The organism is Staphylococcus sp. CWZ226 (assembly GCF_018986355.1).
In the GTDB taxonomy this organism is placed as follows: Bacteria; Bacillota; Bacilli; order Staphylococcales; family Staphylococcaceae; genus Staphylococcus; species Staphylococcus simulans.
In genome coordinates this window covers 230,686-275,594 of sequence record NZ_JAHMSB010000003.1, presented here as the reverse complement: position 1 = coordinate 275,594, position 44,909 = coordinate 230,686, and the positions used below count along the sequence as shown (strand labels likewise).

Annotated in this window: 32 protein-coding genes and 2 pseudogenes (1 of these 34 running past the window's edge); 25 read left to right on the top strand and 9 right to left on the bottom strand. The window is 37.5% G+C overall.

Annotated elements, in window-relative coordinates; translation table 11 throughout:
- Window positions 1-370 precede the first annotated feature (370 nt).
- The 3 genes and pseudogenes from KRR19_RS04280 to KRR19_RS04270 all read left to right on the top strand — a co-directional run.
- Window positions 371-1,387 carry a DUF4352 domain-containing protein gene (locus KRR19_RS04280; protein ID WP_241964608.1) on the top strand — a complete coding sequence of 339 codons (1,017 nt, stop codon included), beginning with the start codon at window positions 371-373 and terminating at the stop codon, window positions 1,385-1,387.
- A gap of 38 nt (window positions 1,388-1,425) precedes the next feature.
- Entirely contained in the window at window positions 1,426-1,776 is a 351-nt protein-coding gene (locus tag KRR19_RS04275) for a DUF4064 domain-containing protein (RefSeq protein WP_023016211.1), read from the top strand.
- A 3-nt stretch (window positions 1,777-1,779) separates the two neighbouring features.
- A pseudogene (locus KRR19_RS04270) lies at window positions 1,780-1,899 on the top strand (protein rep); the annotation flags it as partial.
- 127 nt (window positions 1,900-2,026) lie between these two features.
- Here KRR19_RS04270 and KRR19_RS04265 read toward each other — a convergent pair.
- Entirely contained in the window at window positions 2,027-2,266 is a 240-nt protein-coding gene (locus tag KRR19_RS04265) for a hypothetical protein (RefSeq protein WP_002480068.1), read from the bottom strand.
- A 1,182-nt stretch (window positions 2,267-3,448) separates the two neighbouring features.
- Between KRR19_RS04265 and KRR19_RS04260 the strand changes: the two genes are divergently transcribed.
- Both KRR19_RS04260 and KRR19_RS04255 read left to right on the top strand, forming a co-directional pair.
- Complete coding sequence (locus tag KRR19_RS04260) at window positions 3,449-3,610, top strand: hypothetical protein (RefSeq protein WP_002480067.1); 162 nt, start codon at window positions 3,449-3,451, stop codon at window positions 3,608-3,610.
- Window positions 3,611-3,750: 140 nt separating this feature from the next.
- Window positions 3,751-4,677, top strand: a complete 927-nt coding sequence (locus tag KRR19_RS04255; RefSeq protein WP_002480066.1) for a DMT family transporter — start codon at window positions 3,751-3,753, stop codon at window positions 4,675-4,677.
- Window positions 4,678-4,775: 98 nt separating this feature from the next.
- Here the strand turns inward: KRR19_RS04255 and yidC are convergent, their stop codons facing one another.
- Together yidC and KRR19_RS04245 are read right to left on the bottom strand one after the other, a co-directional pair.
- Complete coding sequence (gene yidC / locus KRR19_RS04250; RefSeq protein WP_070684387.1) at window positions 4,776-5,630, bottom strand: membrane protein insertase YidC; 855 nt, start codon at window positions 5,628-5,630, stop codon at window positions 4,776-4,778.
- Between the two features lie 226 nt (window positions 5,631-5,856).
- Window positions 5,857-6,426 (bottom strand): hypothetical protein, encoded by a 570-nt coding sequence (locus tag KRR19_RS04245; RefSeq protein WP_216733464.1) that lies wholly within the window; start codon window positions 6,424-6,426, stop codon window positions 5,857-5,859.
- 297 nt (window positions 6,427-6,723) lie between these two features.
- On the opposite strand from KRR19_RS04245, the gene KRR19_RS04240 reads away from it, so the two are divergent.
- Window positions 6,724-7,647, top strand: coding sequence for an osmoprotectant ABC transporter substrate-binding protein (locus KRR19_RS04240; protein WP_002480063.1), 924 nt, complete (start codon window positions 6,724-6,726; stop codon window positions 7,645-7,647).
- A gap of 248 nt (window positions 7,648-7,895) precedes the next feature.
- Here the strand turns inward: KRR19_RS04240 and KRR19_RS04235 are convergent, their stop codons facing one another.
- The gene (locus KRR19_RS04235) at window positions 7,896-9,455 is read right to left on the bottom strand and encodes a BCCT family transporter (protein WP_002480061.1); all 1,560 of its coding nucleotides are present in this window, start codon (window positions 9,453-9,455) and stop codon (window positions 7,896-7,898) included.
- A gap of 275 nt (window positions 9,456-9,730) precedes the next feature.
- Between KRR19_RS04235 and KRR19_RS04230 the strand changes: the two genes are divergently transcribed.
- The 4 genes from KRR19_RS04230 (at window position 9,731) to KRR19_RS04215 (ending at window position 12,689) form a co-directional block, all read left to right on the top strand.
- A complete protein-coding gene (locus KRR19_RS04230) occupies window positions 9,731-9,985 on the top strand; it encodes a hypothetical protein (protein ID WP_002480060.1) in 255 nt (84 codons plus the stop codon).
- A 194-nt stretch (window positions 9,986-10,179) separates the two neighbouring features.
- On the top strand, window positions 10,180-10,863 hold the full coding sequence (tenA, locus tag KRR19_RS04225) for a thiaminase II (RefSeq protein ID WP_002480059.1): 684 nt from the start codon (window positions 10,180-10,182) through the stop codon (window positions 10,861-10,863).
- A 67-nt stretch (window positions 10,864-10,930) separates the two neighbouring features.
- A complete protein-coding gene (locus KRR19_RS04220; RefSeq protein WP_002480058.1) occupies window positions 10,931-11,671 on the top strand; it encodes an acetoacetate decarboxylase in 741 nt (246 codons plus the stop codon).
- Between the two features lie 157 nt (window positions 11,672-11,828).
- The gene (locus tag KRR19_RS04215; RefSeq protein ID WP_002480057.1) at window positions 11,829-12,689 is read left to right on the top strand and encodes a hypothetical protein; all 861 of its coding nucleotides are present in this window, start codon (window positions 11,829-11,831) and stop codon (window positions 12,687-12,689) included.
- Between the two features lie 65 nt (window positions 12,690-12,754).
- Here the strand turns inward: KRR19_RS04215 and KRR19_RS04210 are convergent, their stop codons facing one another.
- Entirely contained in the window at window positions 12,755-12,955 is a 201-nt protein-coding gene (locus KRR19_RS04210; RefSeq protein WP_002480056.1) for a hypothetical protein, read from the bottom strand.
- Between the two features lie 219 nt (window positions 12,956-13,174).
- Entirely contained in the window at window positions 13,175-14,299 is a 1,125-nt protein-coding gene (locus tag KRR19_RS04205) for a hypothetical protein (protein WP_037556097.1), read from the bottom strand.
- A 175-nt stretch (window positions 14,300-14,474) separates the two neighbouring features.
- Here KRR19_RS04205 and KRR19_RS04200 point away from each other — a divergent pair, with 175 nt between their 5' ends.
- Window positions 14,475-14,666, top strand: a complete 192-nt coding sequence (locus tag KRR19_RS04200; protein ID WP_002480054.1) for a hypothetical protein — start codon at window positions 14,475-14,477, stop codon at window positions 14,664-14,666.
- A 103-nt stretch (window positions 14,667-14,769) separates the two neighbouring features.
- Here KRR19_RS04200 and KRR19_RS04195 read toward each other — a convergent pair whose 3' ends face one another.
- Window positions 14,770-15,474, bottom strand: coding sequence for an SDR family oxidoreductase (locus tag KRR19_RS04195; protein ID WP_002480053.1), 705 nt, complete (start codon window positions 15,472-15,474; stop codon window positions 14,770-14,772).
- 334 nt (window positions 15,475-15,808) lie between these two features.
- Between KRR19_RS04195 and KRR19_RS04190 the strand changes: the two genes are divergently transcribed.
- The 9 genes from KRR19_RS04190 to KRR19_RS04155 all read left to right on the top strand — a co-directional run bounded on the left by KRR19_RS04190 (window position 15,809) and on the right by KRR19_RS04155 (window position 24,820).
- A complete protein-coding gene (locus tag KRR19_RS04190) occupies window positions 15,809-17,407 on the top strand; it encodes an FMN-binding glutamate synthase family protein (RefSeq protein ID WP_002480052.1) in 1,599 nt (532 codons plus the stop codon).
- A 296-nt stretch (window positions 17,408-17,703) separates the two neighbouring features.
- On the top strand, window positions 17,704-19,164 hold the full coding sequence (locus tag KRR19_RS04185) for an MDR family MFS transporter (RefSeq protein ID WP_002480051.1): 1,461 nt from the start codon (window positions 17,704-17,706) through the stop codon (window positions 19,162-19,164).
- A gap of 204 nt (window positions 19,165-19,368) precedes the next feature.
- The gene (locus tag KRR19_RS04180; protein ID WP_070684389.1) at window positions 19,369-20,157 is read left to right on the top strand and encodes a putative hydro-lyase; all 789 of its coding nucleotides are present in this window, start codon (window positions 19,369-19,371) and stop codon (window positions 20,155-20,157) included.
- An 85-nt stretch (window positions 20,158-20,242) separates the two neighbouring features.
- Window positions 20,243-20,455: a hypothetical protein gene (locus KRR19_RS04175; protein WP_216733463.1), complete on the top strand. Its 213-nt coding sequence runs from the start codon at window positions 20,243-20,245 to the stop codon at window positions 20,453-20,455.
- Entirely contained in the window at window positions 20,436-20,750 is a 315-nt protein-coding gene (locus tag KRR19_RS12195) for a DUF4411 family protein (RefSeq protein ID WP_308900672.1), read from the top strand. The genes KRR19_RS04175 and KRR19_RS12195 overlap by 20 nt, the downstream gene beginning before the upstream one ends.
- A 53-nt stretch (window positions 20,751-20,803) precedes the next feature.
- Window positions 20,804-20,944: a DUF4411 family protein gene (locus tag KRR19_RS12190; RefSeq protein WP_002480048.1), complete on the top strand. Its 141-nt coding sequence runs from the start codon at window positions 20,804-20,806 to the stop codon at window positions 20,942-20,944.
- A gap of 321 nt (window positions 20,945-21,265) precedes the next feature.
- Window positions 21,266-22,384, top strand: a complete 1,119-nt coding sequence (gene ald / locus KRR19_RS04165) for an alanine dehydrogenase (RefSeq protein ID WP_216733462.1) — start codon at window positions 21,266-21,268, stop codon at window positions 22,382-22,384.
- A gap of 42 nt (window positions 22,385-22,426) precedes the next feature.
- Window positions 22,427-23,467 carry a bifunctional threonine ammonia-lyase/L-serine ammonia-lyase TdcB gene (tdcB, locus tag KRR19_RS04160; protein WP_002480046.1) on the top strand — a complete coding sequence of 347 codons (1,041 nt, stop codon included), beginning with the start codon at window positions 22,427-22,429 and terminating at the stop codon, window positions 23,465-23,467.
- Window positions 23,468-23,497: 30 nt separating this feature from the next.
- The gene (locus tag KRR19_RS04155; RefSeq protein ID WP_002480045.1) at window positions 23,498-24,820 is read left to right on the top strand and encodes an APC family permease; all 1,323 of its coding nucleotides are present in this window, start codon (window positions 23,498-23,500) and stop codon (window positions 24,818-24,820) included.
- Window positions 24,821-24,948: 128 nt separating this feature from the next.
- On the opposite strand, the gene KRR19_RS04150 is transcribed toward KRR19_RS04155, so the two are convergent.
- Window positions 24,949-26,487 carry a hypothetical protein gene (locus KRR19_RS04150; RefSeq protein WP_002480044.1) on the bottom strand — a complete coding sequence of 513 codons (1,539 nt, stop codon included), beginning with the start codon at window positions 26,485-26,487 and terminating at the stop codon, window positions 24,949-24,951.
- A 251-nt stretch (window positions 26,488-26,738) separates the two neighbouring features.
- Between KRR19_RS04150 and KRR19_RS04145 the strand changes: the two genes are divergently transcribed.
- Together KRR19_RS04145 and KRR19_RS04140 are read left to right on the top strand one after the other, a co-directional pair.
- A complete protein-coding gene (locus KRR19_RS04145; RefSeq protein ID WP_051035989.1) occupies window positions 26,739-28,673 on the top strand; it encodes a catalase in 1,935 nt (644 codons plus the stop codon).
- Between the two features lie 195 nt (window positions 28,674-28,868).
- Window positions 28,869-30,176 (top strand): anaerobic C4-dicarboxylate transporter family protein, encoded by a 1,308-nt coding sequence (locus tag KRR19_RS04140; RefSeq protein WP_216733460.1) that lies wholly within the window; start codon window positions 28,869-28,871, stop codon window positions 30,174-30,176.
- A gap of 62 nt (window positions 30,177-30,238) precedes the next feature.
- Here KRR19_RS04140 and KRR19_RS04135 read toward each other — a convergent pair whose 3' ends face one another.
- Window positions 30,239-31,267, bottom strand: a complete 1,029-nt coding sequence (locus tag KRR19_RS04135) for a DNA-3-methyladenine glycosylase family protein (protein WP_002480041.1) — start codon at window positions 31,265-31,267, stop codon at window positions 30,239-30,241.
- A gap of 237 nt (window positions 31,268-31,504) precedes the next feature.
- Here KRR19_RS04135 and KRR19_RS04130 point away from each other — a divergent pair, with 237 nt between their 5' ends.
- From KRR19_RS04130 to KRR19_RS04125, 3 genes and pseudogenes are all read left to right on the top strand, one after another.
- Window positions 31,505-32,764, top strand: coding sequence for a putative glycoside hydrolase (locus tag KRR19_RS04130; protein WP_372510746.1), 1,260 nt, complete (start codon window positions 31,505-31,507; stop codon window positions 32,762-32,764).
- Window positions 32,765-33,162: 398 nt separating this feature from the next.
- Window positions 33,163-33,297: pseudogene (locus tag KRR19_RS12380) on the top strand (YSIRK-type signal peptide-containing protein); the annotation flags it as partial.
- A gap of 861 nt (window positions 33,298-34,158) precedes the next feature.
- Window positions 34,159-44,909 carry the 5' portion of an LPXTG cell wall anchor domain-containing protein gene (locus KRR19_RS04125; protein WP_483316484.1) on the top strand. The gene runs 2,566 nt beyond the window's last position, so only the first 10,751 of its 13,317 coding nucleotides appear in the window; the start codon lies at window positions 34,159-34,161; its stop codon lies beyond the right edge, outside the window.

The following is a 44,909-nucleotide window of genomic DNA, read 5'->3' as shown; positions in this document are numbered from 1 at the left end:
ATTTAGCATACTATCACCTCATTATCTTATTACTATCATTATACAAGAAATGGGGAAAAGGTTATTATGTAAAATGTTAAAAAATAAAAAATGCCGACAAGTCCGTAGGACTTTGTCGACAGTCTGAAAGCTGCCTATGGCAGCTTTTTTATATTTATACATAGTATTAATCTGAATTACCTATAATCCAAAGTATCAATTAAAAAATATTCACTAAACCTTCATAAATATTCGAAAAAAGATTGCTTTTACTTAAAAGTATTATAAAATATTCCTATAAAGACAATTTGATGGTAAATGCATTGAAATGTCATCGTTTCACAACTAAATACAGAGCGGAGAGAGAAAGATGAAAAGACTTTGGTTTTTGATGATTAGTGTATTATTTTTATTAGTTGCCTGCAGTGGCGCAAAGTCTGAAGAAAAGACAGAAGGTACAGAAGCAAGAGGTAAAGCAACAGAAGAAATGAAAACATTCAGAGTAGGGCAAATCGTTGATGCTGACGGTGTAGATGTTCGAGTAGTTAAAGCAGAGTATGTAAATGATTATGAAGATTACGAAGCACCTAATAACGGTAAAGTATTAAAAGTGACATTGAAATTTAAAAACAATAACAGCGATCAAGTACTTGTAGATTCTAGCGCATTTACAATGAACGTCAGAGGAGAAACGTATCCAGATTGGATTGGCGGAGATGGTACAGACGGTATTTTCTCTCATCAATTAAACCAAGGTAAAACTGCGACAGGCACTTTAACATTTGATGTTCCAGAAGCCAAAGTCTATACCTTAGAAATGGACACGTATTTTAAAACTGCAAATGTTAAAGCGAAATGGAACCTTCATCAAGCAATGATTAAAGATGGCAGTTATAATGAAGCTGACAGCCAATCGGATACGAAGAAAGATAAAACAAAAGCTGAAGACGATAGCGAGGATTATCCATACACAGCAGAAGAATACAATGCGTTAGTAGATGAATATAACGCATTAACAGATGGAGAAAGAATGAATCACGTCACACGTGGTGTTACAAATAAAGAATACAACGATTTAGCAGCACGTATTGATAAACTTTATGATGAATTAGAAGCAGAATGGGATAAAGAATATCAAAAGCAACTTGAGCGTGAAGATGCAGAATGGCAAAAAAATCAAGATCGCATCGATAAAGAATTCGAAGCAGAGATGAAGCGCCAAGATGAAATAGATGCACGAGAAGAAGCACAAAGACAAAAACAAGAAGAAGCGGATCAACGTGCCTATGAAGCAGAAATGAAACGTCAAGACGAACAAGCAGCACGTGAGGCACAAGAACAAGCGAAATTAGATGCAGAACTTCAAAAACAAGAAGAAGCAGCAGATCAAGCGATGTTAGAAGAGTAGATAGAAATAAATTTTAGTTTTAAAGGTGAGTTATAAAAATGGATGAATTAAGATATGAAAAACCTAGAAACCGTATCGCAGAAATTGTATTAGGCATTGTCGGCAGTATATTTGGGATTATTGGTGGGATTTCCACATTAATGGTCGCAAGTGCGAATGAAGCTGTCGGAAATGCTGGAAGCAGTGATATCTATACGTTAGGTATTATCGTTATATTGATGAGTATAGCGACATTCATAATTAGTTGTTTAATTAAGAGAAAGCGTGTATTAATGAGTATCTTGCTCATTATCGCAGGTGTACTAGACTTTTTCTTAATTGGTATCTATGGAATCATCGCAGGTATTTTAATCTTAGCTGCGGGTGTCTTAGCGTTATTACGAAAATAATGCAGTTATAATCAGCATATACATGTGTTGTTATGTGTTGAAAACAGTTACTTTAAGAATAAAGATAATTATATTTCTCAAGCAGAATGGGTTAAGTTATGGCAAAAAGCACTTAAGGTTAACTGTGGAACAGCTGAGAAAAGATTAGTCCGAGATAATCCTTATCAATTACCTAAAAAGAAATGGGTATATAAAGCTACTTGGGCAAAACGTTATTAAAATAAAAAAAGTCCGCTTTTGGCGGGCTTTTTTATATGAAAAAAATAGACGATATTATTACGATACTAGCTATAATGGCAATAATTGCACTTACTTTCATTTTTCTTATAGTTGCTATACCTAAAGATAAAAATATCATTGATTGAAAGAAATATTGCCATTGTATTGGCATTTTTAATATATCAGCAACATTAAGAAATACTGTGATAATTGATAGCATAGAAATTATTAAAAAGGTAATTTCATATAATTTAAAATTTCTAATGTTCATCTTTTTACCTCCAAGTATCCCCTCTTTTTAATTATAATATATAACTGTAAGAACATTCGTCATGATATTATCATAAGAATTTAGTGTTGTCTTTTTTGGTTTTTTTTAGAAACGAGTTGAAAACGAGTTTCTTCTTGTCTTTATACATATTAGTAATAATTTAAAAATGTATGCATATTTTCCTTATGCTCTTACAAGAAAATTAACCCCAAATCTAAATTTTGATATTTTTTACAGAATCTTGCTCCTGTTGGAACTAAAAATCGAGTTGATTTTTGAGTGATTTTATGTAATATTTTAGTTTGCATGTAAATGGGCAGTGTCTAAAAATCAGACACTGATTTTGATTGAACTTTTGCTTTTTAGAATCATGATATATTTATTTAGCTCTCATTTGCGTTTTAAGAGCTGATAAATAATTTCGGATAAAAAACTCTGTAAATATCTTACGGAACTTCAGAATGTCCCCTTAAAATTAAAAATAAGGGCATTAAAAAAATAAAAGCCATCCCAAATAAAATTGGATTGGCTTTTTTCTTTCGTACGGTCTATTTATTTTTCCTTCGACGCCGTATCGTCGATGAAATTCAAAAAAGTTATGGGCTATAAATCTACATCACTTTTTAAAAAATGCAGTAGCAATATTCAACACAAATTAATTTTTGTAACTGCTCGGAATATCTCAAGCCGTTTCTTTGAATTTAAAATAAGAAAATTGACGAAGAGCGATTGCGATTTCAGCACACGTTCGGACAGAACGTATAAGTGCGCCCTCACAGGATTTAACTAGATTATAACGGCGAAAAGTAGACCTGTAAAGCAAAAACTATTGTGATAAGATTTGCTGGAAAGGAGTTTTATTTTTGAAAGTCTTTTTATCTTTTATGTATTTTTTTATCTCATTTTTTGTTTTGCAATCTTTATTAGATTTAATATTGCCGATTGAGTTTAACTTGTATGCAAATTTGATTTCCGCATTATTTTTTACACTACTTATGACGCCGTTTTTTGTTGTGTTGAAAAGATTGAAAAACAAAAAGTAGAACACGCATTTATGCCGAGAAAATTTATTGATCAATGAGAAGAACCCTTAACTAAACTTGTAGACGAATGTCGGCATAGCGTGAGCTATTAAGCCGACGATTCGACAAGTTTTGGGGTTGTTAAGGATTTAGAGGCTCATTGTCAATAAAGCAATTGGAATTAAGTAATAAAAAACGTGTCTTAATGGGTGTTTTACTTGTTATAGGAGGCGTACTAAACTTTATTTTCATTGGTTTATTCGGAATTTTATCTGGTATTTTAATACTTGTTGCAGGTATTTTAGCATTAGTACGTAAATAAGAAGAATGATTGGGAGCTGCCGCATCGGCAGCTTTTTAAATTGTTGGAAAAATAGACAATTGAAGATTTCACAACAGAGATTTCTAATAGGTTTGAGTTATGCTATACTATTTTAATCATTGTAGGAAAGAAGGGCGCGCATGCTGTTTTTATTTTTACTGGGTTTAGTTGCAGGAATGGTGGTTCCTGTACAAACTTCTATTAATACAAAACTAATACGCTATACACACTCATCATTTTATTCTTCAGCAATCTCATTTTCAGTCGGCGCTCTATTTTTATTCATTGTAAACTTGATTATTGCACCTGGTCACTTCACATTAAGTTTCTTTTCTGGTCAATCGTTTAATTATACGTGGTTCGTTGGAGGACTATTAGGTGTCTTATTCTTAACAGGAAATCTATTACTGTTTCCAAGGCTAGGTGCGTCATTGACAGTCATTATAACCATTGCTGGACAAATCATTATGGGTGTGATGATTGATACCTTTGGTTGGTTAGGAGCTAAAATAGAACCATTCACATTCTTAAAGCTGATTGGTGTCTTATTGTTATTTATTGGCATCATTGTGATGAATTATGTTAAACATCAACCTAAAGAAGAAAAAGCTAATAAAGTCTTACCATGGTTAGTCATAGGATTTATCTTTGGGTTTGCACCACCGATTCAAACTGCGATCAATAGTCAGTTAGGACAACAAGTACATAGTTCGTTATTTGCGTCATTAATTTCATTCTCTGTAGGGGCAATCGCATTAATTGTCATTACAGCGTTTGTAAATCGTTCATTTAAATTATCAACTTATGAACCAGAAGTAGGTAAAATCAAACCAGTTTATTTTATTGGTGGGGTACTTGGTGTGGTATTTGTCACAGCGAATATCGTTTTAATGCCATATTTAGGTGCCGCATTAACGACTATTGTCGGAATGCTGGGCCAAATGTTAATGGGTGTCATAATTGATCACTTCGGCATTTTAGGTGCGAAGAAAAACAAGATTAATGTACGTAAGATTTTTGGAATCATATGTATCTTCATAGGCATCGTCTTACTAAGATTCTTCTAAATTCATATTAAAAAGAACGTTTTTACGACAGGTAGAAACGTTCTTTTTGTTATATAAATATAGCCCAGGAAATAACTTCCCGGGCCAATTCATCATGCTTATTTTTTCTTATTTTTCTTAGAAATGACTTTCGTGTTTTTAGGTTTATCTTCTTTCTTCTCTTGTTCGCGTTTAATACGTGCTACTTCTTCATCCGCAACTTTACTGTAGTATCTGTTCGCAAAGAACATTTGAACAATCATAAAGATGGCACTGACTGACCAATAAAGACCTAATGCCGCAGCTGAAGTGAATGAGATATAAATGATGAAGATAGGTGAGATAATCATCATCATGTAACCCATTTGACGTTGTTCTTTCGGCATATTTTCAATGCTGACAAGTGATTGTAAGAAGTAAAGGGCACCGGCAATGATTGTAATCCAAACATCAGGTTCTGTCAGTTTGAACCATAAGAAGTGAGGATGATCTGTGATGCCGCCATGTGAAGGCCATTTTAATGAGACATATAAACCGAAGAGTACAGGCATTTGAATTAAGATTGGCAGACAGCCAAGCATACTCTTCATTGGATTCATGTCGTACTTTTTATAAACAGCCATTAATTCTTGTTGTGCTTCCATTTTTTCTTCTTGTGTACGTGCACGTTTAACTTTTTCTTGTACTTCTTTCATCTCAGGTTTCGCAATATCCATAACCTTACGCATGATTTGACCGTTCTTAGTTTGGCTTAACATAAACGGCAACATAACTAAGCGAATGGCTAATACAATAACGATAATTGCGAGACCATAGTTATCGTTTAAATTATGACCAAGCCAATGTAGTAAATTGTCCATTGGTTTTGCGAAAGTATTAAAGAAGAAACCATTGCGGTTTTCACTCTTTGAATAATCGCAACCTGCGAGCAGTACTGTAGATAACGTCAATAACAGTATGTATTTTATTTTCATCTTTCTCTGCCTTTCTCTTTTTTTATTGAAAATAATTAAGCATCGTATCGAAGTCATTGAAAAAGCAACCGCTTAACAAGGGTTGCGAAAAAAGGACAACAATTGCTTATACACTTACAAGATACAATCCTAACATAGAACCTGTATCGATTAAAGAAGAGAAAAGATAAAACAACATAGCTAAAAACAATACGATAAACAATGGCAAAACAAAGTGAATAATTAACTAATCTGCTGCTTTTTCATTTTTCAACGTATTGATAGAAAGAGACCATAAAACGATATTTAAGATCATCACAATAAATAATGCGACAACTGTATATAGAAGATCAAAAGTTATAGTCATCGGCAAGGTTTCAAACAACACATAATAAACTAACCCGCCAATAATGACCTGCCCCACAATGTTTAAGAGCTTTCCAATATTAGATTCAACAAATTGAAGTAATAAAGAGGGCAAAGATAACACACTAAAAACAACATAACTAACGAGTGTTATTTCTCCTAAAGCTATCGCAGACGTATCAGTTAAATTTGAAAGTGTAACTGAATCTAAAAACTTTATCGCAGCGATAAACGCAAAGATAAAAATAACGAAGCCAATTACTTCTTCAATAAGTAGTGCCAAAAATGAGCTGACAATATTCTTTTCTGGTTTCTCAAAGCGCTCATAAATATATTCAATGACAAAATTCAATAGTGTCGAAACAACAACCAAGATAATAAAGACAGTCGGAAGTTTACCTGTAAATAACCGGCTTAAAAATTCTACACCTAAATCCCAATAAACTTTCATGATTTTAAGCTCCTCTTTCTCTTTATGTAATGAGTATATAGATAAAATACAATAAAAATCAACTGTCATTTTATAACTTTTAAATTAAAAAAGAGGGTATGTCTAGATTGATTAAATGATGAAGAATGTTGTGAGGACAAGGAACAAAGCGCCTGAGTTAGTCTAACGTTTGTGTGAGGTTAGACTGAAGTTAGGGTGGAAACGGTATGGCATGCACAAAAAATGTATGTGTTATAATGTGTAGTGGTTAATTGTGAAAATAAAATGATTATAAAAGAAATTAATGTGGGGGTTGTAATGAAAAAGTTTAAATATTTAATGGGGATAGTTTTAACAAGTGTCTTTATACTTGCTGGATGTGGGTTACCTGGCTTAGATGGCGGCCCAGGTAAAAATGTTAAAATTACTGCACTCGCAACAAGTGAATCGCAAATTATGGCACATATGATTCGCCTACAAATTGAACATGATACGAAAGGGAAAGTAAAACCAACCATTATTAACAACTTAGGCTCAGCTACTATTCAACATAACGCCTTATTGAATGGAGATGCGCAAATTTCTTCTACGCGTTATACAGGTACAGATTTAGTAGGAGCGTTAAATCAACAACCTATTACTGACACCAAGAAAGCTATGGATGTTGTTCAAAAAGGCTTTACAAAGCAATATGATCAAACGTTCTTTGATACGTATGGCTTTGAAAATACTTTCGCATTTATGGTTACTCAAGAAGTGGCTGACAAGTATCATCTTGAAACAGTTTCGGATTTAAAGAAACATAAAGACGAGTTGCGTTTAGGTACAGATTCTACTTGGATTAAACGTGCTGGCGATGGTTACCCGGCTTTCACTAAAGCCTATGGGTTTAAATTTAAAAGTATCCGACCTATGCAAATCGGCTTAGTATATGATGCTTTAAAAAACAATAAATTAGATGTGGCTCTAGGTTATACTACAGATGGCCGTATTTCAGCTTATAACTTGAAAGTATTAAAAGATGACCGTAAATTCTTCCCGCCATATGACGCAAGTCCACTTGCGAAGAACGACTTCCTAAGAAAGAACCCTAAAATTAAACATTCATTAGAAAAACTTCAAGGCAAGGTCTCTACGAAAACAATGCAAGAGTTAAATTATCAATCAGACGGCAAAAAACAAGAGCCAGCCGTAGTCGCAGAAAGGTTCCTCAAAAAACACAACTATTTCGAAAATAAATAGTTATCAATTTGTCTTGTGTTAGGACCATGTTATACTGACAAAAATTGGAGGTAGATTATGGCTAAAATTAACCAAAGACAAGTGAGACAAATTGTGCGTTTAGTCACACGTATTGTACGTCAGATCATGCGTTCTAGAAATAATAAACGTTATTAATATAAAGAAGCAGCACTTTCTCAAATTAGAAGAGAAGGTGCTGCTTTTGTTTATCCTTAAATTGAAGCGTATGGATACGCATGTAGTTAAATTTATGAGCGATCTTCTGACGAGTGTCTCTTAGATGCGGCATGTAAAATCTTAGTATGTTCTTCATTAGGTGAGAGTGTTAATCCTAACGCTTTACGCTCTCTATTCGCATCTTTATAGAATGAAAGCGTCATTAAGATAACGACCAAACTGAATGGTAAGGCTGAGATAATCGCCGCAGATTGTAGGGCGTCTAATCCTGTTTCGCCTCCGGCAAGCAGTAATACATACGCAATCGCAGAAAGCGCAAGTCCCCATACAATTTTTACGAATCCTGCTGGACGTAATGTACCAAATGCCGTCTGCATACCTAAAACGAATGTTGCTGAATCGGCAGAAGTAATAAAGAATGATCCAATTAATGCGAGTGCGATAATGGATAAGACACTGCCTATCGGCAATTCATTAAAGATACCGAATAATTGTGTTTCAGGTGGCATTTTAAAGATTTCAGTATGTTCTTGTCCAACACTGATACCTGTTAAACCGAATACGCTGAACCAGAAAATACTGACGATTGTCGGCACTAGTAAGACTGCCATAACGAATTCTCTGATAGAGCGTCCTTTAGAGATACGGGCGATAAAGATACCGACGAACGGACTCCAACTCATCCACCAACCCCAATAATAAACTGTCCATGTCTGCATCCAGTCATGTTTTTGTTGGTTTAATGGTGCAGTGTCTAAACTGTTAAAGATTAAAGTGTTTAAGTAATCACCAGTCGCAGAAGTCATCATGTCTAAGATGAGTAAAGTTGGACCAATGACTAATAAAATCGCAAAGAGAATCGCAGCTAAAATCATATTTAAGTTACTTAAATATTGAATTCCTTTGCTTAAACCACTCCATGCACTGTATAAGAAAAGCACAGTTACGACTGCGATAATAATACCTTGAACTAACTTGTTATTTGGAATACCAAATAAATAATTCAAGCCTCCATTGATCTGCATCGCGCCAACACCAAGTGATACCGCTACACCGATAATTGTCGCAAATACTGCTAAAACATCGACAATGGTACCTGGTAAACCGTCCACACGTTTACCTAAAAGTGGTCGTAATGTTTTAGAAATAAGACCGACTTCGCCTTTTCTGAATTGGAAATAAGCGAGTGATAACGCTACGATGCCGTAAACAGCCCAAGGGTGAAAGCCATAGTGTAAGAAACTCGCACGTAATGAATCTGCGAGTGCTGCTTTCGATTCTGCAGAAGCTGTAGGAGGAGTTAAATAATGTGATACAGGCTCAGAAGCCCCATAGAATACTAAGCCAATCCCCATACCAGCACTAAATAACATTGTCAGCCAAGAGATAGTGTGGAACTCAGGTTTGTCTGTAGGTTTACCTAGCTTTAATTTGCCGATTGGGCTAAAAACTAAGAAAATACAGAAAACCAATATGAAAGAAAAGACGAGCATATAATACCAACCGAAAGTTTCTGTAATCCACGCCCCAAGTGCACCAGAAACCTTGCCGAATTGGTTAGGGAAAATTGCGCCGATTAATACTAATAAACCTACAAGTATAGACGCATAAGTAAATACGGGTGAAAACATCTTGTTTGTCTCTTTATGAGTCGTCTTCAAAACTGCAACATCCTTTCTGATTTGAGTATTGAAAAAAAGCAAAGACGGTATTCATGCTATCATACCTAGCAAATAATTCAACTTCTTGAAAATCGTAGCTTAAAAAGTGAAAAAATCATTGTAAATTCAAAAAAGGGGTATTTTTTGAATTTATATCCAACTTAGGGTGGGGTAAAATAAAAAAACTGATATATAAGAAAAAAGAGGGTGAAGGTGTATTATAAAAATTTGAAAAAATATTTTACATGCTTGGGGAACAAAATTTAGAAAATGAATATCAAAATCGACAAGAAGCATTTACAACGTTTTTAACAAATATTGAAATTTATCCCATCAGAGACCAAAAACAATGTCAGACTGTAAGCTATTCATTGTTTATTTGTATGAGCAAAGCTTTAGCACATAAAATGGAAGGTGTTCTTTTAAATTCAAATAAAATATTAAAACTATCACACAATGGAGGTGATAGTGATGCTAGATGTTGTGGTTGCATTGGTTAAACAAATGATTGCGCAATTTATTTCAGGTGGCAAACAAGATGTTAAATAGTCATGCTTTATTCAGCATGATAATTGAATGCGTCGACTTGTGTTTAGAAACAAGCCGGCGTATTTTTGTATATTGTGTCGATATAGGTTAGATTAAAGATAAGCAGTAAAAATATTGAATCAAATCTAATTAGGAGGAACTTGTAGTGACACAATTATTTACAGATCGTTTATATGAACGCGTTGAGCCAATTTGGGCATCTTACATGGAACATCCATTTATTAAAGGGTTAGCTGACGGCTCTTTGGATGAAGAGAAATTCAAACATTGGTTGAAACAAGATTATATTTATTTAATTGAGTATTCTCGTTTATTTGCGATTGGTGCCGCGAAAGCCATTGATTTAGATATGATGTCGACGTATGCACAATTATTAGATGGCACAATGAATACAGAAATGAACTTGCATCGTGGTTATGCGAAGGAATTTGGTATTAGTGAAGCGGAATTAGAAGCTACTGAACCTGCAGAAACGACAACCGCTTATACAAGTTATATGTTGAATATGGCACAAATCGGTGGCGTAGAAAATGTGATTGCCGCAATTTTAACTTGTACATGGAGTTACAACTATATTGGTTTGAAATTGGCAGAACAAGATGCTGCGAAAGATCATCCATTATATCGAAAATGGGTAGATATGTATTCATCTGAGGAGTTTACACAATTCAAGAAAGATTGTGTTGAACTGATGAATAAAGTGACAGAAGGACGTTCAGAAGCGGACTTAAAACGACTAGAAGATATTGTCGTACGCACAAGTTATTATGAATATAAATTCTGGGATATGGCAGAAAACTTAAGCACTTGGGATGTGCCGGTAAAATAGAATGATTGAAGATTCAAGTTGTTGCCTTTAAGCTTAGGTAAGCAATGTATATTGAGGAGGCAAAGAATTGAATAAAAAAGAACTCATGAACTTAGCTTCAACACCTGTGAATGCACCGACATATTCAAGAGTGGATGTTCATTTCAGAAATAGAGAATTTTTAAACATTGTGTATCGCACGGATATTGAGAAACTAAAGGAAGTCGTACCTGAACCGCTAAAAGTGACAAGTGACTTAATCAAATTTGAAGTCATTGATATGCCTGATAGTACAGGCCTTGGTTCATATACAGAATGCGGACAAGTGATTCCAGTAGAATACAATGGAGAAGAAGGCGAGTTCTACTTATCCATGTATTTAAACAATCAACCTGCGATTGCATTAGGCAGAGAGCTTTCAACATTTCCAAAGAAATACGGAGAACCAAGACTATATGTCGATAACGATACATTAGTAGGTACATTAGATTATCATTCATTACGCGTTGCACAAGCAACGATGACCTATAAATACCATCCGATTGAAACAGAAGAAGCGAAACAACTTATTACCAAACCAAGCTTCATGTTGAAACAATTGCCAAATTACGATGGGACACCAAGAATACTTGAAATGACACGTTCTCAAATTACAGATATTCAAATTAAAGAAGCATTCCGTGGTGATGCGCGTCTACAATTATTTGAACATGTGAATGCGCCGCTCGCAGATTTCCCGGTCAAAGAAATTGTCGATGCACAACATATATTGGCAGACTTAAGACTCGGCCGACCGGAAGTCATTCATGATTATTTAAAAGAATCATAAATTTTTCAGGAGAAACAAGCTTTGATGTTTGTTTCTCTTTTTTTAAACAAATAGACAGAATATGTCTTTTTTTGTAAAGAATGAATACAGTTGTATTCCACTCAGGTATACTAAATATTAAGTATGAAAGTCATTATAAAGAGAGAGTAGGGACATAATGAACAAAATTAAATATTTAGGTACTGGACTCTTAGCAGCGTCGTTATTATTAACTGCTTGTGGGCAAAAAGAAGAAAAACAAACATCATCTGACCAAGAAAAGACAGAACATCAATCAGAAGAACAATCTACATATGAAGATCATCAAAAAAGCGAAGAAAACAACGAGAAACACTTAGGTTCAAAAGCATCTGAATCTAAACACAATGCATTTAGTCACTTGAATCCTAATAGTGATGAATATCTTGCGCGTGTATGGTTAGCCGCATTACCAAGCTATCGAAGCGCAAATCCGGCAGATATCTCTATTAGTCATGATGATTTGTCAGGAAAGATTATGTATGGACCAGGGTCGATTAGATATGAACAAGGTGTTCAAAGTTTGTTAGGTACACCTACTGCCGCGGGATATGTTGTTTATAAAAATAACGGAGATGGTACGATTACGATTTATCCTGTACCGAGTCATTTCCAAGATCATCGTTGGCAAGAAGAAGATTATAGTCGCGAGGAATCTCAACGTATTATGAATAGCGGAGAAGTGGTACCGTTGTATGATGGGAATGAAGAAGCGGTGCGTCTAGTTGAAAGTTATATTGGTGCGACACCACCTGGAATTGATGAGGATGATGAAGAGTCAGAAGAAACGGTGACACGTGAAAATGTGATTGATAAGGTTGAAGAATATGAAGGTCATCAATTAGATACAAGCCGTTATACTTTCAAAGAACCAGAACGTCGTGATGATGGGGGTTGGGGCTTCTCAATTTTAGACAAACAAGGTAATTTAGTCGGTTCATATATCATTGATTCAGACGGTGATGTGACAAAATATGATGAACATGGCGACGAAGTTTAATATATTGAAAAAGAACTTGATTCGACAGCTTTCATGTGTTGAATCAAGTTCTTTTATCGTTAATATTATGCTTCACTTTGTTTATTTGATGCATAGTCATAAAGTTTAATAATTGTTTTGAATTTCGCATCTTCGAGCTTTGTTTTCTTATTTCTTAAATCTTGAACAGTTTGATAAGGAACACCTGAAGCTTTTGAGATTTTATAGCCGCTTTCAGCTTCAAATAATTTTTCAATATCTTCTTTAATTTGTTTGATGACTGTCATAGTTAAGCTCCTTTTATTTTTTGTGTCGCGCTTTGAATGTAAGTGTAATTCTACTTACTTCACTGACAGTGTATCACGATATAATGCGTTATCCAATTGAAATTATAAAGTAAAAGGTTGAATAAAGTTTAAGGTTTGAGTTGAAAAATACCCTATAAAGCTTGTACTTTTCAGTATTGGCTTTATAAGGTATTTATGATTGTGTTATCTTATATCGCTTTATCTTCGGTATTGATTGAAATCAATGACATTACCAGAAGATTTATGATTTTGTTCTTGTGTTTTTGTTTGAGGTTTACTGTGCAGTTCTTCTAAGAACTGATCTAACTCTTCTTGAGATGTGACTTTACCATCTATAATCGCATTCATAACTTTCGCATCGTCACTATCTTGATTTAAGTCGAACATTTCTTTAAACATTTCACGCATGTCTTCATCTTTGCCCGCTTCCACAAACGCAGAAATCGCAGTATCGATATCTTCATCTTCATTAATCGGCAGGCTATTCAATTTTTGATACTTTTCAATTTCTTCTAATAACTCACGATCTGCTTCATCAAGGAAGTCTAATGGATTCAAATCATTCTCTTCGAAGTAATCTTCTAAATCTTCAAAGATATCCATTGGCATATAAAGTATTTCATAGTCATCTTGCACTTGAATGAAGAAAGTTTTCACACTTAAGGCATCAAGATGCGTGTAAGGAATAACGTTGCTTTCTTCAGCGATGAAGTACGCAATTAAATTCAATTCTTTTTGCGTGAGACGTTTGAACATTAATGAAGTTTTGTTTGTAAATTTATCTTGAATTAAATCAACGATGTCACTTTTGCTTCCTTTAGAAAAGCCGGTAATTTTAAATTCACGACAAATTTGTTTTAATTCTTCAGTATTGTATCTCTCTAGTAAGTCAGCAAGTTGGAAATCTTCATAATCTCTACGTGCTTGTGTTATTTCACGCATTTCATGAATGGCTTCTTCTTCATCATCATCTAATGGTGGGATAGAGTCATATTTATGGTTGAGTACGTGGCTATTGAAGTTGTTTAAAAACTCAGTTTCTACAAAATAAGAGTTTTTCTCAATTTCATAAACGAAATCTGTTCTTCTTAATATTTTTAATTCATCGGCTTTGTCTTCTGAAATGATTGTGACTTCAGGATGATACTTCAAGATAGATTCTAAGACTTGTCTTTCTTTTAACGTCGTATACTTTCCATAATCCGTACAGATTTCTTGAACAGACATTTTCTCTACATCATCTATTTTATAATCAGCATTATGGAATTCGATGGCTTCGGCTAATTCGATATATTTATGTTTTTGCTCTTCCAAGTAATTCATGTGCGTCACCCCGTGCATTGTAAGATTGTATTATATCTATTCTATACCAATCTTTCCCTTAAAACGAATATTTTAAAGATTAAATGGATTGATCTTTAATTATAGAAATTCTACATAGGATTCAACACCAAGTTGTGATACATTAAACTAAATAACAATGTGAAGGAGTACCGCAATGGATACGACAGCTTTGATTTATGTCATTATTATTTTTATCAGCTTTATCGTCACAAACATGATTTCGAATCGCTTCATTAAAAACCGTTCTAATACAGGTTTATACTTGTTAAAACGTGTCGGTATTTTCATGGGTGTATATCTGGTCTTATTTAGTATTTATTTTATCTTGTTCAAACCAGAAATTTAAAGTAAAGGTATGCGTTGAATACAGATCCAACTTATATGTTTATATATGTAAAAAGTCAGGCGTGTTGCCTGACTTTCATTGTTTAAAGCTGTTTAGTTGTATATTAAACAGGGCGTACTGTAATTTCATTCACATTGACATGACTAGGTTGTGTTAACGCATAGACTACCGCATTTGCGATATCTTTAGGTTCTAACATTTTACGTGAACCCCAATCTGTATCACTAGTCATAGCTGTGTCGACCATACCTGGTGAAATGCTGGTAGAACGAATGCCTGTTTTTGCGAGTTCTTTTTCTAAACCTTGTGTAATCGCATGGACAGCTGCTTTTGTGGCGCTGTATAACGCGCTTGATTTTGTCACTTCAAAGCCCGAAATTGAAGCGATGTTAACGATATGACCGCTTTGCTGTTGTTGGAAGTGCGGCATGACCGCATTGATTGCGTATAATGTACCTTTAAGGTTTACATCAATCATATCGTCCCAAGCTTGTACTTCACCTTCTGTAATCGCAGACGATTTCATTTGACCTGCGCTGTTGACTAAGATATCGACTTTCCCGAATTCTTCTACAGCTTGTTGTACTGCACGATCAATATCTTCACGGTTTGTGACATCAGCGCTGATAATTTCATAGTTTTTTGCGCCTGCTTTACGTAATTCAGTTGAAACTTGGTCTAGTTTCTTTTCATCACGAGCAACAAGCACTACAGTTGCGCCTTCATTTGAAAGCTTTAAGGCAATGCCTTTCCCGATACCGCTGCTTGCGCCTGTAATGACTGCCACTTTCTTATTCAATTCTGTCATAAGTAAATCCGCCTTTCTCTCTCTTATTTACATTTATATTGTTTTATTCCCTTTTTCTACTTAAGGTAAAGATAATAGCCAACATCTTCAGTATATACAAGGTGACTTATGAATGCGAAAATTGAAGCAAAATGATAGAATATTAACGGCTTTTCTCATCCTTTCAGCAATATTGCATCAAAAATGTAAACGTTTTCTAAATGACTGATGAAACACGACGGAATTTGGTATACAATGGGATTACATTTAAAATTTAGTGCAATTTCAGCAGAGTGGGCTGCTGGGAATTGAAGTAATACATGATAAGCAGAGAAATAGAGAGAGGGGAACTATAATGTTATTGCTTACGATTCTTCAATTCATTATCAACATCTTAATTGCGCTTGTCGTAATAGGACTGTTGGTGACTGGATTAGTATTGTTATTTAGAGATAAACGGCAACAACAACACAGTGTGTTGCGTAACTATCCTGTGTTGGCGCGTGTACGTTATTTCTTCGAAAAGATCGGACCAGAGTTGCGTCAATATTTATTCTCAGAGGACACGAAAGGGAAACCATTTTCACGTAGTCAATATACAGACATCGTGAAAGCTGGTAAATACAAATCACGTATGACGAGCTTCGGAACGCAGACAGATTATGAAACAGGCTTCTTTATTCAAAACACGATGTTTCCAAAACAAGCAACGGAAATGCGTATTGATCAATCGACTTTAATTTCAACGTTTGTCTATAAGGTTGATAACGAACGCTTATTTGATCGAGAAGAACATCGAGACCCTGAAAAGGTTGACCCTTATTATCTGTCGGATGAGGATGCGATTGTTTTAGGAGAAGATTTAAAATATCCATATAAAGTGAAACGTTTAGTCGGACAATCTGGTATGAGTTACGGTGCACTAGGTAAAAATGCGATTACCGCATTATCTATGGGATTAGGACGTGCAGGTACTTGGATGAATACCGGTGAAGGCGGCTTATCTGACCACCATCGTAAAGGCGGCGGCGATATTATCTTCCAAATCGGACCTGGTTTATTCGGTGTACGTAAAGCCAATGGTGAGTTTGACTTAGAGAAGTTTAAACAAAAGGCAGCTATCGACCAAGTGAAAGCCTTTGAAGTGAAGTTAGCACAAGGGGCTAAAACACGTGGCGGTCATATGGAAGGCGCTAAGGTAACAGAAGAAATTGCGAAAATCAGAAGTGTTGAACCTGGTAAAACGATTAATTCACCGAATCGCTTTGAATTCATTCATAATTACGATGATTTATTAGATTGGATTATGGATTTGAAAGAAGCGGCACAAAAACCAGTAGGCTTCAAAATTGTGGTGAGTCATGTCGACGAAATTGAAGCCTTAGTCAGAACGATGAAACAACGTCAACAATATCCAAGCTTCATCACAATTGATGGTGGTGAAGGGGGTACAGGTGCGACGTATCAAGAATTACAAGATAGCGTCGGCTTACCATTATTCACAGCCTTACCGATTGTGACAGGCATGTTAGAGAAGTATGGTATTCGCGATAAAATGAAAATCTTCGCATCAGGTAAATTGGTGACACCTGATAAAATTGCGATTGCGCTCGGTCTCGGTGCAGACTTAGTCAATGTCGCACGTGGTATGATGATCAGTGTCGGCTGTATTATGAGTCAACAATGCCACTTGAACACATGTCCAGTCGGTGTGGCGACGACAAACCCTAAATTAGAACGTGGTTTGTTTGTGAACGAAAAGAACTATCGTGTCACAAACTACATCACAAGTTTACATGAAGGATTATTCAACTTAGCAGCGGCTGTCGGTGTCGAAAGTCCGACAGAAATTACGCAAGATCATTTAATCCTTAAAAATCCGAACGGCAACTTACAGTCGATTTATGATTATAAATTAAAATTAGTCGATACAAATCAAAAAGTATCTGTATAAATGTTGTTCAAGCTCTCACTTTGATGCGTGAGAGCTTTTTTTAATGTCTATAATTAGTTGTTGATGTCGAGTTAAGCTACAAAACACCCATGATGTAGATAGAATAGCTGGTTTTGGTGTGGGATAATTTTCAATGCGACATTCATCAAGTATAAGTAAACAGTTCATTTAAGCGCTGTGTTTTTACGCACATTTAAACAACAATTAAATGTAATTCAACTTTAGTGTGGTATGATTTAGTGCGTTATAAACATAGGTTGAGAAAATAGAGGAAGAAAAGGAAGAGGAGATGAAGTATGACACTCAAAACCAAATTATGGATGATTTTTACAATGTTGCTTGGCGGGTTCTTTGGAATTTTGAATGAAACCTTACTTGCGACAGCGTTACCAAGTATTATGAAAGATTTTAATATTGAATATACACAAGTTCAGTGGCTGACAACAGGATTCTTACTGACAAACGGTATTGTGATTCCATTGTCAGCGATGGTAATTCAGCGCTTTAGTACACGACAAGTGTTCCTGACATCCATTTTAATCTTTTTAGCAGGTACACTGGTTGCGGGCTTTAGTCCGAACTTCACTGTATTATTAATTGCGCGTATTATACAAGCACTAGGTTCAGGTATTATGATGCCGTTAATGATGACAACGATTTTAGATGTCTTTGAACCTCAAGAACGTGGTAAATATATGGGGATTTTCGGTTTAGTGATTGGCTTAGCACCGGCCATTGGTCCAACGTTATCAGGATATATAGTTGAGTATTCACACTGGCGTTCATTATTCCACGTAGTAACACCGATTGCGGCAATCACATTCCTAATGAGTTTGAAACTTATTAAGAACGTAGGTACGACAAGTAAAGTACCAATTGATATTTTATCTATTGCCTTATCTGTTGTAGGGTTTGGCGGATTATTATATGGTACAAGTTCTATCGCACGTGACGGTTGGGATGACCCGGTTGTTCTAACAACGATTATTGGCGGCATTGTGTTAGTGGTACTCTTTATCATCAGACAATTACGTTTAGAAACACCATTGCTGGATTTCAGAGTGTTTAAACAAGGTCAATTTGCGGTCGGCATTGTTATTATGGCCTTTACAATGATTGCGATGATTGGTTCTGAAACGGTATTACCGATCTTTATTCAAAATATTATGGGCAAACCTGCTTTAGAATCTGGCTTAGCATTATTACCAGGTGCGATTGTGATGGGGATTATGTCTGTAGTATCAGGTATCCTTTATGAGAAATTCGGCGCTAAAATTTTAGCCTTTATCGGTATGGGTATCGTGGTTGTGACGACAACTTATTTCGTCTTTATGGATGCTAAAACATCGTTAGTAATGTTAACAACAGTATATGCGATTCGTATGATCGGTATTGCGTTAGGTTTAATGCCATTAATGACACATACGATGAACGAATTACCGCAGAAAATGAATGCGCATGGTTCTTCTATGACGAACACTATGCAACAAATTTCAGCTTCTATCGGTACAGCGATTCTCTTTACAATTATGAGTCACTTCGCGAAAATCTTTAAACCAGATATGGCAGATTATCAAGGACTTAAACCAGAAGTGATGCAAGCGCAAATTGCACAAGATGCGATGTTGAACGGTTATCACGCAGCATTCTGGTTCACAGTAATTATTGCGGTTATCGCATTCTTAAGTGTGTTCTTATTAAAAAGCCAAAAGAAAGTGAAACATCCTAACACTCAAGAATCAAATACAACTGCATAATACAAAGTCACTAAATAAAAATCAGCATCTCCGCTATGGAAGTGCTGATTTTTTCTATTCTGATATTTCTTTTAAAGTAGCTGAAAAACATGGTCATGATAGTGTGGGTAATAGGTGTACAATTGAATGTTCTTTAACACATGTTTAAGTATTTTTGATAAACTATTAGAAATACCATTTTTTAAACAAAGGGGATGTTTATACATGGCAAATTTACAAAATGTGGAACCAGAAGCATTAAGACAAATGATTCGTAATAAAGAAGTAACGGGGCATACAAGTGGAATGGCTAAGGGGTACATTCAAGCGAATGTGGTTATTCTACCTTCAAAATATGCTTATGATTTCTTGAAATTCTGTTTTAAAAATCCAAAAACGTGTCCGCTATTAGATGTATCTGAAGTAGGGGAAGTTAACTTTTCAAAGTATGGTAAAAATGCGGATATTACGACAGAAGTCGGAGCTTATCGTGTATATGAAAACGGTGAATTAATAGAAACACCGTCTGATATCAAGCATCGATTTAATGACGATATGGTTAGCTTTTTAATTGGATGTAGTTTTACGTTTGAACATGCGTTGTTAGAAGCGGGTATTCCATTACGTCATCTAGAAGAAGGACATAACGTACCGATGTATATTACAAATATACCTGCTGAACCTGCGGGTCGTTTTGACGGCAATATAACTGTAAGTATGCGTCCGATGACTATGAAAGATGCGATTCGTGCGACTGAGATTACGACACACTTTAAAAATGTTCACGGCACGCCTATCCATATCGGAGACCCTTCAGCAATCGGTATCAAAGATTTAAATCAAACAGACTTTGGGGAGCCGGTACACATAAAAGAAAATGAAGTCCCGGTCTTTTGGGGATGTGGTGTGACACCGCAATCTGTAGCTTTAGACGCTAAGCCTGAATTGATCATTACACATGCGCCTGGACATATGTTTATTACAGATGTTAAGGATAGTGAACTAAGTGATTGAGGTGTGATTTTTGCACACTAAACGTTAACTTCATTTAAAAAAGACGTGATATAAATAATTAAATCTAATAGAGGAGGCAACGCTTATGGTTAAAAGTGTTTCAATAAATACAAAAGTTTTGAACGCCTATATCAATGAATCTAGCGTCCCTCTCTCTGCAATTCAAAAGAAAGTTGAAAAGATAGAAAACATCATGCGCGGAGAGGTACAACCAACTTTTAACCAACTCGTTACAATTGCAAAAACAATTCACGTTCCAGCAGGTTTATTAGTGCTAAATAAAAAAATATATTCTTGACTCCAATATTTATATTAACTTTTATGACCGCTATTATAAGTATGGTTATTTTCCAAGCTTTTGGAAAAATTCACCTTCAATCCTAAATAAACAAGTGATTATTCCTAATATTGTTTTAAAAGAAAACTATCAAGATCCTTGGTTTAAAAAGTGGCTAACTAACAATTATAGTTGTGAAACTTTTAATCATAGTGATTACTTTGACGAGTGGCAATTCATTTTAACGCATATACAAGAGAGTGACTTTTATAAAAATGACGCAATTTCTGGAATGGAAAAGGGTGGAGAGATGTAAGTATTGCCGACCCTTGGTTAATCGCAATCGCTAAAAGAGAAGGCTATACTATAATGACTAACGAAAATAGAAATGTTAACTTATCCACTTCTCAACCTAGTAAAGCACCAAAAATTCCAGATATATGTGATGACTTGAATATTGAATGTATCGATATGAATCAATTTTTTAAAGAAATTAGTTTGAGTATATAAATTACCTTGGCGAAAGCCAGGGTTTTTTTATGCCTGCATTAACACTCACTTCATGCTTCCCTCATAGTAAATTTTAAAATAATAGAATTATTTTACGATATAAAAGTGATTATACAAATTGTGACATTTTAGGTTTAACATTATAGATTATGTTTGTCACAAATGGTATGTAAGCGTTTACTATAAAAGGATGATAAATTACTAAAATATTCTGATTATGTTTAAAAATAGAATTATTTATAAAACGTCTAATAATTAGTTTGCCTTTATTGTATATAAGTGTTAAATTAAATGTGAAAATATTCACAAGGAGAGATGAACATGGAAATCGGTATCATTAAAGAACTTAAACCAGGTGAAGGACGTGTGGCTTGCACCCCAGAAAATGTGAAGAAACTTGTATTAGATGGGCACCGTGTCCTTGTTGAACATAATGCAGGTACAGGCTCTGGATTTGATGACGCACAATATGAGAAAGCAGGCGGCTTTATTGTGAATCATGAAGAAGCATGGCAAGCGGATTTGATTGTCAAAGTGAAAGAGCCGGATGCGAAAGAATTCCAATTCTTCAAACCAGGACAAGTCATCTGGGGCTTCCAACATTTAGCATCATCTAAAGAAACCGTAGAGGCAATGCAAGAAGCGGGTGTTACCGCAATCGGCGGCGAAACGATTGTGAAAGATGGACAAGCACCTTTACTTGCGCCGATGAGTGCCATCGCAGGACGACGTTCTATGTTGATGGGCGCATATTATTTAGAAAAGCAACATCAAGGTGAAGGTATATTGATTTCAGGAATTGATGCGATTGACGGTATTCCTTCTGGTAAAGTCGTTATCTTCGGCGGCGGATCAGCTGCGGTCAATGCGGCTACAATTGGCCTAGGCTTACAAGCATCAGTTTCAATTATCGAATTAAATGATGACCGTATCTCATGGCTTAAAGATCACTTCAAAGGTCAAGACGTTACAGTTATTAAATCTAATGAAGAAAACCTCGCAAAAGAAATTAAGACAGCGGATGTCTTTATTTCAACAATTCTTATCCCCGGTTCTAAACCACCAAAACTCGTTACACGTGACATGATTCAATCTATGAAAGAAGGTTCAGTCGTTGTAGATATTGCGATTGACCAAGGCGGTACAGTTGAAGGTATCCGTCCAACTACGATTGACAATCCAGTTTATGTTGAAGACGGTGTTGTCTTCTACGCAGTACCAAACCAACCCGGTGCTGTACCACGTACTTCTACTATGGCACTTGCTTTAGGTAATATCGAATACTTACAAGAAATCAGCAATAAAGACATCGAACAAGCGATTAAAGATAATCCTGTACTTGCGACAGGTGTCAATATATATAAAGGTCATGTGACGAATGAAGGACTTGCACAATCTCATGACTTATCCTACGAGGAGTTAAACAAGTTAATGAATTAAGCGAAATAATTACCCTATATAAAGAGAAATGGAGAGAGCGAAATGACAGTAAACAGTACAGTAATGCAAACGGAGAAATATTGTAATATTCAAGACATTAAAGAAGCGAAAATGATGATTCGTGATTACGTGCGTAAAACACCGCTAATCCAATCCATGTTCTTAAGTAATGATATCACTGGCGGAGATGTTTATTTGAAATTAGAAAACATGCAGTTCACGGGTTCATTCAAATATCGTGGTGCCTTGAATAAAATTTTACATCTGACAGAAGAACAAAAAGAAAAAGGTATCATTACCGCATCAGCTGGGAACCATGCACAAGGACTTGCGCTGACCGGTAAGTTATTAGGTATCAAAGCGACTGTGATTATGCCAGAAGAAGCACCTATTGCTAAACAAGAAGCTACCAGAGGTTATGGTGCAGAAGTCATATTGAAAGGAGAGACATTCAATGATTCTCGCCTCTATATGGAACAGCTTGCGAAAGAAACGGGCAAAACGATTGTTCATCCTTACGATGACAATGAAGTAATGGCTGGACAAGGCACAATCGGACTTGAAATTTTAGACAGTATTTGGAACGTCAACACGGTGATTGTACCTGTTGGTGGTGGCGGTTTGATTTCAGGTGTTGCGACCGCATTAAAATCATTCAACCCGTCTATCCATGTCATTGGCGTACAAGCAGAGAATGTGCATGGTATGGCAGAATCTGTGAAACAAGGTAAGATTACGTCACAATTTACTGCACATACCATTGCGGACGGTACAGAAGTCGCAATTCCAGGTGAAAAAACGTATGAAGTCGCAGATAAATTAGTTGATGAATTTATCTTAGTGACTGAAGATGAAATTTCGAATGCGATGCGTCACTTAATGCAACGCGCAAAAATTATCACAGAAGGAGCCGGTGCGTTACCGACAGCAGCAATTCTAAGCGGTAAAATTGACCCGAAATGGTTGAAAAACAAAACAACAGTCGCACTCGTGTCTGGTGGAAACGTCGATTTAACACGCGTGTCACATATTATTGATACATTACTCGAACCTGCCGATACTAGTGAAGGTGTAGTAGGTTAACCGAAATAAGACAGAACGGAGGTAAACCTGATGAGTAGTGATAAAGCCTTAAAGAAAAATATAGGTTTCTTTGCTGCACTTTCTCTCGTTATGGGTTCGGTAATCGGTGCTGGCGTCTTCTTCAAAGTTTCCAGTGTCACTGAAGTGACCGGCTCAACGAGTATGGCAATGTTAGTTTGGTTCCTTGGAGGTCTCATTACCATTTGTGCAGGTTTAACAGGTGCTGAGTTAGCAGCTGCCATTCCTGAAACAGGTGGTCTGACAAAATATATCGAATATACGTATGGCAACTTCTGGGGATTCTTATCTGGATGGGCACAAGGGTTCATCTATTTTCCCGCAAACGTAGCCGCACTGGCGATTATATTCGGTACGCAAATTATCAACTTGTTTCATCTTAACATTATTTATTTAGTGCCTATCGCTGTTATGAGTGCGTTAACATTGTTGTTAATCAACTTATTAGGATCAAAGGCAGGCGGATTACTCCAATCTATTACGTTGGTAATTAAATTAATCCCAATTGCGATGATTGTATTATTCGGCTTCTTCCAAAGCAGCGAAGTATCATTCTCTTTATTCCCAGTGGTGAATGGTACAAGTTCTGGTTGGTTTGAAGCGATTGGAAGCGGCTTGCTTGCGACAATGTTCGCATACGACGGATGGATTCATGTCGGTAATATTGCCGGGGAAATGAAAAATCCTAAGAAAGATTTACCTGGCGCAATTGCTTTAGGTATTGGCTTGATTATGGTTGTGTATTTATTAATCAACGCAACGTTCTTAATGACCTTGCCGATTGAACATATCGTAGGTAACTTAAATGCCGCAAGTGATGCTTCATCTATTCTATTCGGCGCAAGCGGCGGCAAGATTATCACTATCGGTATTTTGATTTCTGTGTACGGTACCATGAACGGTTATACGATGACAGGCATGAGGATTCCTTATGCGATGGCACAAATCGATCAATTACCATTTAAACGCGCATTCTTAAGCTTAACGCCATCAGATACACCTTGGTTAGGCGGTGTCATTCAATTGGTTATCGCTACAATAATGATGTTGTTAGGTGCGTTTGATACGATTACGAACATGTTGATTTTCGTTATTTGGACATTCTATTGTATGGCTTTCCTAGCGGTCATACTTTTACGCAAACGAGAACCTGAATTACAACGACCTTACCGTGTGCCGTTGTACCCAGTGATTCCAATCATTGCCTTAGCGGCAGGTATATTTGTATTAATTAACACATTAATTACACAACCTGTACTGGCAATCATCGGGATTGTCGTGACCTTAGCAGGAATTCCAATTTATTATTATAAGAAAGCACAAGTAAAGTCATAAGTTAGTATTCTAAAATTCATTCACCCTCTATATTTATACCTTTCAAATTAAAGAAGGAAGTCTTTCGTGGTCAGCGTCATGAAGTGACTTCCTTTTTTTGTTTTAATATGAGTTTGTGTTAAAGAGTTCTATCGTGCAGTAGCATCGAGTTCTGCTTGGCTATGACCACGTAACTTCCATAGCGGTAAATAATATGCAAGCTTTTTCAAATGACGTTTGACTTCTAAATTGTTGAATCTGCGAACTTCAGGTTCTAGTGCTAGTTCCTCTATAATATGATCCAGTTGTGTTATGTCTGTGTGTTTTTTTAACGGTTGCAGAACGATAATGTCCATTAAAAATTCTTTCATGTCATCATCTTTAAAAAGCTTTAAAAAGAACTTGAGAGCGTTACGAATATTTTTATTTGTGTTTAATGTATCAAGTTCTCCAGCTGTTAACAGTGCTTCATAGCTAGTCGGAACGAAATAACTGATATCTTCAAAGTGTGCAAGGATATCTGGATATTCTTCTTCAATTAAAGGATGGATATAGTAATCGTTGTCACTGACTAAAATATCTTTTAAATGATCTGCTGCCATTGTTTTGATTTCTGTTTCACTTTTAGCTTCGTTGAAGAAGCGGTTGAATAAAGTGGTCGCAAATTGGTAAGGCACAACGCCATAAAGGTTTAATAACACCGCGAAAAATTCAAATTCAGGTGAAAGCTGTTCTTCTTGAGCAAGTAATCGCTCTAGCTTTGCTTCTAAATTTATCGCTTCGTCTTCATCTGTGGCAGTATAATGTGATGTATCCACTTCAGTTGTTTCTTTTACAGTTCCCTTTGTTGAATCTTGGTATAACACTTGGTCTTCAGGACGAACATAATCTAAAGGATTCATCTTATGTGTGTTAAAGAAATCCTTGATTTGTTTCATTGTATTTGCAGGGATAAAGTAAATTGTATTTAAGCGATCAGTATCAATCAGCCAGAAATCAGTATTTAAGTCTTCGGCTATGCTTTTTGGAATACTATTACGATTTTCTAATATGAAATAAGCAAGCAGCTGATAAGCTTCTTTTGAATACCCGACAATAAAATTGTCAGGCGACTCAAAAAACGCTTGTTCTACTAAATGAATGATATGCTTTTTCGGTCCTTTAGAAAATCCTTTGATTTTATGAGTACGACAAATCTCTTTTAATTGATTAACTGTAAAGTTTACATCTAAGAATTCTGAGAGTGTCATATTATCTTTTGCACGTCTGCCAGATTCCACCCAGTATTTAATACTATTTTGATCTTTGGCTGTTTGTGCTAACTCAGGGAATTTTGTTGGAGAACCATTTAAAATATAGTAATTGTAGTTGTTCAGAAATTCATTATCGATATAATTTAAGTTTTTTTGTATTGGCAATAAATAATGTGTTTGTGCTAAAAGCTGCATATGTTGCGCATCTTTTTCCTCAATAAAAGTCATATATTCAGACGTTTTTATTGAGCGTTCTATGATTTGACGTTCTTTTTGACTCATATGTTTAACAAATAGTTGATATAACATCGCTTCAACATTTTTGGTTTTAAATAAGTTATCATGAGATAACGTTGAAGCATCTTCATACTTCATTAATACTTCTATAATTTCTGAAAGCGAACCTTCAATACGTAAATGAGTTGGGAGTGACATAGCTTCCACCTTTTCTATTAATTATGCATAGTATCATTTTACTGAAAACAACCCAAGATGAACAGAACTGTTTGATTGTAAATTTTTATAAACTTTGTATTAAAATTATCTTCAAAAACAAAAAGTGTTTTGTTTAAAATGAAACGGGAAACTCATAATTAGGACTTAATATATAGGAGGTTATTTGTGTGGCTAAAAACAAAAAGCAAGAACAATTAGACCAATTCAGAAAAAGTCATGAAGGCGAGCCGATGACGACGAATAATGGAACAAAAGTCAGTGAAGATGAATTAACACTCACAGCAGGTGAAAGAGGACCGAGTTTATTAGAAGATTTCCATTTCCGTGAGAAAATTATGCATTTTGACCATGAACGAATTCCTGAACGTGTTGTTCACGCACGTGGTTTTGGTGCACATGGTGAATTCCAAGTTTATGAAGATTTATCTGAGTATACTTCAGCAGACTTCCTCACAAACCCTGACAAAGTGACACCTGTCTTTGTACGTATTTCAACGGTACAAGGTTCAAAAGGTTCACCAGATACAGTCAGAGACGTACGTGGCTTTGCGACGAAATTCTATACAGATGAAGGTATCTTTGACTTAGTCGGTAACGATATTCCTGTATTCTTTATTCAAGACGCAATCAAATTCCCGGATTTAATTCATGCAGTTAAACCTGAACCCGATACAGAAACACCACAAGGTGGTACAGCACACGATACATTCTGGGACTTCTTCGCAGAAAATCCAGAAACTTCACATACTGCAGTATGGGCAATGAGTGACCGTGGTATTCCTAAGAATATTAGACAAATTGAAGGCTTCGGTGTACATACGTACCGTTTAGTCAATGCACAAGGTGAAGCATTCTTCGTGAAATTCCATTGGAGACCAGTTCACGGATTAGAATCTCTTGTATGGGATGAAGCGCAAATCTTACAAGGTAAAGATATCGATTTCCACCGTAAAGATTTACATGAATCAATTGAAAAAGGTGACTATCCAGCTTGGGAACTTGGTTTACAAATCTTAAGAGAAGACCAAGAATTCGACTTTGATTTCGACTTATTAGATCCGACAAAAATTTGGCCAGAAGATGAAGTGCCAGTTAAAGTCGTTGGTAAAATGACATTGAACCGAAACGTAGATAATGTCTTTGATGAAATCGAACAAGTCGCATTCCACCCAGGTCATGTCGTACCAGGTATCGATTTCTCAAATGACCCATTACTACAAGGACGTCTATTCTCTTACACAGATACACAAATCTCACGTTTAGGCGGACCAAACTTCAACCAAATTCCAATCAACCGTCCTGTGAATAAAGTACGTAACAACCAACGTGATGCGATGCATCAAATGAACATTCATGAAGGTCAAACGTCTTATCATAAGAATGCTTTAGAAGGCAATTGCCCATTCACAAGTTCAAAAGCAGAAGGCGGTTATGTACACTATCCTGAAAAAGTAGAAGGACACAAAATCCGTAAACGCAGTGACAGTTTCAAAGATTACTATTCACAAGCGAAACTATATCTGAACAGTTTAACAAAACCTGAATTTGACCATACAGTGGATGGCTTCTCATTTGAAATCGGTAAATGTAAAAGCATGGATGTGCGTCAACGTGCAGTGAATCAATTAAATAAAATTGATCGTGAATTAGCTGAACGTGTCGCAGACAATGTGGGTGTACAAGTACCAGAAGAAAATGAAGAAGTAAAATCAGATAAGAAAGACAGTCAATTGACTATGGAAAAATATGACCGTCCATTACCAGGTCACTCAGTGGCAGTATTAGTGAACGGTGATATTGACGCAGAAACATTGAAAAATTATGCGAAAACATTCGCAGAGCATGGTTTAAACTATGCGTTTGTCGGCAAGCAACAAAAAGACTTATCTGATGATATCTCAATCAATGAAACGTATGATACAGCGCATGCGACATTATTCGACAGCTTAGTCATCTTGTCAGATGGCAATGGTTTAATTCCAGATGCTGAAGAGTTTGCGGCGTTATCTTATAAGCATAAGAAACCAATTATCTTTAATGAAGCGGCTTCTAAAGACTTACAAGATGGTAAAGTGAAATTAGATGCGCCTGGTATCTTTGTATCAGATGATCCACAAACAATTGTGAAAGCATTTGATCAAGTACGTTATTGGGATAGAGCATAGTATTCAATATTTAAAGCCTTGGCTACGTGCCAGGGCTTTTTTTCATACATATTTATAAGTTGTTATTTTAGAAAATTGTATTCACTAAACTTTCATATTTTAGTAATTTTGACTTACCAAATTGTGACGCAATCGTGATAAACTGGACTATGTTATCTTTTTCACAATATAGAGATACTAAAGTGAGGAGTTAAAATGTTTCTATTTATCACAGAAATTATTATCATGATTCTGGCCATACTGATGGGGTTACGGCTGGCAGGTGCACTGGGTTGCGGTATCTTCGCAATTGTGGCACAGCTGATCATGATTTTTATCTTTGGTCTGCCGCCAGGTTCAGCACCTGTTACAGCGGTATTGATTATTTTGTCCATTGGGATTGCGGGTGGAACCTTACAAGCTACAGGTGGTATTGATTACTTAGTTTACCTTGCTTCTAAAGTGATTGAGCGCTATCCGAAATCTATCATCTTTATCGCACCCATGATTGTCTTTATTTTTGTCTTCGGTATCGGGACAACAAATATTGCCTTATCACTAGAACCGATTATCGCTAAAACTGCGACACGTGCAGGGATTCAACCGAAACGTCCATTAACAGCATCTGTGTTAACGGCTAACTTAGCATTATTATGTAGTCCAGCAGCTTCTGCGACGGCTTATATTATTGCGACATTGGCAGTGACAGATGTCACGATGGGCAAATACCTATCTATCGTTATGCCGACAGCGATTATTAGTATGTTAGCACTGAGTGTTTATTGTACAGTAGTCGGAAGACGTCGTAAGATGAATCCTAGCCAATTTGCGACAGATATTATGGAAGATATTGAAGCACAGCCGCTACAAACGAAATTTTCGCCTCGTGTGAAATTAGGTGTTTTGGTCTTTTTATTAGGGGTTGGGTTAATTTTAATGTTCGGTATTTTCTCAGATTTAGTACCGACATTTAAAGTCAATGGAGAAACAGTTAAACTTGAAACGACTGAAATTGTGCAGCTCTTTATGTATATGAGTGCCGCAATCAACTTAGTCTTAGTTAAATTAAATACGAGAGATATTTTGGATAGTCATATTACACAATCTGCGATTGGGGCATTATTCGCAGTACTTGGACCTGGTTGGCTTGGTGCGACGATTTTCACAGCCCCAGGCAATAAAAAAATTATGACAGAACAAATCGGCGGTGTGATTCAACAAGTGCCTTGGCTTGTGATTATATTAGTCTCACTCGTTACGATTGTGGTGATTTCACAATCAGCGACAGCATCTATTATGTTGCCGATTCTGATGAGTATGGGTGTGCCGCCGATGTACTTTATTGCGATGGCGCAAACTTTAAATGTTAACTTCGTCATTCCAGCACAACCAACATTATTATTTGCGGTGGATTTAGATGAAACGAAACAAACGAAACCAACCAGCTTTATATTACCTGGCTTCTTTGCGATTACAGTTTCTGTGATTGTCGGATTTAGTATTAAAGCATTGCTTGGTTATTAATTCATAAAAGAAACGTCCTCCAATTTGAGTATTTTTCAAAGTGGAGGACGTTTTTGTATCATTTATTTCCATAAATTCATAACCGCATAACTGCGCATTGGACGCCAAGCTTCAGCGAGAGCTAACCGGCCTTTTGAAGTTTCGGCTTCTTCTGAATCAGGATATAAAGCTTTCATAGCTTTGATGACCCCAATGTCAGATTCTAAGAAGGCATCGGGATATCCTAAAGCACGCATACCGATCGCATGTGCAGTCCAAGGGCCGATCCCTTTGATAGCTAATAAACGTTTCATTTCAACTTCAATTTGAGTCATGATTTCTGTATCTATCTGTTTATCTTTCCATATTGGGTAAGGTTTGAGCTGAATTTCTCCATTAACTAATGCACGAGCAATGGCTTCAATGGTTGAAGCACGTCTACCTGTAATACCAAGTGGTCCTAAAACATCGCTGATACCTTTACCGCCTTCTAGACTATTAGCTTTACCTGCCGCAATGAGTGTCTCTGCAGGTGGGAAGAAAGCAGATAAACCAGGTAAATCTAAGACAAAGGAAGTTCCTAAGGCATGAACTAAACGACCGGCTAGCGTCGTCGCAGCTTGTACCGTAATTTGTTGTCCTAATACTGTACGTACACTGACCTCAAAACCATCAAAGCCTCCTGGCATTCTGGTACTAGAATCCATCCATGAAGCCTTCAATACTTCTCTTGATGCTTGTGGAGGATAATCTAAATCGAAGAGATGACGTATTCGCGTAATGATTTGAGATAACACAGGATAATGGCTCGCACTGAATGTGAGTGCTAAAGCATTTTGTTCATCATCTTGTGTAACCGCAATCCAACCTTTAAATGTGTGTGATTCAGATCGAAGTAGTGCTGTACGGTAATACGTATCATCACATACAGACTCCACACCTGGAATTGACCGTCGATCTAAGAATTGAAGTAGTGTTTCAAATGCATAGGGTGGCTGGTAATAAAGGTAAAGGTGTAAGGTTTGACGATACCAACTGTCATCGACTTCTGTCAGATTATATTCTGGTAATTGATAATAGAAATGTGTGAGTGTAGTCAATTTTAGTCGCATTCTCATTCTCCTAAATAACGTATTATTCTTCTATACCCATATACACAAGTGAGTTAAAGGTGTGTTGTTTCATCAATAAATGCGTGATGAAATCAATTTTCGCTAGATTTTAAATAGAAACAGGAATTTCATTGCCAACTATCAACGATTTCGTTAAGCTAGAATAGTGATGATAGTTTATTATTTTTGTTCATGAAATGTATAAAATAATTATAACTGTTGATTTATGATGAAGGGATGACGATAAAATTGATGAAACGCGTGCTGACTATAGCTGCAGCGAGTACTTTGATCCTTACAGCATGCGGTAATAATGATTCAACTTCAAAGAATGACAACAAGTCCGCAGAACATCAACAATCAGAGAAGCATAACGATAATAAAAATAAAATTAAATACCCTAAAGAAGGGGTTAAAGGAATTTATGTGACACCTGGGACCCTTCAAGGTGAACGTTTTGATGAATTAATCAAAATGATTAACGATACAGATTTGAACGCTATGGTGATTGATGTTAAAGACGATACAGGTAATATTACCATGGACTTGAATTCAGATAATAAACTGATTCAAAAGAATACAACTGAAATGGTCAGCCTTAAAAAATTAATGAAGACGTTAGAGAAGAACAATGTCTATCCAATTGCCAGAGTTGTAACGTTTAAAGATGCACGTGCAGCGGAAGCTCATCCAGATTGGTCATTTAAAGAAAAGAATGGCGAAGTTTGGGAAAGTGATGGCGGTGATAAATTCTTAAATCCATTCAAAAAAGAAGTCAGAGATTATAATATTGATGTCGCAAAAGCAGCAGCAAAGGCTGGATTTAGAGAAGTACAATTTGACTATGTTCGCTTCCCAGAAGGCTTTGAAAATATGGACAAAGATTTAGTGTATTCTAATGGTAAATATAAAGGCGATGACATGGATAATACACAACAACGTGTCGATAGTATTACGCAGTTCCTAAAATCAGCGCGTAAAGAAATTCATCCTTTAGATGCGCAAATTTCTGCAGACGTCTTTGGTTACTCTGCGACAGTAGAAGAAGCACCGGGTATTGGTCAAAGTTTCCCTAAAATTGCGGAGAATGTAGATGTGATTTCTTCTATGATATATCCATCACATTGGAGCCCTGGTGACTTTGGGATTGAGCATCCTGACTTAGAACCTTATAACACAGTAGACAAGTACTTAGAGAAAGAATCAGATGTATTGAAGAAAGCAGACCATAAACCGAAAACACGTCCTTGGCTGCAAGATTTCACTGCAAGTTATTTAGGTGAAGGGAATTATAAGAGTTATGATGCAGAAGCGGTTTCTGATCAAATTCAAGCGTTACGTGATCACGGTATCAATGAATTCTTACTTTGGGATGCTTCAAATGAATATACTCAAGGTGTGAACTATTCACCGGAAAAGAGTGAAAAAGCTAAAGAAAAAGAAAATGAAGATAAGCAAGAGAAAGAAGATAAACAAGACAAAAAAGATCATCAATAAAATTAAAGAACTGGACTTTCTTTTAATGGAAGGTTCAGTTCTATTTATGCTAATTTAAGAAACTGATGATGAATATTTCTTATACATAAAATTAATAACTATGAGATGTGCGTAGAAAAGTCATATAGATTATTTCGAGATAGTATACACGAATTAAAGAGAAATTTTAAGAACATATTAATTTGTGATACAAAATATTGTCAAAAATTGAGGCTGAAAATGGATTAATTAGAAATTTGAGTGAAATTAGATGTGCAAACACGAACAAATTCACTAAAAATTAAGTTTTGCTATACTAAATGGTACAAAACTTTGCTATAATGAGTCGAATGTGAGAGAAAAACAAACATTTTGAAACATTATTATTTTATGTACAAAAGTACTAAACGGAGGACATCATGAAAAAATCAGGCAACAAGCGTTTAGACTTCTTACCGAATATTCATAATAAATATTCAATTCGTAAGTTTACAGTCGGTACAGCTTCTATTTTACTTGGAACTACTTTATTGTTCGGCGCAAGCCGTGACGCAGAAGCAGCAGAAACAGATGCACAACAAGCAGAGGAACCTGCCGAACACGGAGCAGATCAAGCAGCTCCAGCTGAGGCACCTGTTGTAAACCAAGAAACTCAAACGCAACAAACAACACCAGAAGTTTCAACAGCACAGCCAGCAAACGAATCAAATCAAGCAGCTGCAACATCAGAAGCAAAACCTTCCGATAATACAGCACAAGTAGCACCTACAAATAAAGAAAGTGTTCAAGCAGAAAAAGTAGAAAAAGCTGAGGCAACTTCACAAACTGAATCGACGCCTAAAGCTGACACAACGACAAAAGAAACAGCACCATCTAATGAAGTAAAAACTACAGAAACAGCACAAGTAAACACTGTTCCTGAAAGTACAGTAGATTACTCAAGCTTAAACGATGGCGCAAAAGCACCTGTTGAATTTGTAGAACAATATTTACACTCATCAGATAAAGAAGGATTAGTCCGTAATCTATTATCTGAAACATATAAGGCACAAGATGTAGAAGGCATCTTAAGTAAGTTAAATGTTGATTATAATGCAGTATCAGCAGAAGATTTATTCCAAGATATCCTACGTGCAGGCATTGAGTATGCCAATGAACAAACATCTAAATATACAGTGTATGCGGTGCGTGCAGCACTTGATTCTACAGATGATACAGTGAACGATCCAGATACGACATCAAACTTAGATATTCCAAAAAATGCTTCAACACCTGAAGCAATTGGTGCGCTGAAAGCTAGTGCTTCAATTGATCCAGATAGAGGAATCATCATTACAGGTTACGGTAAAACTTATATTGGTCAAAAAGATGCACACTATGAATTTATTGCTAAACCAGATAGAGCACACAATTTAATGAACTTTGAGGTTAAATACTTCACAGATCCAGTCGGTACTGGACCATATCATACATTTGATTTAGGTGGTTTTACTTTTGGAGAAGGTTTCCAATTACCAGCAAATCAAGCACCTATCATAGGTACGTGGGCAGTAGTAGGCACTACGGTACCATTAAATAACAAAGCTGAAATAAAATTTGGGACAATTAAACCTGGTTATCCAGCGGGTTACGCTTTAGAAGGCAGACCATCGATTAATAGTGACGTATTTGCAAAAAATGGATATGGCCAAATTAAATTTAGTTTGCCAGTAAAAAACTGGAACGGCGACTTAAGTATTAACGGTTATCTTATGATGTATCCAAGTGGGGGCAGTTACAACTCAACACCAAACCCATATTCAACACAAAACTATTTTAATAAAAATATGGAAGTTGTTTTAGATGGTAATATCGACTTTAACATCAAACAAAAAGTTCAAACAATTGAGACTTCTATACCTTATGGTACGACATATGTATTAACTAAAGATGTACCGCTTGGAGAGCAAGTTACACTCAAAAGAGGGATCAAAGGGGTAGAAGAAAAGACTCAAACAACTTGGATGTATAAAAATATTGAATTAGGTACTAATATCACAGGTACTCGAGTTGCAACTCCGCCTGTTGATGAAATAGTCGGATTAGGGGTTTTCGATCCGAATGCAAATCAAAATGCAACGGTTTTACCACCAATTTTAGATCCTAAATTGTCAGGTACAAATCAAGTAACAGGTGAAACTACACCAAATGCTAATGTAACTATTACAGTTGGTTTGACTCAATATCAAACAACTGCTGATGGCAACGGTAAGTTTACACAAACATTAAATGTACCGTTAAAAGAGGGAGAAGTTATTTCAGCGACTGCCACATTAAACGGTAAAACAAGTTTACCAGGTAAAACCATCGTTCCTAGAGATGGACGTACACCTGAACTTGCTTATTCTAGCTTGAAAACAGAACAAAATGGTCAACCAGGTACTTTAGTAACAATTACTAATAAAGCAACTGGTGAAAAACTTGGTGAATTCTTTGTTCCAGATGGTGCGAAAGGTGAAAAAGGCGACAAAGGTGACAAGGGGGACAAAGGAGCCAAAGGTGATAAAGGTCTTCAAGGTCTACCAGGATTAGATGGATTAGACGGTAGAGATGGTTTAGATGGTAGAAATGGTCAAGATGGAAAATCTGTATTTATTAGGACAGCAGTGCAAAATCCAAACGGGGATACAGTTATTACTTTTAGTGATGGAAGAGTAGTAACTATTCCAAAAGGTGATAAAGGTGAAAAAGGTGATCCAGGCACTAGTATAACTATAGACAAAATTAATACATTACCAGATGGTACTAAAGAAGTCATTTTCAGCGATGGAAAATCTATTATTCTTCCAAAAGGTGATAAGGGAGATAAAGGCGATAAAGGTGATTCATTAAGAGTAAATAGTTATACAATAACTCCTGAAGGAACCATTGTTAAGTTTAGTGATGGATTTGAAGCACTAATTCCATCTGGGCCAAAAGGTGATACGGGTGCCACAGGTGCAACTGGAGCAACAGGTGCGAAAGGTGAAGATGGCAAATCTATCACAATCACATCAACAGAACCGCAAGCGAACGGTGATATCAAAGTCAACTTCAGTGACGGTAAATCCATCGTAGTACCAAAAGGTGCAAAAGGCGATAAAGGAGAAGATGCTGCACCGTTAACAGTTGTTAACGAAACAAAAGACGCAAACGGTAACACAGTGGTGCATTTCAGTGATGGCAAAACCGCTACAATCTCTAAAGGCGATACTGGCGCAACAGGTGCTGCAGGTAAAGACGCCGCACCATTAACAGTGACTGGCGAAGCTAAAGATGGCCAAGGCAATACTGTTGTTAGCTTCAGTGATGGATCACATGTAACCATTTCTAAAGGAGATAAAGGTGACACTGGAGCCCAAGGAGCTAAGGGAGACAAAGGTGATACAGGAGCAACAGGTGCAACCGGAGCACAGGGTGCGAAAGGTGAAGATGGTAAATCAATCACAATCACATCAACAGAACCACAAGCGAATGGTGATATCAAAGTCAACTTCAGTGACGGTAAATCCATCGTAGTACCAAAAGGTGCTAAGGGAGATAAAGGTGAAGATGCTGCACCGTTAACAGTTGTCAATGAAACAAAAGACGCTGCTGGTAACACAGTGGTCCACTTCAGCGACGGTAAAACAGCCACAATCTCTAAGGGAGATAAAGGTGATACGGGTGCACAAGGCGCGAAAGGTGAAACAGGCGCAACAGGAGCCGCAGGTAAAGACGCCGCACCATTGACAGTGACTGGTGAAACTAAAGATGGTCAAGGTAATACTGTCGTTAACTTTAGTGATGGATCACATGTAACGATTTCTAAAGGGGACAAAGGTGATACTGGAGCCCAAGGAGCTAAGGGTGACAAAGGTGATACAGGAGCAACAGGTGCAACTGGCGCACAAGGTGCGAAAGGTGAAGATGGCAAATCTATCACAATCACATCAACAGAACCACAAGCGAATGGTGATATCAAAGTCAACTTTAGCGATGGAAAATCCATCGTAGTACCAAAAGGTGCTAAGGGAGATAAAGGAGAAGATGCTGCGCCGTTAACAGTTGTTAAAGAAACAAAAGACGCAAACGGTAACACAGTGGTGCATTTCAGCGATGGTAAAACCGCTACAATCTCTAAAGGCGATACTGGCGCAACAGGTGCTGCAGGTAAAGACGCGGCACCATTAACAGTGACTGGCGAAGCTAAAGATGGCCAAGGCAATACTGTTGTTAGCTTCAGTGATGGATCACATGTAACCATTTCTAAAGGAGATAAAGGTGACACTGGAGCCCAAGGAGCTAAGGGAGACAAAGGTGATACGGGTGCACAAGGTGCGACTGGTGAAACAGGTGCTACCGGGGCTACTGGTGAGAAAGGTGAAAAAGGTGATTCAATTTCAATCACAAGTATCACACCACAAGCCAATGGTGATACAAAAGTAGTCTTCTCAGATGGTAAAGAATTAACAATTCCAAAAGGTGCGAAAGGTGACACAGGTGCAGCCGGCGCAGACGCTAAACCACTTACAGTAACTAGCACAACTAAAGATGCTGATGGTAATACAGTCATCCACTTCAGTGATGGTCAAACAGCGACTGTTTCTAAAGGGGACAAAGGTGAAACTGGTGCCACTGGTGAAAAAGGTGCAGATGGTACTTCAGTTACTATCACAAACACTGAAACAACACCAACTGGAGATACAAAAGTTACATTCAGTGATGGACATGTTATCACAATACCAAAAGGTAAAGATGGTCAATCTGTAACTGTAGAAAGTTCTGCTCCGGATAAAGACGGCAACACAGTTGTACACTTTAGTGATGGCAGCAACGTTACTATCCCTAAAGGAGATAAAGGTGATGCAGGTGCAGCTGGTAAAGATGCAGCGCCATTAACAGTCACAAAAACTGATAAAGATGCAGCTGGAAATACCGTTGTTCATTTCAGTGACGGTTCACAAGCAGTCATCTCTAAAGGAGATAAAGGCGATACAGGTGCGACAGGCGCAACTGGTGCTACTGGTGAAAAAGGCGAATCTGTTTCAATTAAGAGTATCGAACCACAAGCGAACGGTGATACAAAAGTCATCTTCTCAGATGATAAAGAATTAACAATTCCTAAAGGTGCGAAAGGTGACACAGGTGCAGCTGGTAAAGACGCTGAACCACTTACAGTAACTAGCACAACTAAAGATCCTGAAGGCAACACAGTTATCCACTTCAGCGACGGCCAAACAGCAACTGTCTCTAAAGGGGATAAAGGTGAAACAGGCGCAGCTGGAGCGAATGGTAAAGACGCAGCACCATTAACAGTAACTGGCGAAACTAAAGATGCGGCTGGCAATACAGTCGTTCACTTTAGTGATAACTCAACAGCGACTATCTCTAAAGGAGATAAAGGCGATACAGGTGCGACAGGTGAAAAAGGTGAATCTGTTTCAATTAAGAGTATCGAACCACAAGCCAATGGCGATACAAAAGTAGTCTTCTCAGATGGCAAAGAAGTAACAATTCCTAAAGGTGAAAAAGGCGATACAGGCGCAGCTGGCGCAGACGCTAAACCACTCACAGTTACAGAAACTACTAAAGATGAAGCGGGTAACACAGTTATTCACTTCAGTGATGGTCAAACAGCAACAGTCTCTAAAGGAGATAAAGGTGATACTGGTGCGAAAGGTGATACAGGTGCAGCTGGTAAAGATGGTACGTCTATCACAATCGCAAGTATCGAACCACAAGCAAACGGAGATACAAAAGTGACTTTCTCTGATGGTCAATCTATCACAGTGCCAAAAGGTAAAGATGGTACATCAGTGACAATCACAAAAACTGAAACATTACCAAATGGTAATAAACAAGTGACATTCTCAGACGGTAAAACACTTGAAATTCCTAAAGGGGATAAAGGTGATACAGGTGCTTCAGGTGAAAAAGGCGCAGACGGTACTTCAGTGACTGTTCAAAGCTCTGAACAAACACCAGATGGCACAAAAGTTACATTTAGTGATGGTAAATCAATTACAGTTCCTAACGGTAAAGATGGCGCATCTATTACAGTAAAATCATCTGAACCAAATGCGGATGGTGATACAGTTGTAACATTCAGTGATGGTTCACAAGTTGTGGTTCCTAAAGGCGAGAAAGGCGACACAGGTGCTCAAGGTGAAGCTGGTAAAGATGGTGCTTCAATCACTATCACAGGTACAGAAACTACACCTGAAGGTAATACGAAAGTTAACTTCTCAGATGGTCACTCTATTACAATCAACAAAGGCGACAAAGGTGAAACTGGCGCAACCGGTGTAGATGGTAAAGATGGTAAATCAATCACAATTACTTCAAGTAAAGTGCTTGATAATGGTGATAATGAAGTAACATTCTCAGATGGAACTAAGATTACAATCCCTAAAGGTGCGAAAGGTGATGCAGGTGACTCAATCACAGTTCAAGGTACAAAACCATTAGAAAATGGCGATATCGAAGTAACATTCTCAGATGGCACAAAAGTGACTATTCCAAAAGGTGCTAAAGGGGACAAAGGTGAAACTGGTGCACAAGGTGAAAAAGGCGCAGATGCTGCACCGTTAACTGTTCAAAGTACTGAAAAAGATAAAGATGGCAACACAGTCATCCACTTCAGCGATGGCGGAACTGCGACAATCTCTAAAGGAGATAAAGGTGAAGCTGGTGAAAAAGGTGCAGACGGTACTTCAGTAACTGTTGATCAAATCAATAAATTACCAAATGGTGATTCTGAAGTTGTCTTCAGCGATGGTAAAAAAGTAACAATCCCTAAAGGCGACAAAGGTGATGCTGGACAAGATGCTAAACCTCTTACAGTTACAGGTTCTGAAAAAGATGCGGATGGCAATACCGTGATTCACTTCAGCGACGGTAGCACTGCCACTGTTTCTAAAGGGGATAAAGGTGATACTGGCGCAGCGGGTGTTGACGGAAAAGATGGTCAATCTATTACAGTTCAAAACGTTGCTCCAGATAAAGATGGCAATACAGAAGTCACATTCTCAGACGGATCTAAAGTTGTCATCCCGAAAGCTAAAGACGGCGTAGATGGTAAAGACGGTAAAGCAATCACAATTACCGCTACTGAAACAACACCAGAAGGTAATTCGAAAGTGACATTCTCTGATGGTACATCTATCACGATTGCGAAAGGTGAAAAAGGCGACAAAGGTGAAGCTGGTAAAGACGCAGCCCCACTTACAGTCACTGGTACATCTCAAGATCCTGACGGTAATACAATCTTAGACTTCAGCGATGGTTCACATGCGACAATTCCAAAAGCCAAAGATGGTGTGAATGGTAAAGATGGTCAATCAATCACAATCACTGAAACAGCTGTTCAACCAGATGGTTCAACAAAACTTACATTCAGTGATGGTCATGATGTCATCATTCCTAAAGGTGAAAAAGGAGATAAAGGTGACCCAGGTACTTCAATCACAATTACAAGTACTGAAACAACACCAGAAGGCGCTACAAAAGTCACATTCTCTGACGGTAAAGTCATCACAATTCCTAAAGGTGCTGATGGTCAATCTGTAACGGTAGATAGTTCAAAACCTGATGCAGATGGCAACACAGTTGTGACATTCTCAGATGGTAAAACAGTCACAATTCCAAAAGGAGATAAAGGTGATACAGGTGCAGCTGGTAAAGACGCGGCTCCATTAACAATCACAGGTTCAACACAAACACCAGAAGGCAATACTGAAGTGACATTCAGCGACGGTTCTAAAGTTGTCATCCCGAAAGCAAAAGACGGCGTGGATGGTAAAGATGGTCAATCAATTACAGTCACTGGCAGCGAAGTTCAACCTGACGGTTCTACAAAAGTCACATTCAGTGATGGACGTGAAATTGTGATTCCTAAAGGAGAAAAAGGCGACAAAGGTGATGCAGGTCAAGATGGTAAATCTATTACTGTAGAAAACTCTGCTCCTGATGCAGATGGTAATACAGTGGTTAACTTCTCAGACGGATCTAAAGTCGTGATTCCGAAAGCGAAAGACGGCGTGGATGGTAAAGACGGAAAATCTATTACAGTCCAAAGCACTGAAAAAACACCAGAGGGCGATACGAAAGTCACATTCTCAGATGGTACTACAGTCACAATCGCAAAAGGTGAAAAAGGTGACACAGGTGCAGCTGGTGTTGATGGACAAAATGGTAAAGACGGTCAATCTATTACTGTACAAAGCGTTCAACCTGATAAAGATGGCAATACAGAAGTGACATTCTCAGACGGATCTAAAGTTGTCATTCCGAAAGCGAAAGATGGCGTAAATGGTACGGATGGTAAATCAGTTACAGTTACAGGAACTGCTGTTCAACCAGACGGATCAACGAAAGTGACATTCAGTGATGGCCATGAAGTCATTATTCCTAAAGGAGAAAAAGGCGATAAAGGTGACGCTGGACAAAATGGTGCAGATGGTCAATCAATCACAGTCGCTAAAGTAGAACCGCAACCAGATGGTTCAACTAAAGTAATATTTAGTGACGGTAAAGAAGTTACTATTCCTAAAGGAGAAAAAGGAGATGCCGGGGTTCAAGGTGAAGCAGGTAAAGATGCAACACCATTAACAGTTACAGGATCTACACAAACTCCAGATGGTAACACTGAAGTGACATTCTCAGACGGCACTAAAGTTGTGATTCCTAAAGGTGCGAAAGGTGATAAAGGCGATACTGGTGAAACAGGTGCCGCAGGTCAATCAATTACAGTTCAAGGCACTGAAAAAACACCAGAAGGCGATACAAAAGTAACATTCTCAGATGGTACTACAGTCACAATCGCAAAAGGTGAAAAAGGTGACACAGGTGCCCAAGGCGCCGCAGGACAAGACGGTAAAGATGGCCAATCAATTACAGTCGCTAAAGTAGAACCACAAGAAAATGGTGATACAAAAGTTACATTTAGTGATGGTAAAGAAGTTACTATTCCTAAAGGTGAAAAAGGCGATAAAGGTGATACTGGTGCGAATGGTGCAGACGGAACATCCGTGACAGTTAAATCTTCTGAAGTTCAACCAGATGGCAGCACGAAAGTTGTCTTCTCAGATGGCCATGAAGTAACAATCCCTAAAGCACAAGACGGTAAATCAATTACAGTTGATAAAACTGCCCCTGATGCTGAAGGAAATATTGTTGTGACATTCTCAGATGGTTCATCAGTCACAATTCCAAAAGGTGATAAAGGTGATACTGGTGCACAAGGTGAAGCAGGTAAAGATGCGACACCATTAACAGTTACAGGTTCAACGCAAACACCTGATGGCAATACTGAAGTGACATTCAGTGACGGATCTAAAGTCGTTATTCCAAAAGCGAAAGATGGCGCAGACGGTAAGTCTATTACGGTTCAAGGCACTGAAAAAACACCAGAAGGCGATACAAAAGTAACGTTCTCAGATGGTACTTCAATCACAATCGCAAAAGGCGATAAAGGTGACGCAGGTGCACAAGGTGAAGCAGGTCAAAACGGTGCGGACGGTAAATCAATTACGGTTCAAAGTGTTCAACCTGATAAAGATGGCAACACAGAAATCACATTCAATGATGGATCTAAAGTTGTTATTCCAAAAGCGAAAGACGGCGTGGACGGTAAGTCAATCACAATTACTGAAACAGCTGTTCAACCAGATGGTTCAACAAAAGTAACATTCAGCGATGGTCACGAAGTTGTTATCCCTAAAGGCGAAAAAGGCGATGCTGGACAAAATGGTGCAGACGGTCAATCAGTCACAGTCGCAAAAGTAGAGCCACAACCAAATGGCGATACAAAAGTCACATTTAGTGATGGTAAAGAACTTACTATTCCTAAAGGAGAAAAAGGCGACAAAGGTGATACTGGTGCGAATGGCGCAGACGGTCAATCCGTGACAGTTAAATCTTCTGAAGTCCAACCAGATGGCAACACAAAAGTAGTCTTCTCAGACGGACATGAAGTGACTATTCCAAAAGCACAAGATGGTAAATCAATTACAGTTGAAAAAACTGAACCAGATGCGGATGGTAATACAGTTGTGACATTTAGTGATGGCTCAACAGTCACAATACCTAAAGGTGCGAAAGGTGATACTGGCGCACAAGGTGAAGCAGGTCAAAATGGTGTAGACGGCAAATCAATCACAATTACTGAAACAGCTGTTCAACCAGACGGATCAACAAAAGTGACATTCAGTGATGGTCATGAAGTTGTCATTCCTAAAGGTGCTAAAGGAGATGCTGGCGAAGCAGGTCAATCAGTTACAGTCGCAAAAGTAGAGCCACAACCAAATGGTGATACGAAAGTCACATTTAGTGATGGTAAAGAACTTACTATTCCTAAAGGAGAAAAAGGTGACGCAGGTGCGAATGGTCAATCTGTAACTGTTCAATCAACAGCTCCAGATGCGGATGGTAACACAGTTATCACATTCAGCGATGGTACTAAAGTTGTTGTTCCTAAAGGTGCGAAAGGTGATAAAGGTGACACTGGAGAAGCGGGTCAAAACGGCTTAAATGGTCAATCTATCACAGTTCAAGGCACAGAAAAAACACCAGAAGGCGATACAAAAGTTACATTCTCTGATGGCACTACAGTCACAATCGCAAAAGGCGATAAAGGAGATAAAGGTGATTCAGTCACAGTCGCGAAAGTAGAACCACAACCAAATGGTGATACAAAAGTTACATTCTCTGACGGTAAAGAAGTTACAATTCCTAAAGGCGAAAAAGGCGACAAAGGTGATACTGGAGCACAAGGTGAAGCGGGTCAAAATGGCGCAGATGCGAAACCATTAACAATCACAGGCTCTACACAAACACCTGAGGGTAATACTGAAGTGACATTCTCAGATGGTACAAAAGTCACAATTCCAAAAGCACAAGATGGTAAATCAATTACAGTTGAAAAAACTGAACCAGACGCTGATGGCAACACAGTTGTGACATTCTCTGATGGCAGCACAATCACTATTCCAAAAGGAACAAAAGGTGATAAAGGCGATACTGGAGAAACAGGTGCTGCAGGTCAATCAGTTACAGTTGCGAAAGTAGAACCGCAACCAAACGGCGATACAAAAGTAACGTTCTCAGATGGTAAAGAAGTTGTGATTCCTAAAGGAGAAAAAGGCGACAAAGGTGATACTGGTGTACAAGGTGAAGCTGGACAAAATGGTGCGGACGGTAAATCAATTACTGTTCAAAGTACAACGCCTGACGCTGACGGTAATACAGTAGTGACTTTCTCTGACGGTTCAAAAGTTGTACTTCCAAAAGCCAAAGACGGTAAAGATGGTACATCAGTTACAGTTCAAAGCACAGAAACAACACCAGAAGGTAATACGAAAGTTACATTCTCTGATGGACATGAAATCACAATCGCAAAAGGCGATAAAGGTGATAAAGGCGATTCAGTTACAGTTGCGAAAGTAGAACCGCAACCAAATGGTGATACAAAAGTTACATTCTCTGACGGTAAAGAAATTGTCATTCCTAAAGGAGAAAAAGGTGACCCAGGTAAAGACGGTGTAGATGGTAAAGATGCAGCACCATTAACAGTTACAAGCACTGAAAAAGATGCGGACGGCAACACTATTATTCACTTCAGTGATGGCGGTACAGCAGTTATCTCTAAAGGCGATAAAGGTGCAGATGGTCAATCTATTACAGTTCAAAACGTTGCGCCAGATAAAGATGGTAATACAGAAGTAACGTTCTCAGATGGCTCTAAAGTGACAATTCCTAAAGCGAAAGATGGCGTAGATGGTAAGTCAGTTACTATTACTGGTAACGAAACATTACCAAGCGGTGATATCAAAGTTACATTCAGTGATGGACATGAAATCATCATTCCTAAAGGCGCTAAAGGAGATACAGGCGCATCAGTTACTGTAGTTAAAACAACGAAAGATCCAGATGGCAACACTGTAGTTAACTTCAGTGATGGCAGCAGCGTCACAATCCCTAAAGGAGATAAAGGCGACAAAGGTGCAGACGGTACATCAGTGACTATTACAGGCACAGAAGTACAACCTGACGGTTCAACTAAAGTAACGTTCTCAGATGGTCGTGAAATCAACATTCCTAAAGGATTAGACGGTAAATCTGTCACAATTACTAAAGCTGAACCAGATGCTGATGGCAACACAGTGAT

Coding starts and splice junctions, on each gene's coding strand:
- KRR19_RS04280 (WP_241964608.1), top strand. CDS start 371: ATGATTAGTGTATTATTTTTATTAGTTGCCTGCAGTGGCGCAAAGTCT.
- KRR19_RS04275 (WP_023016211.1), top strand. CDS start 1,426: ATGGATGAATTAAGATATGAAAAACCTAGAAACCGTATCGCAGAAATT.
- KRR19_RS04265 (WP_002480068.1), bottom strand. CDS start 2,266: ATGAACATTAGAAATTTTAAATTATATGAAATTACCTTTTTAATAATT.
- KRR19_RS04255 (WP_002480066.1), top strand. CDS start 3,751: ATGCTGTTTTTATTTTTACTGGGTTTAGTTGCAGGAATGGTGGTTCCT.
- yidC (WP_070684387.1), bottom strand. CDS start 5,630: ATGAAAATAAAATACATACTGTTATTGACGTTATCTACAGTACTGCTC.
- KRR19_RS04245 (WP_216733464.1), bottom strand. CDS start 6,426: ATGAAAGTTTATTGGGATTTAGGTGTAGAATTTTTAAGCCGGTTATTT.
- KRR19_RS04240 (WP_002480063.1), top strand. CDS start 6,724: ATGAAAAAGTTTAAATATTTAATGGGGATAGTTTTAACAAGTGTCTTT.
- KRR19_RS04235 (WP_002480061.1), bottom strand. CDS start 9,455: ATGTTTTCACCCGTATTTACTTATGCGTCTATACTTGTAGGTTTATTA.
- KRR19_RS04230 (WP_002480060.1), top strand. CDS start 9,731: ATGCTTGGGGAACAAAATTTAGAAAATGAATATCAAAATCGACAAGAA.
- KRR19_RS04215 (WP_002480057.1), top strand. CDS start 11,829: ATGAACAAAATTAAATATTTAGGTACTGGACTCTTAGCAGCGTCGTTA.
- KRR19_RS04210 (WP_002480056.1), bottom strand. CDS start 12,955: ATGACAGTCATCAAACAAATTAAAGAAGATATTGAAAAATTATTTGAA.
- KRR19_RS04205 (WP_037556097.1), bottom strand. CDS start 14,299: ATGAATTACTTGGAAGAGCAAAAACATAAATATATCGAATTAGCCGAA.
- KRR19_RS04200 (WP_002480054.1), top strand. CDS start 14,475: ATGGATACGACAGCTTTGATTTATGTCATTATTATTTTTATCAGCTTT.
- KRR19_RS04195 (WP_002480053.1), bottom strand. CDS start 15,474: ATGACAGAATTGAATAAGAAAGTGGCAGTCATTACAGGCGCAAGCAGC.
- KRR19_RS04190 (WP_002480052.1), top strand. CDS start 15,809: ATGTTATTGCTTACGATTCTTCAATTCATTATCAACATCTTAATTGCG.
- KRR19_RS04185 (WP_002480051.1), top strand. CDS start 17,704: ATGACACTCAAAACCAAATTATGGATGATTTTTACAATGTTGCTTGGC.
- KRR19_RS04180 (WP_070684389.1), top strand. CDS start 19,369: ATGGCAAATTTACAAAATGTGGAACCAGAAGCATTAAGACAAATGATT.
- KRR19_RS04175 (WP_216733463.1), top strand. CDS start 20,243: ATGGTTAAAAGTGTTTCAATAAATACAAAAGTTTTGAACGCCTATATC.
- KRR19_RS12190 (WP_002480048.1), top strand. CDS start 20,804: ATGACTAACGAAAATAGAAATGTTAACTTATCCACTTCTCAACCTAGT.
- ald (WP_216733462.1), top strand. CDS start 21,266: ATGGAAATCGGTATCATTAAAGAACTTAAACCAGGTGAAGGACGTGTG.
- tdcB (WP_002480046.1), top strand. CDS start 22,427: ATGACAGTAAACAGTACAGTAATGCAAACGGAGAAATATTGTAATATT.
- KRR19_RS04155 (WP_002480045.1), top strand. CDS start 23,498: ATGAGTAGTGATAAAGCCTTAAAGAAAAATATAGGTTTCTTTGCTGCA.
- KRR19_RS04150 (WP_002480044.1), bottom strand. CDS start 26,487: ATGTCACTCCCAACTCATTTACGTATTGAAGGTTCGCTTTCAGAAATT.
- KRR19_RS04145 (WP_051035989.1), top strand. CDS start 26,739: ATGACGACGAATAATGGAACAAAAGTCAGTGAAGATGAATTAACACTC.
- KRR19_RS04140 (WP_216733460.1), top strand. CDS start 28,869: ATGTTTCTATTTATCACAGAAATTATTATCATGATTCTGGCCATACTG.
- KRR19_RS04135 (WP_002480041.1), bottom strand. CDS start 31,267: ATGCGACTAAAATTGACTACACTCACACATTTCTATTATCAATTACCA.
- KRR19_RS04130 (WP_372510746.1), top strand. CDS start 31,505: ATGACGATAAAATTGATGAAACGCGTGCTGACTATAGCTGCAGCGAGT.